The organism is Streptomyces sp. JN8 (assembly GCF_055808075.1).
In genome coordinates this window covers 7,888,524-7,944,563 of the sequence record NZ_CM147852.1, presented here as the reverse complement: position 1 = coordinate 7,944,563, position 56,040 = coordinate 7,888,524, and the positions used below count along the sequence as shown (strand labels likewise).

Sequence of the window (56,040 nt, the reverse complement as noted above, 5' to 3'; positions counted from 1 at the left end):
CTCGCCCGTGAGCGTGAGTCCCAGGCCGGTGAACGCGGTCGCGGCGACCAGGCGCCACCGCTGGACTTCGCCCGGGCGCAGCTGGAGCGTGGGATTGACGGCGCCGTTGACGGTGAAGACGGACGGGACGCCGGTCACCCAGTTGCCCGTGGTGAAGGCGGGGATCCGGCCGTCCTTGGGCTTGAGTTCGTTGATGCAGACGACGAGGTCGGCGGCGGCCCTGATCTCGGGGACCTCGTCGATGTCGCCCTCGACGATGACGACGCCGGTCATCCCGCCGACGATCTGTTCGGCGATGGCTCCGTGCAGGTGGGGGTGGTACCAGTACGTCCCGGCCGGGTGGTTGTCGGGGACGTGGATCGTGGAGGTGTACCGGGGCTCGGGGCGGCCCGCGTCGAGGTCCTCCTGCGTGCGGGGGGCGAACTCGCGCAGCACGTTGTCGGCCTCTCCGGCCGGGGAGACGTGCATGCCGTGCGTGTGCAGGTTGAAGCTGTTGGGGTGGTGGGGGACGTTGTGGCCGCCGTTGTGGTGCGGGTTGGGCGGGAGGCCGTTGACGTGGGTCAGCTGGAGCACTCCGCCGGGCCGGACGCGCAGGGTCGGTCCCGGAACGGCTCCGTTGTACGTGCGGGTGGTCACGCGTCCGTGGCCCGGGACGGACACCTCGGTGAGCCGGACGTCGAGCGTCTGCTCGGTCACCGGCGCCGGCGAGTCCGCTGCCGGTCGTGGCGAGGTGACGGGAGGTTGGGGGAACGGGGCCGGGGCCCTGCTGTGCCGCGCGGTCGGTGGCTCCCGGAAGGCCAGCGGGAGGCTTGCCAGGGAGAGCGACTTGAGCAGCGTTCGACGACTCACTCCACGGATGTTTCGCACAGGCGGAATATAGGACAATCCGGCATTTTGTCCGTGCGGCTCACCGCGATTTTGCGAGTTCCAGGACTTCCGGGACTTCCAGGAGTTCCGGGAGTTCCGGGAGCTCCAGGCCTTCCGGAACCTCCGGGAACGGTCGGCACCGGGTGGGAGCGGGGGTGTGTGAAGTACGGTGCGCGGATGTCGTACCGACTTGATGCTGTCGTGGGTGAGTTCGACCGCTTGCGGGGCCGGGCCGGAGGAGTGCCGTCGGCCGCGGTCGCGCCGCTCGGCGAGCGCATGGGGTTGCTGCCGCTCTCCGACGACTCCCGGCATGACCTTCCGAGGCTGCTGCGGGAACTCTCGCAGGTGGGTGCGGTGGCCCGTCTGGAGGCGGACTTCTGGGGTGGTGAGGGGGAGCAGACCGCTTCCGTGTGGCGGGGCGGCGTACGGGAATGGGGGCCGGTCCACACCTCGGAGTTCGACGGGCCACGGGCAGCGTGGCCGATCAACGCGGCCCTCGCCCGGCTCGGCCTGACGCACCCCGGTCCCGGCGGCCCGGAGCACGACGACCTGTTCGCGGCCGTCGGCCTCGGCCGGGCCCGGGACGAGGAGGACTGGCGGCGTGCGGCGCTGAAGGCGTCCGGCGCGGTCGACTACGACGCGTGGTACGCAGCCGAACAGGCCGCCCGTGCATCCCGGGAGCGCGAGGCCGCCGACCGCGCCCTCTCCGAGCGGCTGCCCGGCGTGCCCGCCGCTCTCGACGGCAAGCAGGTCATCGCCCTGCTGGGGATCCCGCCGGGCAGGGCCGTGGGCGCCGCCGTCCGCCACCTCCAGCAGCTCCACCTCGACCACGGTCCGCTCTCCCGCGAAGCAGCCGAGTCCGCCCTGCTGGCGTGGGCGGCCTCGCGGGACGGCCGCATGCTCGATGCCGATGATCATCGGGGCCCGGTGCAGTCGGAACCCAGATAAGACATGTGGGGCACGCAGGCGACGGAGTCAGTCGACCGAGGCAGCCGAGGCGGCCGGCTGGTTCGCGCGGTGGCGTGGTCCCTGGGCCTCACGCAGTGCGGCGACGACCAGGCCTTCGAGAGCCTCGCGGCGTACGTACCCGCCGGACACCAGCCGGTCGAAGACCAGGCCGTCGATGCCACCCGCATGATCCTGCGTCACCGCGCCTGTACCCCGCCGTCGCTGAGCTGATCCGGCTGATGTCCGCCCCCGGCGCGCAGGAGCAACACGGCGCTGAGGCAGTGGCGTTGAGACGACACCCGAGCCAGGCCGGCTGAACAGTGGTCAGCCACGGTTGTCCCCCTGCATACTCGGCTCAGGTCTACACGGGGAGATGGTCATGGCATTCGTCGTACTGTTCGGGATCCTGGGCGCGCTGGCACTTCTGCTGATCGTCACACTCCTGCGGCGCAGCAGCAATCAGACGGAGTCCGCCGAGGGACTTCGCATCGAGGAGCAGGCCCGGCTGCAGGCGAGCCGCGACCGCGTCTCCTTCAGCACGATCGCCATGCACAACTCGCCGCCCTCGGCCAGCGACGCCCACCACCGACGGCGCTGAACCCACGGGGTGGACCACTCGACGCCCGGTCGCCCACCGACCGGGCGTCTTCCGCTCGCCTCGTCCTCGCACCCTCCCTCCTAGCCACGGGTGGCCGGGCCCAGCACCCTGGCCAGGGCGGTGCGGGAGGTGACGCCCAGCTTGCGGTAGGCGCTGCCCAGATGGGAGTCGACGGTGCGGTGGCTGAGGAAGAGGCGTTCCGCGATCTGCCGGGAACGCAGTCCCTCGGCGGCCAGGTCGGCGATCTCGCGTTCACGCTCGCTCAGCACGGAGCGGAGATCCACGGCACGGGCTCCGGCCGACGACGTGAGGTGCACGACCCGCGGACTGGCGGAGGAGTGCCCGGCGGCCGCGGGGCCGAGGCCGGATCCGAGGCCCTCGCCCGGCAGGCTGTCCACGCCCACCCGGTAGTCGTCCACGCCCGCCCGGTGGTCCGTGTCCGGCAGGTCGTGCTCCGCCACCCGGTCGTCCACCTCCGTCCGGCGGTCCGCCTCCATGCGATCCCGTACCCGAGCCGCTTCCTCCGCGACCAGGGCGGCGCCACAGGGACGGGCCAGTCTCTCCGCCCGCGCCAGGACGTCCAGCGCCGCGGCCCGACCGCTCACGGCCAGGGTCTCGGGCGCCATCGCGACGAGCGTCCACGCGTGCTGTACGGGCAGCCCGCCACCGCGGAAGCCCTGAGCCGCCCGCTCGAACAGCTCCACCGCCGCGACGTGGTCACCGCGCACCGCGCGCACCTGGGCACTCGCGCGATGGACACACGCCCACTGCAGCGCCAGGCCGAGGCGGTCGGCGTCGGCCTCGGCGTCGGCGAGCAGCCGCTCGGCCTCCGCGATGTCACCGCGGCTCACCGTGGCGACGGCCATCAGCGCGAGGAGCGAGGGCCGGAAGGCGGGCTGCACGTCGGGCAGGCCGTCACCGCCCCCGCCGTCCAGGAGCGTCCGCAGACACCCCTCGCCGTCCCCGCCGAGCACCTGCGCGTGCGCCAGCAGGCTGATGGCGGAGCTGGCCCACCAGCCCCGGCCGAGGACGGCGGTGTCCACCGCCCTCGCCGCGAGTGCGACCGCCTCGTCCGTGTGCCGCCTCCCCCGGGACCAGACCAGCGTCATCGCGCGCATCGCCGTCGCCAGCGTCACGACATCCGGAGCATCGACCGCGCGGGCCAGTTCGCCCGCCTCGGTCGCCCTGCGCTCCGCGCCGTCGAGCCGGCCGGCCCACTGGTCGATCATGGTCAGGCCGAGGAGGAGGTGGGCGCGGATGTGCTTCTGCGCTCCCCCCGTCGCGGCCTCCAGTCCCCGCTGGAGGTGACGGCGGGCGTCCGGGAACCGTTCGAGGTACAGCTCGGCGCAGCCGAGGAGGGCGAGGACGTCCGGGGTCCGGCCGGCCACCCCGTCCGGCAGTGCGTCCACCAGCGCGGCACTGCGGGCCACTTCGGGTGCCGCCCGCGCGATGTCGCCGGAGAACGTGTCGCAGAAGGCGATGAGGACCGACAGCGCGGCCGCGGCGGACAGCCCTGCCTCGGTGCGCGCCCGAGCGGCCTCCCCGAGCAGCGGCCGGATCCGGTGGTGCGTGCCCCGCAGGACGTGCACCAGCCCGTACGCGTAGATCAGCTCGGTGGCCTCGGCGGACAGCACGGCGGGCAGCGGCCGAGGCAGCAGTCCCATTCCCGTACGGGCGAGAGCGTCGGCCTCCTCGTAGCGGCACAGCAACCGCTCGGCGTCGGCGCACACCGCGTAGGCCTGCAGCAGCAGCCCGGAGACCTGCCCCGGGTCCCCGATGTCGCCCGGCCCAGGGGCGGGAGGGGCGCCTCTGGAGAGGAGGTCGTGGGCGAGGGCGCGGGCCTCCCGCAGACGCCCGGAAGCGATCAGCGCCTTGCAGTACGCCAGCTCCCACCGGGCTCGTTCCTCGGACCGCGTACCACGGGCCGGCCGCGCGTCCAGGGCGAGTCTCAGCCAGCGGGCCGCGGTGGCGGGTGCCCTGGTCACCGTCTGAGCGGCCCCTTCGGCGAGTACGCGGGCGACGGCGACACCGCCGGTGTGCGCCAGGTGCTCGGCGTGGCGCGCCCGTTCCGGAGCGGGGGCGCCGCGGTCCGCGGCGATGCGCAGGGCTCGCCGGTGGGCGGCCGGCAGGAACGGCAGCTCGCAGGCGGCGTGCGCGACGTGCCCGACGACCGTATGACGGAACGCCAGCCGCTGGCCCCGGCCCGTCGGACGCAGCACGTCGGCTCGGACCAGCTCCGCACATGCGTCGAGGGCGGCCTCGGTACCGAGCTCGGCCACCCGGGCGACCTCCGCGGCGTCGAACGTCGCGCCGAGCACGGCGGCCGCCTGTAGGGCCGACCGGGCGGGGGCGCTCAGTTCGCCGAACTCGGCGAGGAGCGGCGCCGCTTCGCGCAGGAGTCGCGGCTCGTCCTCACCCGCCCGGTCCGGCCACGTCTCGGGGTCGAAGCCCGCGGCGACCAGCAGGCGCAGGTAGCCCGGCAGTCCCTGCGCGGCGGCGTGCAACGCGGTCGAGGACGGGGTGGTCCGGTCGGGGCGTACCGTCAGGGTGCCCGTGGCCGCTTCTCGGTCGTCGACCACGCCGGGAGCGGGGGCGGGACGCTGCCAGGCGTCGACCAGCGCCCCCACCGCCGCCACGCTCAACGGTCCCGCCTGCACCCGGACCATGCCGTCCCTCCGTACGCCGAGGTCCAGTGCTTCCAGCAGGGCGGGCGGACTCTGCCGCGGCCGATGCGCGAGCACCAGAACGAACGCGGTGGAAGGGGCGGGGAACACAGAGGGTGCGGAGGGCGCGGAGGGCGCAGGGGTCGTTGAGGTCGACGCAGAGAGCGTGGAGGTTGTCGGGGGCTCGGAAGGGCCTGACGGCTTAGGTGCCCCCGAGGACGCCGACCTCGCGCGGAACGAAGCATCCGAGACGGAGGCGCGGATCAGCCGCAGCACCACTTCCCAGGTGGACGGATCGGCCCGGTGCAGCTCGTCGACCACGAGTACGCCGCCGGCGGCCCGCTGCCGGACCCGCTCGCACCACACGGCAGGGGTCGGCGCCTCGGGCGCCCCGGAAGCCCCCGCGAGATCGCGGAAGGCATCGAACGGTTCGTCGCCCGGCCGGTGGCCACGGGCCCAGAACACGGGCAGCCCGCGCCGGACCGCCTCCTCGGCCATGACACAGGCCAACTGCGTCTTTCCCGAACCCGGTTCACCCACGATCTCGACGACGGCCCCCCGCCCGTGTCCCAACCCGTCCAGGACCCGGACCAGCCGCGCCCGCTCCGCCTCACGTCCCGCCAGTGGCCCGTCCCCCATCGGTAATGGCACGACGAACACCGCCCCTCTCCCCCGCGGCCCCCGTCTGCCGCGGATCACGCGTGACAGGGCCGCACTCCCGTCCCGGAGCTTCTCCCGCTCCAGCCTTGTGATCAAGGTAGCGGGCCCCACTGACAGCGGACTTCCGGAGCACCCGACGCAGGTCGCAAGGCGTCGCGCGCCTCTCCTGCCCCGCCCGTTCCGGCCACCGGCACCGTGCCCACCCGGGAGCCGTCGCCCGGCACGGGGCCGTCGCCGTCGCCCTCCCCGTGCTCCGTAGCCCGTTGCGTAGTTCTACGGCTGTGCGCGCCTCGGGTGCCGGGAAGACTCCCGTGCCGTCAGACCGATTCCCCGACCTGGGAGAACCCGTGAAGTTGAGATCCATGGCGGCGACGGCCGTACTCGGCGCCGTCGTCCTGACCGCCGTGCCGGCGGTCGCCGTCCCCTTCACCGCCTATGCCTGTGGTGGATCCACCCTGTGCCAGGACGAGGACACCGGCGAGGAGGGCGGTGGCGGCGACTGGGGCGGTGGTGACTGGGGTGGCGGCGACTGGGGTGACTGGGGCGGTGAGGGAGGCGGCGGCGAAGGAGGCGACGGCGGCGACTGGAGCGACGACCCCGGCGACCCGAGCGACCCTGGTGACCCCGGCGACCCCGGTGATCCGGGCGACCCCGGCGACCCGGGGAACGGCCCGTCGGATCCGGGTGGCCCGGGAGTGGAGGTCGTCGACGGGCCGCTCGGCCAGCCGATCGACGCGACGCTGCCCGAGGTCGTCGTCACCGGGCACGCGGTCCGCCCGTCCGCTCCGGCCGGCCCCGGCATCCCGACGACCCACGGGGGCGGTCTCAGCGGCCCTGGCCCGCTGGTCACCGTGCACAGCCGGGGCCGGGTGTGGGAGGAGCGCGGCAAGTGCTACCGCAACCAGTCCAGCACCGTCGAGGCGAAGTACAGCAGCGGGGTGACGTACACGCTCGCCACCCAGACGAGCACCAACATCTCGGCGACCGCGCTGCAACTCCTCACCGCCCAGCTGGGCACGCAGCTCAACACCACCGTCACCGCCACGTACAACACCGAGTTCACGCTGAAGCCGGGTGAGTCCTGGGCCGCGTACGTCGAGTACCAGACCAACGTCTACGCGATCACCACGTCGGACTTCTGGGGCAACTACTCGACCGAGTTCGTCAACGTCACCCAGCCCACCGGTGCCGTCACGGGCCGTGCCTGCTAAGCGCCCCGCCCGCGTGGTCCCGTCCGGCGGACCACGCGCGCGACACGGCGTGACGGCCCGCCCCTGACCGATGGCGCGTCCGTCCGGCCGCTGCGGCCCGATCCTTCGCGGGGCGCGGCGGCCGGCCGGCGTTCGCGCGGCGGCCGGCCGGCGTCCGCAAGGCGGCCGGACGGAGTTCGCGCGGCGACGGCACCCGCACGCGGGCGGCCGGCGGCACGAGCCGGGCCCCGGTCCGCCCGGGACGCGCCCGCACGGCGGCCCGGCAGCCCGCTGCCCGCCGGGCCGCTGGCACCGGCCCCCGCGCCGCGTTTCACTGGAAGGTGCCGGAAGGCGCCCATCCGCGGTCCGGGAGGTTCCGTGAACACGCACACGCCGCCCCGTTTCGACCCCACCCGCGTCCCCCACCTGCTGGGGTCGTTCGCGCCGGTCAGCGAGGAGGTGGACGCCGCAGAACTGGAGGTGACGGGCGAGATCCCGGCTGATCTGGACGGCCTGTACCTGCGCAACGGCCCCAATCCGCGCTTCACGCCGATCGGCTCGTACCTCTACCCGATCGACGGCGACGGAATGCTGCACGGCGTGTGGCTCTCGGAGGGCCGTGCCCGCTACCGCAACCGCTTCGTGCGCACCCCCGCGCTCGAGGCCGAGGAACGGGCCGGGCACGCCCTGTGGGGCGGCCTGGAGTCGATGATCATGCCGGACGCCGAGCAGGTGGGACCCGGACTGGCGGGGACCTTCCGGGACCTGCCCGACATCAACGTCGTGCGGCACGGCGGGCGGCTGCTGGCGCTCGCCGAGTCGGGCTGCCCGTTCAGGATGGGTGAAGAGCTCGACACGCTCGGCCCGGAGGACTTCGGCGGGGCCCTGCCCGCGGGGATCACCGCCCATCCCAAGATCGACCCCGTCACGGGCGAGATGGTGGTCTTCTGCTACGCCCTGGAGCCCCCGTACCTGACCTGGTCGGTCATCGACCGTGAAGGCACGGTCACGAGCGGTCCCACTCCCGTCGAGGGAGTGGACGAGCCGATGATGATCCACGACATGGCCCTGACCGGCCGCTACGCCGTGCTGGTCCTCGCGCCCGCCTTCTTCGACCTGGACGCGGCCATGGCGGGCGGCTCGTTCCTCGCCTGGCGGCCCGAGCGGGGCACCCGTGTCCTGCTGATCCCCCGCGACGGCGGGCCGCCGCGCTGGGCGGCCGACGAGGCGTTCTGGGTGTGGCACACCGTGAACGCCTACGACGACGGGCCCGGTGCGGACGATCCGGTCGTCCTGGACTTCGTGCAGTGGAGCCGCTTGACCGTCGGCGGCGCACCGGGGGCGGCGAAGGACCCGGTCAGGGGCGGTCTGACCCGGGCGCTCATCGACCCCGCGGCAGGCACGATGACCCGGACGCTGCTGGACGACGCCCGCGTGGAGTTCCCCCGCATCGACGACCGTCTCATCGGCCGCCGCCACCGGCACACCGCACTGGCCACCTCGACCGGACGGACGGAACTGCTGTCGGGCGAGTACGACGCCGTGCGCTTCCAGGACCTGCGGACCGGGGTCGCCCGCGTGTGGGACGCGGGCGACCTGTCCGTCGGGGAGCCGGTCTTCGCTCCCGAGCCGGGCACCGATTCGGAAGGACGCGGCTACTGGCTCACCTTCGCCACCGACCGCACCGACGGGACGAGTTGGTTCCTGGTGGTGCCCGCCGAGGACCCGACGTCCGGACCGGTGGCACGCGCGCGCATCCCCGTGCGCGTACCGCTGGGCCTGCACGGCTGCTGGCTGCCGACCGACGGCGGCTGAGCCGCCGGAAACCGATCACAGCGGGAGTACGGGAGACGGCGAGGCCGGGGTGGCCGGCGGACGTACCCCAGGACGGAGCCGCGTACGCGAGGCCTCCACGCCCGCCCCCGCCCCCACGTGCCGGGGCGCTCATCGCGGCTCCGCCCGCAACGGCATGACAGTCCCGTCGGCGTGAGGGTCTGAACGAACGGCGGCGAAGGACGCTCGACACCCCCTCCTGACCCGTGCTCAGACGGCGCCCCGCAGGATCCTGCCACCCCCGCACGCCGAGGGCTCCGTCCCCGACTCCTCATCCCCGCAAGCCGCTGTGGGAACGCCGACCTGCCGACGTCTGTACAAACCGCCCGCACCGCGTCGATCATCTTGTCATGTACCTGCGGCCCGTCGAGTGGGCCGCAGCCTCATGGAGGTGTGGGATGCACCAAAGGCTCTCCGTCGCCCTGTCCGCCTCGGCCCTCGCCCTGTTCACCACCGTGGTCGGTACCACCACCGCCACGGCCGCCCCCGCAGACAAGCCCCAGGTGCTGTCCCGCTGGACCCAGACCAGCGCGTCCAGTTACAACCTCTGGGCCGCCGCCAGGGCCAATCAGGGCGCATGGTCGGCCTACGGCTTCGACTGGTCCACCGACTACTGCTCCACCTCCCCCGACAACCCCCTCGGCTTCCCCTTCTCGACCTCGTGCGCCCGCCACGACTTCGGCTACCGCAACTACAAGGCCGCCGGCACCTTCAGCGCCAACAAGTCCCGTCTGGACAGCGCCTTGTACGAGGACCTCAAGCGCGTGTGCGCGAACTACAGCGGCGCCAAGAAGACGGCGTGCAACAGCACGGCCTGGACCTACTACCAGGCGGTCAAGGCCTTCGGCTGACCGACCAGGGCGCACCGGAGCCCAGGCGAAGTCCGTGTGCATGACTCCCGGGTTCGCGGGCACGAGGAAGCAGGAGCGGAGGACATGGCCGCTCCTTCAGGGCCCGCGGGCTTCCCCCCTCCGCCGGGCCCGGGCACGGTGGTGGCCGGCTCGCACTCGGGGTGGTGCGGGCCGGCCGCCGTGCCGTTCAACGGACGGGCACGTCCAGGCGGGCGGCCGCCGCGGTGAGGGCCGCCCCCAGCGGCAGGGCCACGCGGGTGACCGCGTGCCGGTCGCCACGGGTCGGATCCTGGTTGACGATCAGCACCGGCTTCCCCGCCTGGGCCGCCTGGCGGACGAACCGGAGGCCGCTCATCACGGTGAGCGAGGACCCGAGGACGAGCAACGAGGCCGCCTGGTGCACCAGCTCGCGGCAGTGCTCCACCCTCCGCGGAGGAACGGCTTCGCCGAAGAAGACCACATCGGGCTTGAGGACTCCTCCGCAGACGGTGCACGGCAGCACGCGGAAGTCCCCGACCTGTTCGTCGCTGAGGTCCGCGTCACCGTCCGGGTTGATGCGGGCCGCCCTCGGCTCGAAGCCGGGGTTCGCCTCCTCCAGCCGCCGGGCGAGGTCCCCGCGCGGGCTGAAGGCCCCGCAGGAGAGGCAGACCACCCGGTCCAGGCTTCCGTGCAGCTCCACGACGCCGTCACTGCCGGCCGCCCCGTGCAGTCCGTCGACGTTCTGGGTGATCACTCCCGAGAGCAGACCGTGGTGCCCGAAGGCGGCCACCGCCAGGTGCCCCGCGTTGGGCCGGGCACGGCGGAAGGTGCGCAGGCCGAGATGGCTGCGCGCCCAGTACCGACGTCGCGCCTGCGCGTCCGTCGTGAACTCCTGGTACGTCATCGGGGTGTGCCGGCTCAGGCTTCCGCCCTCGCCCCGGTAGTCCGGGATGCCCGACTCGGTGGAGATGCCCGCCCCGCTGAGCACCAGCACACCGCCCGCGTCCAGCGCGGCGACGACCGGCTCCAGGTCGGTCGTGCCCGGCGGCAGGTCCTCGGTGGGGGTCCAGCTCAACGTGGGGCGCATACGCATGCCACCCAGGGTACGGAGCCGGCCCCGGGCGCGTACGCCCACGGCACCTCCGTCCGTCCAGGAGCGGCAGATCGCCGCGAGCAGGTGCGGCGCCCCCGCGGGGACCTCGGAGCCCGTACGTCCTCGGTGTACGCCTCGCCACTCCTCGACGCCCGGACGGGCTCGCCCGCCCCCGGTCAGGCGCCGGTGTTCCAGTCCAGCCTGAGCACGGCGACGTCGTCCGTGTGCCGTGCCGCGTTGAGGGCGCGCGCTTCGTTGATGAGGTGGTCGAGGTGGGCGGCCGGGTCGTTCGGAGGCAACGCGTGCATCAGCCGCAGAAGCCCCTGCACACCGAGCCGCTCACGGCCCGGGCCGTGGTGGCCTTCGGAGAGGCCGTCGGTGTAGATGGTCAGCGCTCCGACCGGCGGGAGGTCGACGACCGTGGCCGTCCAGGTCCCGAGCTCCGGGACGAGGCCGAGGGCCGTGCCGTGGGTCGCCGGTATCTCCCGGGTCCCCTCGGCCGTGGTGAGGAGGGGACGGTGGTGGCCGGCGAGGTGAAGGGTGGCGGTCCCCGCCTTCTGGTCGAGGGTGATGATCGTGCAGGTCGCGAAGAGCATGTCGGTGCCGCACTCGGCGACGAGGACGCGCTCCATCAGCCGCAGCAGTTCGGGACCCTGGTGCCCACCCAGGACGAGCGAACGCCAGGCGATGCGCAGGCACACCCCCACGGCGGCCGCGTCGGGCCCGTGCCCGCTCACGTCGCCGACGACCGCGTGCAGCAGCCCGTCGTCGCCCTCGACGACGTCGAGGAAGTCCCCGCCGAGCAGGGCGCCCTCCGAACCGGGCAGATAGCGGCTCGTGACGGTGACGTCCGAGGTGCCCAGGATCGGCGGGGGCAGCAGGCGCCGCTCCAGCCGGGCGTTCTCCTCGGCGCGCAGCCGGGCCTTCTGCGCCTGGGCTGCGGCCCGCTCGGTCTCGCTGCGGTAGACGGCGTAGCGCAGCGTCCGGTGGAGCAGCTCGGCCTCGACCCGGCCCTTGACGAGGTAGTCCTGGGCGCCGGCCGTCATGGCCTCCGCGCCGGCCTGCTTCTCGGACAGGCCGGTGAGGACGATCACGGCGGTGTGCGGGGCGAGGGAGCGGACGGCGGCGACGGCCTCGGTCCCCGAGATGTCGGGGAGGTGCAGATCGAGGAGGACGCAGTCGAGGGTCCGGGCGGCGAGCTCGTCGCGGGCCGCCGCGAGGGTGGTCCTCGTGGTCAGCTCGAAGCTCAGCCCGGTGTCGTACAGCAGTTCCTCGACGAGCAGGGCGTCGGCCGCGTCGTCCTCGATGAGCAGGATGCGGTACGTGGGATCGGCGGCCACGGGGGCGGCCGTGGAGGAGAGGGTCACGGTGCCTGCTCCCCGTCCGCGTGCCCCGCCGCCGACCCGGCGAAGAGCTCCGCAGTCGCGGGCCGGGGCGTCGACAGGGTGAACGTGATGCGGGCCCCGTCCTGGTACTCGGTGTCCACGGCGATGGTGCCGCCGTGGAACTCGACGATCTTCTTGCACATCGCGAGTCCGATCCCGCTGCCCTTGTAGGCGTCCTTGGTGTGGAGCCGCTGGAAGATCACGAAGACCTTCTCGGCGTACTCCGGAGCGATGCCGATGCCGTTGTCGGTGACGGCGAACCGCCACAGGTCGCCGTCCTGCTCGGCGGAGACGTGGATGCGCGGTGCCGTGTCGGGACGGTGGAACTTGACGGCGTTGCCGATGAGGTTCTGCCACAGCATGCCCAGCTGGGTGCTGTCGGCGGTGAGCGACGGAAGCGGGTCGTGGGTGACGGTCGCCCCGGTCTCCTCGATGCTCACGCTCAGCGAGGACAGCGTCCGCTCGTGCACGGCTTCGAGGTCGACGCTCTCCAGTTCGCGGTGGACGCGGCCGACCCGGGAGAAGTCCAGGAGGTCGTTGATGAGCACCTGCATGCGGTTGGCGCCGTCGACCGCGTAGTCGATGTACTGGTCGGCCCGCTCGTCGAGCTTGCCTCCGTAGCGGCGCTGCAGGAGCTGGGTGAAGCTGGAGACCTTCCGCAGCGGCTCCTGGAGGTCGTGCGAGGCGACGTAGGCGAACTGCTCCAGTTCGGCGTTGGAGCGGTGCAGGTCCGCGGCCTGCGCGTCGAGGCGCCGTCGTGCCTCCTCGGTGAAGGCCAGCTCCCGTACGAGACGGAGCCGCATCGACTCGATCTCGGAGCTCAGCCGGCGCAGGTCGGCCGGGCCGGTCGGCGTGATGGGGTGCTCGAAGTCCCCTCCCGCGATGATGCGGGCGTCCGTACCGAGCCGGTCCAGAGGTCCGGTGATCCCTCGGCGCAGGCCCTCGAAGACCAGGACCGCGAGGGCGGCGATCACGGCCGCGATCGTGCTGAACACCCAGTTGCGCAGCGCCATGGTGTCCTTCAGGTCCTCGGCCGCCTCTGCGCGCTCCGTCCGCAGCCGCTCCTGCTGTGCGCCGAGGGCGGCGCGGAGCGCGTCGAAGGCCTCCTTGCCCTGGTGGGCCTGGCTGGTGGCCAGCGGGGAGGGCGAGCCGGCGGGTGCGGCGGCGACGGGCCGGGCGATCTGCTTCTGCCACGCGTCCGCGGCGTCCTGGACGCTCCGCAGGTCCCCGAGGCCGCCCGCGTCGCCCCGGAGCAGCTCCTGGAGGCGGGCGGCGTGCGTGGCCTGGTCGGCCAGGCCCTGCCGGTAGGGATCGAGGGTCTCGGAGGCCCCGGTGAGGCCGTAGCCGCGGATCCCGGTCTCCTGGTTGAGGAGCGCCGACTCCAGCCGGAAGGCCGTGGTGAGGGCGGGCGACTTGACGTTCACGAGGTCGTCGCTGATCGCCGCGGTCCGCCCCAGCACCCAGGCTCCGGTGATCCCGAGGAGGGTCAGAACCGTCAGCGAGGCGGCCACGCCCACACGCAGCCAGCGGCGCGTGGTCCAGGTAGAGAACCTGCCCGCGCGCGATCCAGCACTTCCGCTCATGCCGAGAACCCCTCCGATGGTGACCGCCTCCAACCGAGAAGAGCGGCAGCGCACACTGTAGAGGGCGGCCGACAACGCATGTTGTCGCAGGGTCGGATCTGCGCCTACAGTTCCCCATATGCCTGGCAGGGATTTCGTTCTGCGCACTGCGCCCGACGAGACGGCGGCCGTCGCGAGGACGGCCGTCGCTCACCTCGCGCGACGTCTTGCCCTCCAGCTGTCGGAGGACGTCCCGTCAGCGCCGGAAGGCCAGGCGGCCGCGGACCGCGATGCGGCGGAGGCACTGACCATGCTGCACCTGCTGGAACAGGTCCAGCAGGCCGCCGAGCAGCTCCAGCGGAACGCGGCCCGGTCCGCAGCCCGTGCGGGTGCCGGTTACCCGCAGATCGGCGCCGCGTGCGGGATGACCCGCCAGGGCGCCCGACGACGCTGGCCGGGACTCTTCGACCATTCCGACGACGCACCCATGGAGCACCCGATGATCACCACGCCTGTCCAGCCCTTCGACGTCCTGCTCGTCGAGGACGACATGGCCGACGCCATGCTCATCGAGGAGGCCCTCTCCGAGCGGGGCGCGCGGAACCTGGTGCAGGTCACCGACGGCGTGGCCGCGCTCGAGCACCTCCGTACGCCCGGCACCCCGCGTCCCGACCTGATCGTCCTGGACCTGAACATGCCCCGGATGAACGGACGGGACCTGCTCAAGGTCCTGAAGTCGGACCCCTCGCTCCAGACCATCCCGGTCGTCGTCCTCACCACCTCGTCCGCGCCCGACGACGTGAGCGGCGCCTACAGCAGCCACGCCAACGCCTACGTGACGAAGCCGGTCAACCTCGACGAGTTCGAGGCGGCGGTCCAGAGCATCGACGCGTTCTACCTGGACACCGCCACCCGCGCGCCCCGCGGCTGACACGTCCGAGAGCGGGTGGCGGAGTACGCCACCCGCTCTCGCGGAACACCCGGACGGGGATCGGTGCGCCACCGCATCCCTGTGCCGGCGAGATCGCCGGGTCGAGGCCCTGGCCCGACCGGTGCGATCAGGGGATCACTCAGGCGTGGCGGTGGTGCCGCTTGTTGCCGGTGACCAGTCGGTAGAGGGCCAGGAGTATGACCGAGCCGACGATGGCGGCGACCCAGGTCGACAGGTCGAAGAACCCGTCGATGGAGTCGACGCCGAAGATGACCTTGCCGAGCCAGCCGCCGAGCAGGCCGCCCGCGATGCCGATCAGCATCGTGATGATGATGCCGCCGGGGTCCTTGCCCGGCATCAGGGCCTTGGCGATGAAGCCCGCGAGCAGTCCGATCAAGATCCAGGCGATGATGCCCATGTGCTTCTCCTACCTCGACGAATATGCGTGGTGTCGAGTGGCGTATGGACCTCGCCGCGGATTCCAAACACATGAATCGTCCGATCACTCTGCGTGGTCGCACACTCCCCCGCTTCCGCGCCGTACGGCATGACCGCGCTGCGGGTCGGGTGTGCGCGCCGGTGCCGGGGTGGCGTTTGTGGCCCGCTCGCGGGGGCAGACGCGGCCTGACAACCACAGAGCGGAAAGAGGTCGGCGTGTTCATCAGCCACGAATCGGAGAACGGCGTCCTGCGCGTGGTCCTGCTGCGTGATCTGGACGTGTCGGCGCGAGCGGCCGCCGCGGTACAGGTGGAGGGACTGCTCTCCGCGCACCAGCCTCGGCAGGTGCGGTGGCACTGGCCGACGACCACTCCCTCGCCGGCGTCGCTGAGCATCCTCGCCCGTGCCCAGAGACTCTGCGACGACCTGGGCATATCCCTGACCGTCGCCGACACCGCACCCCCGGTCCGTACGGAGTCGCAGGCCACGATCGCGGGACCTGTCGCAGTGTGAGAGGGCCCGATTCCCCTCGGGTACGACGGCGCCCCTCCCGCCCGGCCTCTTTGCCGGGCGGGAGGGGCGCCGTCGTACCCGAGGGGAGTGCTAGGCGCCGTCGGTTCCCCACGGCTTGAGCATCTCCCGCATGGCGTCCGCCATCGCGAACTGGAGCAGGGGTCCGTAGGTGATCCGGCGGACGCCCAGACGACGGAACCTCTCCACCTCGTGCTTGACGGGGTGGGCGGTGGCGTTCACGGGAACGGTGACGGCGTCCACGACCGCCGCGAGCAGGCTGTCGTCGTCCTGAATGCCCACGGGGTAGACGCTGTCGGCGCCTGCCTGCTGCAGGGCACGCAGCCGTTCGATCACCTCGGGGAGGGCCGCGGACGGGTCCTCCGCGTGGAGGAACAGATCGGTGCGCCCGTTCACCCAGACCGGGATCCCCGCGTCGTCGGCGGCGGCGCGCAGTCCTGCGACGTAGGCCGCGTGCTCCTGCGTGCCGCGTACGCGTCCTCCCTGCGAGTGGACGGTGTCCTCGAGGTTGAGGCCCACGCCGCCGACTCCGGTGAGTCCGGCGATGAGGTCGGCGGGCTCCTGCCCGTATCCGGCTTCCAGGTCGACGGAGACGGGGACGTCGACGGCCGCGATGATCGGGCGGACGGCCGCGAGCACCTCCTCGAAGGTCTGTCCCTCGTGATCGGCGGCTCCCCGGGAGTCGGCGAGCGGATGGCTGCCGACCGTCAGAGCGGGGAACCCGGCGTCGACGGCGGTCCGCGCGGACCATACGTCCCAGACGGTCGGCAGGACGAGCGGCTCGTACTCGGCGTGCAACTTCGCGAGCCGGCGGGCCCGTTCCACAGTGGTGTTGTGATCCATGGCGGCGACGCTACTCCTGCGGAGCCACGAACGGCGCGGCGGCAGGGCGCCCGATGGCCGAGCAGCACCCGAATCTCCCACGGGTCCGTCGGCCGTGGCGCGGGCCGGCCCGGCACCCCGTGGTGGGGTGCCGGGCCGGTCCGGGCGCGGATCAGTGGAGGCAGAGGCAGAACGGGTGGCCCGCGGGATCCGCGTAGACCCGCCAGTTCGCTCCCGGCCTGATCTCGTCCGTCCGCTCCAGCACGGTGGCCCCGAGTGCGACCGCACGCTTCTCCTCGCCGTCGAGGTCGTCCACGTCGAAGTCCAGGTGGACCTGCTGCGGTCGCTTCTGGTCGGGCCACTCGGGCGGCTGGTAGCCGTCCACCCGCTGGAAGGCCAGCGGTGTTCCCTCGAAGCCGTGCACCTCGATCCAGTCGGGGGCGTCCGGGTCGGCGACGACCCGGCCGCCGAGCAGGTCCGCGTAGAACTGTGCGAGTCGTACGTGATCCTCGCAGTCCAGTGCGATCGCCTGCAGTTTCCGAATCATCAGGTGCGCTCCTCGTGGTTCGACGACACGTTCTCCCGGACGGAGGGCCCGATTTCGTGTGGCCCCGCCCGTTGCGACGGCTTCCCTGCCGCCGCTCCCTCATGCGCCCGTCAGGTGAGCGGCTCCGGCGCGGGGACGGGGCCGGGCAGCGGACCGGGTCGGGGTCCCGGGTCCGGGCGAGGGTCGCCCGGCTGAGGATCCGGTTCGGGCCGCGGCGGAGTCGGGGGCACCGGATCGGGGCCGCCGGGCGGGGACACCGGACCGGGCAGCGGGCCGGGCTGCGGCCCGGGGCCGGGCCCCGGGACGGGGGTGGGGCTCGGGGGCACCGGATCGTCGGGCGGCGTGCCCATGTGCGTCCCGGCTCCGCGGGACTCGGGACCTGGCTCCGGCGGGACCGGCCGCGCCGGGGGGCCGACCTGTACGTCGATTCCCATCGTCACACCACCTCACTGGGTCGGGAGGGAAGGAGCTCCCTCTCCCCCTCGCGTGCCCGACCGGAGTCCTGTCATGCCTCGGCGGTCCGCGCCGGGTGTCGGACCTGGGTGGTACTCGCTCAGACCGTGGCGGTGAGGAGGTCGCTCAGGGGTTGGGCGGAGTCCGTTCCGGAGTGGCCGAGGGGCGCGTCGAAGCTCCAGACGAGGAAGAGCAGGAACACCACGAGGGCGCTGAAGGTGGTGGCGAGCAGGAGTTCGCGCGCGGAGCGGCGGATCTGGAGGGTGTAGAGCAGACCGAGGGTGACCAGGGCGCCGGCGACGAGGCCGAACCAGAGGGCCGGGGGCAGGGTCGTGCCGGAGGTGTCGAGCCGCTGGTGACGGGCGTCGTCGGCGGCCGCGACCTGGTCCAGGAGCGGCTGGTAGGCCTGGGCCTGGAGTTCGTCCGCCGGGGCGCGGTGGGCGATGTCGCTCCGGATGCGGCCGAGGAGTTCGGCGCCCGTGTCGTCGACCGGCAGGTCGTCCTTCAGGGCGGGCCACTCGGCGGTGATCGCGTGCCGGGCGTAGGCGTCGATGTGCTCCTTGATCTGCGTCCGGAAGGCGGCGGGATAGACGTCCAGGCGCTGGTCGATCTCGTAGAGGGCCTGTGCCTCGCGCTGGACGGTGTCCTCGGCCGCGGTGCGGGCCTCCCACACGCCGGCGATCGCCAGTCCGAGGACGATGGCGTAGACGACGCCGACCATCATGACCATGTACTCCAGCACGTCCGGTGTCTGCGAGGTGTCCTCGTCGACCGCCACGCGGCGGTGCCGCAGGACGGTCGCCGTGACGACGAGGACACAGACCAGGATCGAGGCCAGTGTGTAGACGAGCCATTCCGGCATTGCACAACTCCAGGACGAGCGAAGCGATGTGTACGAGAGGCGGGGACGGGCGCGGTGGGCCGTTCGAGGGCCCGGCGGCCGTACGGGAGAAGGTGGGGCGGGCGGTCAGCCGCGGCTGCGGCGCCGGGATCCGGGCCGCAGAGCGGCCGCGGCCAGCACGCCCGGCAGGGTGACCACGACCGTGGACATGGTCATGGAGAGCTTGGGCGGGGCGGGGCGGGACGGCCCCCCGGTGTAGTGCGAGCGCGGCTCCCAGCGGTATCCCTCGGGCGCCGGGGCGGGGGCGGTCGCGCTCGGCGCCGGGGGCGGGTCCTCGGGGACCGGGGCGGTCGGGGGCGCGGCAAGGTGTTCCGGAACCGCTTGCGGACGGGCCTCCGGAGGAGCTGCCGGGGTGGGTTCAGGCGCCGGGAGAGCAGGCGTCGTCGGCGGTGCCGAATCGGCGGCCGAAGACGGTGGGGGTGTCGCCGGCCGCGACGGCAGGGGCGCAGGAGGCGGCGGGATCACGGGCGGCGTCGGCGTCGGCTCACACGGGGGGCGGGGGTCTTCCTTCACCTCGTCGCCGTAGCCCATGTCGACCCAGACGTCCGGGGCGCACACCACCAGGCGGTCGTGGGCGGGCGAGTGGTCCATGAAGACGGTCACGTCTCCGTTGTGCGGCAGCGGGCACAGCGCCGCGGCAGCTCCGAGACCGACACTGATCCAGCCAGCCACTCGCCGTTCCTCCCCGTGACGACCCGACGTCGGACACCTGTCGGCGGCGCGAGGGGGCGACGGAACCTTCCTGCCCTCGACGCTGCCACTGCGGGTAACGATCATGAGCCCGACCGGTCACGGCGTCCGGGGTGGCCGCCCGCCGTCGGAGTGAACGCGCCGACGGGACGCGGTGTCCGTCGGACGCACGGGGAGCCTGGACTGCGCGGCTCCACTCCCCTGGGTGACTGTGCATCATCTGCCGGCGGTCCATGATCATCGGGTGAGTTCCTCTCTGACGCGACGCGCGTGTTCCCTGGCCCTGCTTCTCACCTCGACCCTGGCGCCCGCCGTGGCCGCCGCTCAACCGGGTTCACCGGAAGGCACGTCCGGGCGCGCCGTACAGGCCCGTCTGCTGGGCGAGACGACCGTTCCGCACAAGCTCGCCTTCCGGAACACCACCGTCGGCGGCCTCTCCGGCATCGACCGCGACCCGTGCACGGGCGAGTACGTCTTCATCAGCGACGACCGCTCGAACATCCAGCCCGCCCGCTTCTACACCGCTCGGCTGGACGTGGACGCCGACGGCGTGCACTCCGTCGACTTCACCGGCACCCACCCGTTCCTCCAGCCCGACGGCGCCGTCTACCCGTCTCCGGCACTCGCCGACGGCAAGGCCGTCGACCCGGAGGAGATCCGCGTCGACCCGCGCGGCTGCGCCTACTGGTGGGGGCAGGAGGGCGACCGGCCCGGCGCCCTCGGCACCCCGGTCGTGCAGCCGTCCATCCAGTACGCCGCCCCCGACGGCGCCTACCGGGGGCAGCTGCGGTTGCCCGCGAACTACACGATCACGTCGGAGAACCGCGGGCCGCGCAGGAACCAGGCCGTCGAGGCGTTCACCTTCGGCTCCCAGGGCCGGGTGGTGACCAGCGCGATCGAGGGACCGCTGCTCCAGGACGGGCCGGAGCCGGACGTGGAGAACGGCGCCCTGGTCCGCGTCACCCAGCAGAACCGCTCCGGCCGGGTGCTCGGCCAGTTCGCGTACCCGCTGGAGAGGATCTTCGCGGTGAACGACCCCACCAGCCCCTGGGGGCCGGACACCGGCGTGCCGTCGATCCTCGCCTTCCCCGACCAGCCGAATCGCTACCTCGTCCTCGAACGCACCTGGGTCGCCGGCGCGGGCTACAGGATCCGACTCTTCGACGCCACGACGCGCGGGGCGACCGACGTCCGGAACGTCGAGTCGCTCGCCGGGCAGCCCGTCGTGCCGATGCGCAAGACGCTCGTCGCGGACTTCGACACACTGGGCCTGTCGGCCGTCGACAACACCGAGGGCATGACGTGGGGCCCTGCACTGCCCACCGGTGAGCGGCTGCTGGTCCTCGTCAGCGACGACAACTTCACCCCCGAGGCGATCACGCAGATCGTCGCCCTCGGCATCCGGTAGGACCGGGCCCGGCCGCCGCGCACCGCGGAGGACAGGGGCGTCCGTCGGGCGAGGCCCGTACGGGCGCCCTTCTTCGTACCGCCGCGGCCGCCGTGGTGGCACGAGACCCGCCCGTGGTCGAGCACGTCGGCGGTCGACACCGTCCGATCGGCTCCGGCGAGCGTCGGGGCTCATGAGAAGGTGTCGGAGATCATCACCGCAGCCTGCGGTGTCGGCCGCGGGGACGGCCGATGTGACCAGGGGAGGATCTCTCGTGCGAAAGCTACGGCTCGTTCAGCTCGGTGTGGCGGGTGCGCTGCTCGCCGCCATGGTGCCCGCTGCCACGGCTCAGGCCGATGCGGCGAGCTCGACGACCTACAAGGTCTGGCAGTGGAACGCGGCGGGGAACACGCTCCACGGCGGCCGGACCGACACGGGCATGGTGACGTCGGCCGTGTCCTCCATCGTGAACCGGAACCCCGACTTCGTCGCCTTCAACGAGCTGTGCAAGGACCAGTTCGACGCGCTCGTGACGAAGCTCGCGGCCACGGGCTGGAACGTGGACGACACGAACTTCGCGCGCTTCGAGCCGAGCCTGCCGGCCGGGTCCGGGGTCTGCGGTCCGAAGGACGGCGCGTACGGGAACGCGCTCTTCAGCAAGCAGCCGCTCGGGGTCGCGAGCCGGACCGCCCTCACCGACGACGGGTCAGCGGAGAAGCGCAACCTGCTGTGCGCGCCGCTCCAGAACGCGGCTGCGGGTGTGCGGTTCTGCGTCACGCACCTGACCACGGTGAACGACGTCAAGTACCGGCAGATCGGTGACGTCCTGGCGAAGCTCGAAGCCTGGAACGCGGCCGGCGAGAAGGTCCTGCTCGCCGGTGACCTCAACGTCCAGCCGCACTACAAGGCCATGGACGACGTCTACTCCGCTTCCGTGAACGTGCCGACCGTCAACGACGGCAACACCGGCGCGTACCGTGAGCTCGACGACAACGACGGCACGACCACGGGCAGTTGCCTCGGATACGGCGAGCCCACGTCGAACAACCCGGCCGGGACCGCGAAGAACGCGTGCGATCCCGCCCTCAACCCGAAGCTCGACTTCCTCCTGGTCCGCGAGTCTGCTCTCGCCGAGCCGCACGCCTACAGCGCCGACGCGCTGACCACCTCCACGAGTTGCACGATCGGCCTCTGCTCCGACCACCGGATCCTGGTCGGAGACGTGACGCTGAAGTAGTCGGGTCTGGTCCGACGACGGAGCCCGGCTGCTCCGGCGGTCTGCCGGAGCGGCCGGGCTCCGTGAGAGCGGCGCTCCGGAGGGTCAGAAGAGCAGCTCGCCGGCGGGGTAGCCGTAGCCCACCTGGGCGGCGGGTGCGTAGGAGGCGGCGCCGTCGCCCGCGTAGAACCACAGGTCGCCCGCAGGGGTACGGCCGATCAGGTCCGCCTTGCCGTCGCCGTCGAGGTCGCCGGGGGCGGCGAGTGCCGTGTAGCGCTCCCAGTCGACGCCGATCCGGACACGGGGGGCGTAGGACCCGGCGCCGTCGCCCGCGTAGAACCAGAGGTCGCCGACGGGGGTGCGGCCGACCAGGTCGGCCTTGCCGTCGCCGTCGAAGTCGCCGGGAGCGAGGAGCACGTCGAACATCTGCCAGCCGGTGCCGATGCTCCTGCGGGTGCCGTAGCCGTCGTCGCCGTCGCCGGGGTAGAGCCAGAGCTCGCCCGCCTTGTCACGGGCGACGAGGTCGGTCCTGCCGTCGCCGTCGAAGTCGCCCGGGGCCAGGATCGTGGTGATGTTCTGCCAGCCGCCGTTGCCGGCGAGGATCCGGGTGGAGCCGGAGTACTGGCCCGTCCTCGGGTCGGCCGGGTAGCGCCAGAGGAGGCCGTCGTGGTCGGCGGCCACGAGCGTGGTGCCGTCCCGGGCGATCTTGCTCATCGTCCCCCAGCCGACGCCCACCTGGCCGGGCGCGCTCAGGCTGCCGTCGACGCGGCCGGCGTAGCGGCGCAGGACCCCGTTCGCGTCACGGCGGAAGAGGCCGTCGGTGGCACAGGTCGTGCCGCAGTCCGCCCAGGCCGCGGCTCCGCGCAGCATCTGGTGGTCCGTGGCGTTGCCGACGAGCGGAGGCGCGTCGGCGACGACGTCCTTGAAGTGGCGGGCGGAGAGGAAGATGTAGTCGATCTTCCGCTTGGCCACGCCGAACGTCGTCGCACCGCTGCGGCAGCGTGTCACCTGGGCGCTGAGGCAGGCCGCGGTGAAGTGGGAGCGGTCGGTCTCGTCGACTTCCCTGAAGGCGCCGTTGCCGTAGGCGACGCCGTCGCCGACCGTCGGCTCGTAGAAGGTGGCGGCCATGGCGGTGCCGGGCTTGCCGTTGAAGTCGCCGCCGAGGGAGACCGGGACGCCCTGGGCCTGCCAGAGGTCCGCCTGCTGGGCGAGCCTCCTGGCCTGCTGCTCCCGGCCCGCGTCGCTCGCGGTGTTCCAGTCGAGGTGTACGGAGCAGGCCCAGGTGAGGCGGCCCTGGGTGGAGGCCTTGATGCAGGGGGACACGATGTCCTCGCCGTCGTACGCGCCCAGGGCGAGCTCCGTACGCGCGAGGGCGGCGCCCTTGACGAAGACGGCCATGCCGTAGTCGCCGATCGTGGCACCGGTCTGGATGCTCTCCGTGTCTCCGGCAGGCTTCTGGCACTGCTTGTCCGCAGTGTTGCCGAAGTTCTTCGTGGTGACGTAATGCCCGGAGAAGCCGTGGGGGGCGAGCTTCGCGGCCAGCGTGTCGAACTGGTACCTACAGGTCTCCTGAAGGAAGATCTGGTCCGCGTTCCAGCCGGTGGCCGTGCTCGGGTCGGCCGCCGCGGTCTCGTTGACGACCGCGTCGTACTTCGCCTTGTTCGTGTAGGCGGCGGGGGCGCTCCACTCGCACATCGTCCCGCTGCCGCACATGTTGAAGCTGATGAAGCGGAGCGGGGGAGCGGAGGCGGAGGGAACGTCGTCGGCTCGGGCGGCGGGGGCTCCGAGGAGGAGGCCGGCGGCGAGGGTGCCGAGCAGCGCCCCGGCGCTGCCGAGGGACTTGCGTATGTGCACCGAGTATCTCCTGGTGGAAGGCGGCGGCCGGGCGGGCCGGGCCGACCTGCGCGGGCCGCCGGACGAAGTGGGACCGGGTAACGGTAGAGGGCGGCGGAGGCGGTTCTGACGGTGAGTCGGACACACCTGTCAGGTCGGGTGCCACCCCACTCGACACCTCTGTGACCCAGCTCACCTCTCCGGCCTGTCACGTCTGCCGCGGGGCGCTTGTCCCATGGACGTCACCGGAACCGAGACCGGTGCCCGACCCTGGGAGAAGCCATGAGCAGCGACCACCGCATCGTCGTCGTCGGCGGGGGCTACACGGGCGTGTTCAGCGCCATCCGGCTGGCCCGCCGCACGCGCCGGACCGGCGTGAGCATCACCCTGGTCAACCCCTCCGGCCGGTTCGTCGAGCGGCTGCGGATGCACCAGATCGCCGCCGGGCAGGAACTGGCCGACCACCGGATCCCCGACCTGCTCGACGGAACCGGCGTCTCGTTCGTCGAGGGCACCGTCACCGCCGTCGACCCCGAGGCCCGGCGGGTCACCGTCGACGGCGCGGAGACCCTCGCGTACGACACCCTCGTCTACGCCCTCGGCAGCTCGACCGACACCGGCCGGGTCCCCGGCGCCGACACGCACGCCTTCACCCTCGACAGCCCCCGGACCGCCGGCCTCCTCGCCGCGCGGCTCACCGAGGTCGCAGCGTCCGGCGGCACCCTCACCGTCTGCGGTGGCGGCCTGACCGGCGTCGAGGCGGCCACCGAGATCGCCGAGAGCCACCCCGGTCTGCACGTCACCCTCATCAGCCTGGACGAGCCCGGCAGCATGATGGGCGCCAAGGCCCGCGCCCACCTCCACGGTGCGCTGGACCGGCTCGGCATCACACGGGAGACCGGCGCCCGCGTCACCAAGGTGCTGCCCGACGCGGTCGAACTGGCCGACGGGCGGCTCGTCCGCTCCGACGCCTGCCTGTGGACCACGGGTGTCAAGGTGTCGCCGCTCGCGGCCGACGCCGGGATCACCACCGACGACCGCGGCCTCATCGTGGTCGACGCCACGCTGCGCTCGGTCTCGCACCCGGAGGTCCACGCCATCGGCGACGCCGCGGCCGTCCGCCTGGCCTGGGGTCGGCTCCACGGCACCTGCCAGAGCGGCCTGCCCACGGCCCAGCACACCGCCGACACCATCGCGCGCCTCGTCCGCGGCAAGGCCGCCAAGCCCTTCCGTTTCGGCTACTTCCACCAGCCGGTCAGCCTCGGCCGCCGCGACGCCGTCATCCAGTTCACCAAGGCCGACGAGACGCCCCGCGGCATGCACCTCACCGGGCGGAGCGCCGTCGTCTACAAGGAGCTGGTCAGCGGCAGCCCGCTGAAGACGTACCGGTTCAGCAAGCGCATGAACGTCAGCACGATCGTGTCCAAGGGCGGCCGCGCCACCCGCAGGCCGGTGGCGTGACGGGCACGGCGGGCAGGTCGGCGCCCGGTTCGGTGATCACGGGCCTTGCCGCCCGGGTGCGGCGCTGGCAGCATGATCGAATGGTCGACGCCAGGGACGAACAGGACCCGTACATCGAGAACCGCAGGCTGCTGTTCGCCACCGCCTACCGGATGCTGGGCACCGTCGCCGACGCCGAGGACGTGCTGCAGGACGCCTGGCTGAGCTGGAGCGGTGTGGACCGCGACGCGGTCCGCCACCCCAAGGCGTATCTGGTGCGGACGGTCACCAACCTCTCGCTGAACCGCCTCACTTCGGCGCGGGCCGTCCGTGAGACGTACGTCGGACCGTGGCTTCCGGAGCCGTTGCTGACCTCACCCGACATCGCCGTGGAGACCGAGTTGGCCGACAGCGTCTCCACCGCGATGCTCGTCGTCCTGGAGACCCTGAGCCCCGTCGAGCGCGCCGTGTTCCTGCTCCGCGAGGTCTTCGGCTACTCGCACGCCGAGATCGCCGAGACGCTCGAACGTCCCGAGCCGACCGTCCGCCAGATCGCCCACCGCGCACGCGCGCACGTCCAGGCCCGCCGCCCCCGGTTCGATTCCGACCGGGAGCAACGACGCAAGATCACGGCGCAGTTCATGGAGGCGTGCGCGGGCGGCGACCTGAACGCCGTCATGGAGATGCTCGCCCCGGACGTCACCGCGTGGTCCGACGGCGGCGGCAAGGTCACCGCGGCCCGGCGCCCGCTCAACGGCACCGACAACGTCGCGCGCTGGATCCTGGGGTTCCTGGCCAAGCCCGAACTGGCCGCCCTCACCATGGAACCGGTCGTCATCAACGGCGAACTCGGCATCCTGGCAGCCCTCGACGGCCACACCGTCGGCGCCCTCACGTTCGACCTCGCCGACGATCGCATCCAGAACCTCCGCTTCCAGGTCAACCCCGAGAAGCTCGGCGGCCTGACCCCCGACAACGGCCTGACCCGCCCCTGAGACACAGGCCGCCCGGGCCCGACCGGAGGACGGTGCGGCGAGGGCGCCAGGACCCCGCTCGGGTGTCTCCGGGCATGCGGAGGCTCCGTCACGGGGACAAGGCAGACATGCAGACATTCCTGCCATTCGCCGACTTCTCGGACTCGGCGCGGGTACTGGACCCGAAGCGTCTGGGCAAGCAGCGTGTCGAGGCGCTGCAGGTGTTCCGCGGGCTGACCGTGCCGACGTACGGGTGGCGGCGACACCCCGCGGTGCGGATGTGGGCCGGGTACGAGGAGGCCCTCGTGCGGTACGGACTGGAGGTCTGCGGCGTCTGGGTCGCCGAGGGCCGCACCGACACCTGCTCCGCCACCCTCATGAACGACTACCGCGCCTGGCGCCCTTCGGCCGTGGTGCGCGACCAGAACGGGCTTGCGGAGGCAGGCGAACTTCCGCCGTGGCTCGGCGACCACGCGTTCCACCGCAGCCACCGGTCGGCACTGCTGCGGAAGGATCCCGCGCACTACGGCACCCACTTCCCCGACGTACCGGACGATCTCCCCTACGTCTGGCCGGCCTCCGACCGGGAGGGCGGCCAGGCAGGGTGAGGACCGACGGCCCGACGCGGGAACGGGGACGCCGGAAGGGTCCGCCTCCCTGGGGAGGCGGACCCTCGTCCCGCGGAACGGTCAGCGCTCGTCGCGCTTGCCACGCAGGGCGTCCTTGGCCTCGGACGCGGCTTCCTTCGCCTTGCCCTCGACCTGGTCCATCTTGCCTTCGGCCTTCATCCGGTCGTTGCCGGTGACCTTGCCGACCGCTTCCTTCGCCTTGCCCTTGATCTTGTCCGTACGGCCCTTGTCAGCCATGACCCGTCCTTCTGGGTGGGGAATTGAAGACGTTGACAAACTAGGACAAATAGCTCCGGTCCGCCTCCCCAGGGAGGCGACGGGGGCATCACCGGCGGAGTCCGACGACGGAGATCGGCCGTCCGGGCCCGGGACGAGAGCGTCCCGCTCACCCCCGTCGCGGGCCGTGGAGCGGCTCGGATCGGCCTCTGGTCGTCGCACGGCATGGGGCCGCTCGACCGGCGTTGCGTCGGGCCGGCAGCCCGCCCGGGCCTCTAGTCTCGGCCCGTGGGACAGCCCGATCAGCATGCGGAAGGCGCGGGGCCCTTCACGACGCGCCTCACCTGGCGGCCTCCCGGCGGCGGCACGGCCGTCTGGGAGTCCCGGCCCGCCCGGCGCCGAGGCCTGATCGCCGTCCGGCCGCCCGGCGCGGAAGGCCCGCGTCATGCGCGTGCCGACGACGCCACCCTCGGCCGGCTGCGCAGGCTGAACTCCGTCGCGGCCACCGCCTTCGTCATCGGCGGCCTGCTCTTCGCGGCCGGAGCCGCGGTCGCCCAGTTCGGCTCCGGAGACGCGACCACCTGTGCCTCGATCTACTTCGCCGGCGGACTGTTCTTCAACAGCGGCGGCTACGTGTCCCTGCTCCAGGTCGTCAACGCCCCGCGCCACGCACCCGGAGCGGAGGGCACCCTGGTCGCCGGACGGTGGCGGTGGTGGAGCTACGAACCCCTGCGGATCGACTGGCTGAGCGCCTTCGTCCTCTTCGCCGGCACCCTGGTGTTCGCCGTCGACCTGCTGGACTCCTTCCTCCAAGGGCTGACCGCCCAGCAGGTCAACCGGCTCATCTGGGCGCCCGACGTGATCGGCTGCGTGCTCTTCCTGATCTCCGGGCACCTCGGGTTCGCCGAGATCTGCCACGGTCGGCCGTGCCTCCGCCGGCGCGACCTCGGCTGGTGGATCGTCGCCGTGAACCAGCTCGGCTCGATCCTCTTCATGGTCTCGGCGCTCGCCGCCTACACGCGCCCGGCCACGGGCAGTCTCGTCAACGCCGACGTCGCCAACTGGGGCACCCTCACCGGCGCTCTCTGCTTCTCGGCCGGCGGCCTGCTCCAGTACGGCGAGCGCCCCTGAGATCCCTGTCGTCTCCCCTCAGCCACCGGCCTTCCTGTCGAACCACCCCAGCGACCGGATCACGGACGCGCCGACGAAGAGGATGCCGAGGGGAACGATCGTGAACCAGGCTGCACCGGCTTTCAGGGCCGCGAGCAGGACGATGGCGCCGACGGCGAGCGCCAGGAGCACGAGCATGCCCAGCAGGACACGGAGCTTGGAAACCAACGGAGGGCTCTCCCATGTGCGACGGGTTCCGGTGACGCGCGGCGAGCGCCCGTCGGATCGCCGGCGACCGTGGTCGACGGTGAGGCGACCGGCCCTACGGCGTGGCACCACGGCTCCCCGAGTCTCCCGGTCGCGCCCGTCCGGAGGCGCCCGTGGAACTACGTAGTCGCCTACGTAGTTTCGCCCTCGCGGTGGCGTCGACGCCCCGTGGACGACCCAGGAGGGACGCCGCCGTAGGCCGGGGCGTCCACGGGACCGGAGGCGGCTGTGCGGCGGATGGGGCGGGCGGGTGCGCGCGGGGCCGCGTGCCCGTGCGCACGGCGGGTAGAGGCGTACTGTGAGAACAGCTCGGAGAGCCGGCGCGCACGCACCACCGTGCACGTGCGCCGGCCGCGGAGCCGGTCCTCCCACCAAGCGCGCCGTCGTGGACCCCTCGGTCCCGGCGCTCGGCGTCGCCGTGACGACCCCCGCGTCCGTCTGAGAAGTCGACCACCCGGTGTCCACCGGCCCATCGCCGCTGCCCGTGCGCAGGGTGGGGTCGGTCTGGTGAAAGGCAGTGATACATGCCCGTGGAGTACACCGTCGAGGGCCACATCCTGGCTCTGCGCCTGCGTGACGACCTCGACGTCACGGCCCGGGCCGCCGCGGCCATGCACGTGCAGCGCCTCGTCCTCGCCCATCGGCCGGAGGGCGTACGCCTCCATCTGGTGGCGGGCCTCGCCACGGGCGCCTCGCTCAGCGTTCTCGCCCGCGTCCGCCGCCTGTGCGAGAGCCTCGACATTCCCCTGGTCATCTCCGACCAGCCGTGGGCCGCCCGCGCGCCGTTCGCGCCCGCCGTCGCCGAGGCCGTCGGCACCTGAACCGAGCAGGCAGGCACGCTCCGCCGGAGGCCTGCTCCGGCGGAGCCTCGTCGTGCCTGCGGCGGGCGCGGTCAGACACGGCTGCGGGTTCCGGCGCGGTCGCAGGGCAGGGCGGCGTTCGGGTGGTTCGCCGTGAAGTCGCGCTGGGCCTGGCGCTCGACCTCGGCGATGGCGGTGGGTTCGATGTCGATGATGCCCCCGAAGGGCCGGTCGACGTCGCGGATGATGACCAGCGCTGTGGTGAGCAGACCGGTGATCACGACGAGGGTGACGATCTGGCCCCGGTTGTTCCTCCGGGGGAGGCAGATGCCCAGGGCCGTGACGGTGACGACGAGCGTCGCGAGCAGGAACCAGAAGATGGTGCCGGGGATGCTGGACGTGGCCTGGGTGAGGCGTTCCTCGCGCTCGTCGGAGCGCCTGTTGTCGGCGGCGACGAGCATGCCGAAGACGGGCTGGCCCGCCACGCTCTCGAAGGACTCGCGGACGTCCGTCGACCACACGCTGGGGGCGGGCGAGCCGTTGCCGTCGGCCATGGCGGGCCACTCCTGGACGCGGACCGCGCGGGCGTAGCAGACGGCGTCCGCCTGGACGCGCGCGCGTTCGGCGGCGGGGGCGTACTCGGCGGTCTCCACGAGCTGGTCCAGGGCGCGGGCCTCGCCGCGGGCGGCCACCTCGGCCTTGCCGTACGAGCCGTTGGCGGTGACGAGGACGAAGGACAGCAGCAGGACGGTCATGGTCAGCAGCGGGCCGACCAGGTCCTTCACGGCCATGCCCTCGTCGTCGTCGGCGTTGACCAGTCGCGGTCTGAGCCAGCGGTTCGCCGCCAGGCCGGCGAGCAGGGCGAGAACGGCGACGATGACGACGAGGGCCACGGGAACCACCTTCGGGGAGGGTACGGGTTCCCCGGGAACTCCGGGGCGACGTGATCGTCCCGAGGGCGGCGGTGGTGAAGGAAGAACAAAAACGTTCGCTCGCCCCCGCATGAGCGAAGCGCCTCGGCCATCCGGAGCAGGTTCCGGATCCGACCGGAGCGACCAGGGCGGACGGTCGTCCGAGGCGGTCCCGCCCGGGCCGCCGCGCTGCTCCGCGCCGACGGCCGGGTGGACTCGCGACGGAGAGTCGGCCGACCGTGCCGACGCGGCCGATGTTCCTCCATGATCGGGGCAGGAGCACGGTGAAGACGTACGGTCCTGGCGACGGGGCGGGGCCTACTGCCGACGACACGACAGTGAGGTGACGGGTGTGACGGGAACCAGGGGCGCCGACGACCGGGACGGGGACCGGACGGATCTGCTCCGCGGCCTGAGCGTGGACGACACCAACCCCGAGCAACCCGTCCTCCTCAGCGCGGACGGCCGCCCGATCCGTACGTGGCGGGAGAACTACCCGTACGACCACAAGGTCCGCCGGAGCGAGTACGAGCGGGCCAAGCGGATCCTGCAGATCGAGCTCCTGAAGCTCCAGCGGTGGGCCAAGGACACGGGCGCGCGGGTGGTCGTCGTGTGCGAGGGGCGCGACGCGGCGGGCAAGGGGGGCACCATCCAGCGGTTCACGGAGCGGCTGAACCCCCGAGGCGCGCGGATCGTCGCGCTGGACAAGCCGACGGAGCGGGAGGCCGGGCAGTGGTACTTCCAGCGCTACGCCGCGCACCTGCCCGGCGCCGGGGAGATCGTCTTCTTCGACCGCTCCTGGTACAACCGGGCGGGTGTCGAGCGCGTCATGGGGTTCTGTTCCGACGACGAGTACCAGCTGTTCCTCCGCCAGTGCCCCCAGTTCGAGCGGATGCTGGTCGACGACGGCATCATCCTGGTGAAGTTCTGGTTCTCCGTGTCACGGGCCGAGCAGCGGACCCGGTTCGCGATCCGGCAGGTCGACCCGGTCCGGCAGTGGAAGCTCTCCCCCACCGATCTGGCGTCGCTGGACCGCTGGGACGACTACACCGCGGCCAAGGTCGACATGTTCAGGGCGACGGACACCTCTCACGCCCCCTGGACGGTCGTCAAGAGCAACGACAAGCGGCGCGGGCGCCTGGAGGCCATGCGCAGCCTCCTCTGGCGGATCGACTACGCGAGCAAGGACCCGAAGGCCGTGGGGGAACCCGATCCGCTCGTCGTCGGTGCCGCCGACACCCTGCTCGAACCCGGCGAGGAGACCTCCCACCTCTCCCCCACGCCCCTGGCCCCGCGCCACGAGGGGCCGGGGGCGCATCCCGAGACGCACGAGGGCGTCTAGGGGCCGGGGCCGGACCGGAGATCCGGCCCTGGCCTACCGGACGGGGATGTGCGGCGGGCGGCGGTCGCGTGCCGCGCGGGCCTCGTCGCGCATCCGACGCCCTTCGGCCCGTAGGGCCGCGTTCTGCAGGGCCTTGCCGTCGGACTCCTTCATGAGCCCGCGGACCTGCTGGTAGGCGGCTCGTACGACATGCATGGATGGCTGCCTCTCCGGCGCGGCTCCCGGGACGGGCATGTCCGCGGAAGCTCTGCCGATTGTCCGTTTCCTGCGGTTTGCCCGTGTGTGGGTGGCGGAAACGTAGCGGCTTTCCTCCATCTGTTCAGGCTGATCCCGAACCCTCGCGTACGGAGGCAGGGGGTGCGGGCCTCGTGCGGCCGCGCTCAGGGGCGGAGCAGCTCGGCGAGGGCGGCCGCGGTCTCCACCGGGTCCGGGGGCAGCGTGACCACCGCGTCCGCACGGCTCCAGCGGGCCAGCCAGGCGTCCTGCGGCCGCCCGATCAGGACGAGGACCGGCGGCCACGCGAAGACCTCGTCCTTGATCTGCCGGCACACCCCCATGCCTCCGAGGGGAACCGCCTCGCCGTCCAGCACACAGGCGCCGACGCGGACCGTCTCCAGCGTCCGCAGGACCGCGGGGAGCGTCGCGCACTCGACGAAGACGACCGGAGGCACGTCGGGTGCGGGCCTCCGGCCCACCGCGGTCCGGACACCCGCCCGCACGGCGGCGTCACTGCTGTACAGAAGGACCGGGACGGTCGTCGCCATGGGTTCCCTCCAGCTGCGCGTGCACCGGGGCGGGCCGGGCCGTCATCCGACCGGCGACCGGGAGGACTTGCATGTTCGAAAATTCACATACAGGGTATTCCGCAATTCTCTGGACCGAACGAACGTCTGCCTGTCCCCGGACGACGCGGTCACGCCATGACCCACGGCGGTGAATACCGATGACTCAATGCAAGGCCCCCGACTACCGCACCGGCCACCGCGGCCGGCACTGGACTCACGCCCTGCGCTGCGCGCAGAAGAGCGGAGCGGTCATCGTCACCGACGAGACCGGAGAAACCGTCTCCTACGCCCACGAGGCCTCCGGGCCCGGTCGCTTCAGGCCCTGGACCACCGAGAAGGGCTCGCGTTTCGACAGCCACGACGTGCACCCCGAGTGGTGACGTACGGGTCCTGACGTACGGGTCCTGACGTATGGGTCCTGACGTACGGGTACCGCCTTCAGCGGCTTCGGCGGATCGCTCGACGCCGAAGCCGCGTCGGGGAGCTCACGCCGCGACGGCGTCCCGGAGACACTCCGGACGCCGTCCCGGCGTCGGCGGGCCGGGACCGCCCCCGCCGCTACAGGTAGCGGCGGATCGGGAGGACCGCGGTCTCCCCCGCGCGCCTCAGCAGCGAGCGGCGCTTCCAGCGGTCGGGGCGTATCGGCTCGCTGACCTTGAGGTCCTCGTCGTACTGGGCGTCGAGGGTCGCGGTGAACCCGGTGTCCATCACGGCGAGCATCACCTCCTCGTCGTGGTCGAGGGAGCGGCGGTTGAAGTTGGTGGAGCCGATCAGGGACACGACTCCGTCCATGGTCATGACCTTCGCGTGCATCATGGTCGGCTGGTAGTGGTGGATGCGCACGCCGCAGGCGATCAGTGCCTCGTAGTGGCGCTCGCCGGCCAGCTGGCACACGCGCTTGTCGGTGTGCGGGCCGGGGAGCAGGATCTCGACCTCCACGCCGCGCCGTGCCGTGGCGCACAGGAGCTCGACGAAGTACGAGTCGGGCGCGAAGTAGGCGGTGGCGAGGCGGACCCGTTGCTCGGCCGACTCGAAGATCACGCGCATCAGGGTCTGCATGTCCTGCCAGCCGAAGCTGGCGGAGCCGCGGACCACCTGCACGATGGCGTCCCCGCTGGGCTCGTGGTCGACGAAGCGGTCGCGCTCGTCGAAGAGCTCGGGGTGGCACTCGGCCCAGTTCTGCGCGAAGGCGGCGGCGATGCCGTCGACGGCGGGCCCCGTCACCTCCACGTGGGTGTCCCGCCACTCGCCCGGGTTGCGGGCGTCGCCGCACCATTCCTCGGCGATCCCGACGCCGCCGGTGAAGGCGGTCCGCTCGTCGACCACGAGGACCTTGCGGTGGCAGCGGTGGTTCTGCTTGAGGGGAGAGAGGTAGAGCGGCTTGCGGAACCAGGCGACCTCCACCCCGGCGTCGCTCATGCGGTCCAGCAGGTCCTTCTCGATGAGGCGGCTGCCGAAGCCGTCCAGGAGCAGCCGCACCCGCACGCCGGCGCGCGCCCGGTCGGTGAGGGCGTCGGCGAAGCGCCGTGCGATCTCGCCCCGCCAGTAGACGAAGGTCATCATGTCGATCGTGTGGCGCGCGCCGTCGATCGCGGCGAGCATCGCGGCGAAGATCTCGTCGCCGTTGCGCAGGGGCCGGACGCCGTTGCCCTCGGTGGCGGCGATCCCGATGAGCCGCTCCAGGCGTCGGCGGATGCGCTGGATCCGTTCGGCCGGTTCGTCGCTCCCGTCCGGAGCGTCCGCGGGTCTGGTGAACACGTCCGTGCTGCTGTCGGTCATTTCGCACTCCTCGATGAGGTCGTGGGAGCCCCCTGGGGGGCTCCGCCCGGCCCACGGCCGTCGACGTCGCGTGCGGCGGCGGGCCCTTCGGTACGGGAGTTCCGCCCGGGCGCGTCCCGGACGGGCGGGTCTCCGTAAGCACGGCCGTGAACCCGCCTCGTCAGGGAGCGGGTTCACGGCCGTGCCGTACGGGGACGGTGGGCCTACCAGCGGTACCAGCGGCCGCTGCCGCCCTTGGGCCGGGCGACGAACCCGAGGAGCCACAGGACGAGCACCACGACGGCGACCCACCACAGGACGTTCAGCGCGAAGCCGGCGCCGAACAGGATCAGTACGAGCAGCAGAACGAGAAGCAGGGGAACCATAGATATCAACCTCCGAGGCGCCGTATGCCCCACCGCTCTTCGGCCATGCGTGCGAGATTCACGGGATTCCCAGGCCGTCTTTCGGGACCCGATCCGTCCGCGGACGGGCGATCCGTCCGGCACGCGGGACGGGGACGATTCCCGGTTCCAAGGAGGCCGCGGGCCGTACGGTCGGCAGCGAGCGGCTGACCGCCGAGGGCCTCGCGGACCAGGCCGAGGGCAAGACCCGTCAGGCCAAGGGGGACGTGAAGGACGGCTTCAAGCACTGACGGCACGCCGACACGCCTCGGGCCCCGACCTGAGGATCAGGTCGGGGCCCCGGCCTCGTGTGCGACGGCCACTCCCGTACGTACGCGGCGGGCGGCCTTCGTGTGTGCCACGGGCCGCCCCCTTCCGGTCGGACGCCGGCTACGGCTTGCGTCCGCACCACGCCACGAGGCGGTCGATGGCCGGGGCGTCCGGGTCGACGTCCACCGCGGCCCCGAAGGGTGCGCCGTCCCGCGGCCCGGCGGGCAGCCCGCGCCGCATCGCCGCGTCCGAGATCGCCACGAGCCGCGGATCCCAGTCGGGGAGCTGTCCGGTCGCGGTGGCCACGTCCCAGGTGTGCACCGTGAACTCCGAGGTCCAGACGGCTGCGGCGGCTGCTCCCGGAAGGGTCCCGAACGGCAGGGTCAGCGTCCGGCCGAGAACCGCGGGATCCGCCCAGGCCTCCTCGACCTCACGCACCGCCGCGTCCCAGGCCTCCTGCCACGCGCCGTCCGCGAGGTCCTCGACGACCGTGGGGAGGGTCGTCACGTCGCCGCCGCGTCCGGCCAGGGCGATCCGGCGGAGTACGGCGACGAGGTGCGCGGCGAGCCGCCGGACGGTGAAATCGGTACAGGGCGTGGGTCCGTCCCACTGCTCGGGCCTGGTCGCGGCGACGGTGCGTCCGGCCAGCGCGATCGCCTTCAGCAGGCTCTGTCGGGGGTCGTCGGTCGCGGCGGCGGGGGTCGGGGTGTTCTCGTTCTGCGTCATGGCCCCATCCTCGAAGCAGAACAGGTCATCTCCTGGCCACTTCAGGGAAGAGAATCGCCGGTATGAGAGCCGATCGCCTCGTGGCCACCCTGCTGTTCCTCCAGTCGCGTCCCCGTGTGACCGTGGCGGAGGTGGCGGCAGAGCTCGAAGTGTCGCCGCGGACCGCGCGCCGCGACCTGGAGGCCCTGTCCACCGCCGGCGTCCCCGTCTACTCGCAGCGCGGCCGCGGAGGCGGCTGGTCCCTGGTCGGCGGTGCGCGCACGGACCTCACGGGGCTGACAGCGGAGGAGATCCGGGCCCTGTTCCTCCTCGCGGGCCCCTCGTCCACCACGCCCGAGCTCCGGACGCTGCTGCGGAAGCTGATACGTGCGCTGCCCGCGCCGCTGCGCTCGGACGCCGAGGCCGCGTCGCGGGCCGGTCTCGCGGACGGCACGGACTGGTCCCGGACCGACGTCTCGTCGTCCGGGCCGCACCTCGACGCGCTGCGGGCGGCCGTGGTGGACGGCATCCAGGTGCGCCTCGGCTACGCCGGCCCCGGCAAGCCCGTCGGCGTCAGGACCGTTCACCCGCTCGGGCTCGTGGCCAAGGCGGGACACGACTACCTCGTCGCCGGGACGGAGCAGGGCCTGCGGACCTTCCGGCTCAGCCGGGTCGCCTCGGTCGAGGCGACCGGCGAGCCCGTCGTACGCCCGCGGGACTTCGACCTCGCCACCGTCTGGCGTTCGTTCGCCGCACGCCTGGAGGACCGGCTGTACGCGGCGACCGTGCGGGCCCGGGCCGAGCCGGGGGCCATGGCGATCCTGGAGCGGCTGTTCGAGGGGCGTCTGCGCGTCGGTCCGGTGCTCGCCGACGGGTGGACGGCGATACGGGTCGACGGGCCGACGCCCGAGGTCGTCGCGACACAGCTGGCCGGGCTCGGGGCGCGGATCGAGGTGCTGGACCCGCCGGAGGCGCGGGACCGGCTCGCACGGCTCGCGGTCGAACTGGCCGGGGTGTACGGAGCGCCGGGCTCGCCCTGAGGGCGACGCGGGCACTGCGGCCCGGCGGGGACACCCCCGGACATCGCCGGGAATGCCGACGGGCGGTGCGCGCCGGGGCGCCGGGGCCGACCTGGTCGTGGCGGTCCCCGGGGGCGCGGCCGGGCGCGTGGGGCGCGCCGGGCCGCGCCCGGGGTCGGAGGGCGCGCGTGCGTCCGAGTGCTTCGGCCGCACGCGCGCCGCGGGCTCAGAGCGCGCGCGTCAGGCGGTCGGTGAGCAGCCGGGTGAAGCGGGACGGGTCGGGAAGGTCGCCGCCCTCGGCCAGGAGCGCGCCGCCGTAGACCAGTTCGGCGATCTCGGCCAGGGCCGGGTCGTCGGCGTTCGCCTCGTGCGCCGTGCGCAGCGCGGTGATCAGCGGGTGCGTGGGGTTGAGTTCCAGGATCCGCTTGACGGTGGGCAGTTGCTGTCCCATGGCCCGGTACATCTTCTCCAGGGTCGGCGTGACGTCGTGGGCGTCGCCGACGATGCACGCCGCCGAGGTCGTCAGACGTGACGACAGACGGACCTCCTTGACCTGCTCGGACAGGGTGGTGGTCAGCCACGGCAGCAGGGCGGCGAAGTCCTGCTCGCGCCGGGCCTTCTCGGCCTCGGCCTCCTTGTCCCCGTCGGCGGTGTCGTCGAGGTCGACCTGGCCCTTCGCGATGGACTGCAGGCGGTGGCCGTCGAAGCCCGGGACGCGGTCCACCCACACCTCGTCGACCGGGTCGGTGAGGATCAGGACCTCGTACCCCTTGGCGGTGAAGGCCTCCATGTGCGGGGAGTTCTCCACCATCGCGCGGCTCTCGCCGGTCAGGTAGTAGACGGCGTCCTGTCCGTCCTTCATGCGCTCGACGTACTCGCGCAGGGTGGTGGTCCGCTCCGGGTCGTGCGTGGAGGCGGCGGACACCAGGTCCAGCAGGGCCTCGGTGTTGTCCGTGTCCTCGACCAGGCCCTCCTTCAGCGCCCGGCCGAACTGCTCCCACACCGTCGCGTAGCGCTCGGCGTCCTTGGTCTGCATGGTCTTGAGGGCGCCGAGGACCTTCTTGACCAGGCGCCGGCGCACGCCGCGGATCTGGCGGTCGTGCTGGAGGATCTCCCGGGACACGTTCAGCGACAGGTCGTGGGCGTCCACGACGCCCTTGACGAAGCGCAGGTAGTCGGGCATCAGCGCTTCGCAGTCGTCCATGATGAACACCCGCTTGACGTACAGCTGCACGCCGCGCTTGGTCTCGCGGGAGAACAGGTCGAAGGGCGCCTGCGAGGGGACGAACAGCAACGCCTCGTACTCGAAGGTGCCTTCGGCCTTCATGTGGACGGTCTCGGCAGGGGGCAGCCAGTCGTGGCTGATCTGCTGGTAGAACTCGTTGTACTCGTCCTGGGTGACCTCGCTGCGCGGCCGGGCCCACAGCGCCTTCATCGAGTTGAGCGTGTCGACCTCGCCGGTGCTCCCGCCGTCGGCGTCGGTGCGCTCGGCGGCCATCCGGATGGGCCAGCGGATGAAGTCCGAGTACCGCTTCACGATCTGACGGATCTTCGACTCGGACAGGTAGTCGGCGAGGCCGTCCTCGCTGTCCGCGGGCTTGAGGTGGAGGGTGACCGAGGTGCCCACGGGCAGCCCGTCGACGGCCTGGACGGTGTAGGCGCCCTCGCCGTCGGACTCCCACTCGGTGCCGGAGTCGGTGCCGGCCCGGCGGGTGCGCAGGGTGACCCTGTCGGCGACCATGAACGCCGAGTAGAAGCCGACGCCGAACTGCCCGATCAGGTTCTCGGCGGTGGCGGCGTCCTGGGACTCCTTGATCTTCTCCAGCAGGCTCGCCGTGCCGGACTTGGCGATCGTGCCGATGAGTTCCACGAGGTCGTCCCGGCTCATGCCGATGCCGTTGTCGCGGACGGTCAGGGTGCGGGCGTCCTGGTCCACCTCCAGCGAGATGTGCAGGTCGGCGGTGTCGCCCTCGACGAGGCTCGCGTCGGTCAGCGACTCCAGGCGCAGCTTGTCCAGGGCGTCGGAGGCGTTCGAGATCAACTCGCGCAGGAAGATGTCCTTGTTCGAGTAGATCGAGTGGATGACCAGTCGGAGCAACTGGCGCGTCTCTGCCTGGAACTCCAGCGTCTCGACGCTGTGGGCCATGAGGGTCTCTTTCTGTGGGAAGGGCGTGGACGAAGAGGTCGTGAACGGAGTCAGTGGTCGTCGGCCGGCGGCGCGCCCTGGTCGTCCAGGGCGTCGAGGGAGGCGACGAGGTCGGTGTGGCGGGCATCCAGGTACGGACGCATGCCGGCCAGGGGAACGAGGAGTTCGGCGGCGTCGGCCGCGCCGAGGGCGGTGTGCAGGGCGGCCTGGGCCGGGCGCGCCTCGGGTACGAGGTGGTCCAGGGCGGTGATCCGCGCGGCGAGGCGGCGCAGGTCGGCGGCGTGGGCGCGGGCCCGGGTGACCGCGGCGCGCTCGGCGGCCCGCGCCTGGCGGGTGGCCGTCACCCGCTGCTCACCGGTGGCGCCGAACGCGCCGGGACGGCCTCGGAGGTACCGGCGTTCGGCGGCCTGGCGACTGGCGACGCCGAGCGGGCGGGCGAGCTCGGCCCAGCTGGCGCCCGCCTCGCGCGCGGTCTCGATCAGGCCGGTCTCCCAGCCGGCGAGCTGCTCGCGCACCTGACGCAGCAGCATGAGGGCGGCGAGCGCCTGCTCCGGACCCGGGCGGGCGGCGTGGGAAGCCTGGCGGCGGGCGTCGGAAGTCTCGTGGCGGACGTCGCGGGGAGACCCTCGGCGGGCGTCGCGCAGGGCGTCGTCGACGGCGGCGAGGGCGGCCGCCGCGGCCAGGAACGACAGCGGGCCGTGCGCTCCGGTGCTCGACGGTGACGGCTGATCGGCTGCCGGCACGTCCACCTCCCGGATGCGGTCATCGCCTCGACGACATCGGGTACGTCATCGATCGGATGACACGTTACACAGGGGCGGAGGAACGCAGGGGCGAATGCGGCCGTCGGCACGGACGGCCACGAGCCGTGGAACGGCCGGCCGGGCGCCTCGGACCGAACCGACGTGCGAGGTCTCCGGCGTGGATCAGGTCGTGGATGAACGTTGTATGTCACGCCGTACGGGCCGCTGGTTCGCCGAACGCCGCTGTGCTTACGTGTGCGTGTGACCGCTTCCGCACCCCTGTCTCCCGCCCTTCGCGTGTGCGCCGGCTCCTGTGCCGCTCCCGCGTGGTGTCCCACCGCGCGCTGAGCCGCCTCCGGCCGACGCGTCGGCCCGGTTCCCCCTCCTCTCCACTCGCCGTCCCGCCAACGGGCACGGCGCGAAGCCGTACGCCCGTCCACACACCCGCGGACCCCGCACACCCCGCACACCCCGCACTAGGAGCACCGTCATGAGCCAGCCCATCGACGCCGTCGCCGCCGGTCACACTCCCGAGGACGAGCCCGCCGGGCCCGACACCTCGGCCTGGTCGTTCGAGACCCGGCAGATCCACGCGGGCGCGACGCCCGACCCGGTGACCGGGGCGCGGGCGACGCCGATCTACCAGACGACGTCCTTCGTCTTCCGGGACACGCAGCACGCCGCCGACCTCTTCTCGCTGGCCGAGCCCGGCAACATCTACACCCGCATCCACAACCCCACCCAGGACGTCTTCGAGCAGCGGATCGCCTCCCTGGAGGGCGGTGTCGCCGCGGTCGCGCTGGCCTCGGGGCAGGCCGCGGAGACGCTCGCCGTGCTGACCCTCGCGGGCTCCGGCGACCACGTCGTGGCCAGTACGTCGCTCTACGGGGGCACGTACAACCTGTTCCGGCACACCCTGCCGCGGTTCGGTGTCGAGGTGTCGTTCGTGGACGACCCCGACGACGCCGAGGCCTGGCGGGCGGCGGTCCGGCCGAACACCAAGGCGCTGTTCGCCGAGACGCTGGGCAATCCGCGGGGCAACGTCCTCGACGTGCGCGCGGTCGCCGACGTCGCGCACGCGGCCGGGGTGCCGCTGATCGTGGACAACACCGTGCCGACGCCCTACCTGCTGCGGCCGCTGGAGCACGGGGCCGACATCGTCGTGCACTCGGCGACGAAGTTCCTCGGCGGGCACGGCACGGTCGTCGCGGGCGTCGTCGTGGACGGCGGCACCTTCGACTTCGGGGCGCACCCCGACCGCTTCCCTGACTTCACCGAGCCCGACCCGAGCTACCACGGGCTCCGGTACTGGCCCGCGCTCGGCCCCGGCGCCTTCGCGATCAAGCTGCGCGTCCAGCTGCTGCGGGACCTCGGTCCCGCGCTCTCCCCGCACTCGGCGTTCCTGCTGCTCCAGGGCGTGGAGACGCTGAGCCTGCGGATCGAGCGGCACTCGTCCAACGCGCAGGCACTCGCCGAGTGGCTGGAGCAGCGGGACGAGGTCGCCGCCGTGCACTACCCGGGGCTGCCGTCCAACCGCTGGTACGAGGCGGGGCAGCGGTATCTGCCGCGGGGCGCGGGAGCGGTGCTCTCCTTCGAACTGCGCGACGGCGTCGAGGCGGGCAAGCGGTTCGTGGATGCCGTCGAACTGTTCAGCCACCTGGCCAACATCGGAGACGTCCGCAGTCTGATCATCCATCCGGCGTCCACGACGCACAGTCAGCTGGACGACGCCCAGTCGGCCGCGACCGGCGCCTCGCCCGGTCTCGTGCGGCTGTCGGTGGGCCTGGAGAGCCTCGCCGACCTCAAGGCGGACCTCGAAGCGGGCTTCCGGGCGGCCAAGGGCGCGTCCTGAGCACCGTCGTACCGCCCTCGGCGACTCCCCTCCCGCCGGCCTCCGGTGCCTGGCGGGAGGGGGACCCGGCGGGGCGGCGCCGCTGGTACGTGCGGGAGGCACCGCTGAGCCTGGAGGCCGGCGGCGAACTCCCGGGCGTGCGGGTCGCGTTCGAGACCTGGGGGACGCTCGCGCCGGACCGGTCCAACGCGGTGCTCGTCCTGCACGCCCTGACTGGCGACAGCCACGCGGCCGGCGCGGCGGGTCCCGGGCATCCCACGCCCGGGTGGTGGGACGGGCTCATCGGGCCCGGGCGGGCCGTGGACACGGACCGTCTCTTCGTCGTGGCGCCGAACGTGCTGGGAGGCTGCCAGGGGAGCACCGGGCCGTCCTCGCTCCGGGCGGACGGCCGCCGCTGGGGCGGGGCCTTCCCCCACCTCACCCTGCGCGACCAGGTCGCGGCCGAAGTCGGCCTCGCCGACGAACTCGGCGTCGAGCGGTGGGCGTTGGTCATCGGCGGGTCGATGGGCGGCATGCGTGCCCTGGAGTGGGCGGTGGCCCGTCCGGAGCGGACCGAGGCGCTGCTGCTGCTCGCGACGACCGCCGCCGCGAGCGCCGAGCAGATCGCCTGGACCTCGGTCCAGCTGCACGCGATCCGCGCCGACCCCGAATGGCGCGGCGGCGACTACCACGACGCCGGCCCCGGCCCGCACGCCGGGCTGAGCCTCGCCCGCCGTCTCGCCCACGTCACGTACCGGAGCGAGGCCGAACTCGCGGCGCGCTTCGGCCGTGCCGCCCAGGGCGCGGAGGATCCCCGGCGAGGCGGCCGGTACCAGGTCGAGTCCTATCTGGACCACCAGGCGGCCAAGCTGGTGCGCCGCTTCGACGCGGGCAGCTACGTCACGCTGAGCACGGCGATGAACGGGCACGACGTGGGCCGGGGCCGGGGCGGCGTCCGGGCGGCGCTGCGGCGGGTGACCGCGCGGACCCTGGTCGCCGGGATCGACTCCGACCGCCTCTACCCGCCGGCCCAGCAGGCGGAGCTGGCGGCCGGCATCCCCGGCGCGGACGGGCCGCGCGTGGTCGGTTCGCCGTACGGCCACGACGGATTCCTCATCGAGGTGGAGCAGGTGGGCACGCTGGTCGAGGAACTCCTGCGCTGACCGGCCGGGGCGCGCCGGGGAGGGCGGCCTGCCGGTGGTGGCTCTCTGCCGGGCGGGTGCGCGGGGAGGCGAGCGGGAGGCCGGCACGCGACCGCACACCTCGGCGCGCGTCGGGACGCCCACGGAACTCGCGGGACGCGTCGGGATGCCTCACGGCACCCAGAAGGCACCCGATGACGCCTCAGGACGCCTCAGGACGCCTCAGGACGGTGCGTCCGCGAAACGCCGCGTGCGGTGGGCCCGACCGGGGCCCGGGGCGGCATACCATCGCCGCGTGCGACGCCCCGCGGCACCCGTCCCCCGGCATCGCCCCGGCCGGAGGAGGACGTCTGGTGCCGCAGAGCGACGTGGCCATTGTCGGAGGCGGCGCGGCCGGACTGTCGCTCGCCTGGCGCCTCCTCGATCCGCCCGCCGGTGACCCGGCCCCCTCCGTGGTCCTCGTCGACGCTCCGCCCGGTCCGCTCCGCCCGCCCGAACGCACCTGGTGTTACTGGGAGGAGGGGCCCGGCGACTACGACGACCTCCTGACCGCGTCCTGGGACCGCCTCCGGGTGCGGGCCTCCGACGGGCACGCGACCGTCCGGCGTCTGGACCGGCTCCGCTACAAGATGCTCCGCTCACCCGCCTTCGAGGAGGGCCTGCGCCCGCGGCTCGCCGCCCTCACCCGGATCAGGGCCGTCGTGGAGCGGATCGAGGACCGGCCGGAGGGTGCCGTGCTCGACTGCCGTGCCTCCGACGGATCGCCGACGTCCGTGCGGGCCCGCTGGGTCTTCGACTCCCGTCCCCCCTCCCCCGCCCCGGCCAGGTCCGCCCTCCTCCAGCACTTCCGCGGCTGGTTCGTCCGGACGCGCCGGCCCGCGTTCCGGCCGGAGGTCGTGGAGTTCATGGACTTCCGGACGCCGCAGCCCCGGCACGGCCTCTCCTTCGGCTACGTCCTGCCCACGGGCCCCTGCGAAGCCCTGGTCGAGTACACCGAGTTCGGTCCGGGTGTCCTGACGGAGCAGGCCTACACCGCCGCGCTGCGCCACTACACGCGGGACGTGCTCCGACTCGGCGCGTACGAGGTCCTCGGCGAGGAGCGGGGCGTCATCCCCATGACCGACGCCCGCCACGTCCCGCGCGCCGGGCGGCACGTCTTCCGGATCGGCGCGGCCGGCGGGGCCGTCCGCCCCTCCACGGGTTACGCGTTCTCGGCGATCCAGCGTCAGACCCGCGCGGTCGCCGCCGCCGTCCACCAGGGCCGCGTCCCCGTGCCGCCCCCGGCCTACCGGGCCCGCCACCTCGCCATGGACGCGATCCTGCTGCGCGGTCTCGCGACCGGCCGCGTGCCGGGCGCACCGTTCTTCAGCCGCCTCTTCCGGTCCGTCCCGGCCGAGCGCATGCTGCGCTTCCTCGACGGCGAGACCCGCCCCGCGGAGGACGTGCTGATCGGACTGCGGACGCCCGTCCTGCCGATGCTGCGGTCGGCCGCCGGGCTCCCGTTCCTCCCCCGCGTCCCCCACTGAACCCGCCCCGCTCCGACCGGCCCCGGCGCCCACGGGCAGTGCCCCGGCGCCGGACCGCCCCCGAAAGGCAGCCAGATGAGTCCTCACCCCGCACGGGCCGCGCGCCGCGGTCGCGACCGGAAGGCCGACGTCGTCCCCGCCCACGAGGGCCGCGACCGGCACACCGGAGGAGGCGCGCCCCGCTGCGCCGTCGTCGGCGGTGGGATCGCCGGCCTCGCGGCGGCCACCCTGCTGGCCGAGCGCGGTGTCGACGTCACCCTCTACGAACGGGAGGGCTCCCTCGGCGGACGGCTGGCCGGCTGGCCCGTCGAGCTCGCCGACGGCTCCGCGGCCACGATGAGCCGCGGCTTCCACGCGTTCTTCCGGCAGTACTACAACCTCCGCGGGCTGCTCCGGCGCGTCGATCCGGGCCTGGACCGCCTGCGGGGCATCGGCGACTACCCCCTCCAGCACGCGTCCGGCCTCCACGACAGCTTCTCCCGCGTCCCGCGCACTCCCCCGTGGAACGCCCTGGGCTTCGCCGCGCTCAGCCCCAGCTTCCGCCTGGACGACCTCGGCGGTCTGAACCCGCGGGCGGCCCTGCCGCTCCTCGACGTCCGGCTGCCCGAGCTGTACGCGCGCTACGACGGGATCAGCGCCCGCGCGCTCCTGGAACGCATCGGCTTCCCCGAAGCGGCCCGCCACCTCGCCTTCGAAGTGTTCTCCCGCAGCTTCTTCGCCGACCCGGACGAGCTCTCCGCCGCCGAACTCGCCCTGATGTTCCACATCTACTTCCTCGGCTCCTCGGAGGGCCTCCTCTTCGACGTACCGGACGAGCCCTACCCGCAGGCCCTGTGGGACCCGCTCGCCCGCTACCTCGACGGCCACGGCGTACGCCTCCGCACCGGCACACCGGTCCACGCCGTGGAGCCCGATCCGCGCGGCGGGCACGTCGTCGTCACCGGGGAGGGCACGGAGCGGGCCGACGCCCTCGTGCTGGCCCTCGATCCGGGCGGGCTGCGCTCGCTGGCCGCCCACTCGCCGGCCCTCTGCGACGAGGCCTGGCGCGCCCGCGTCGGCCGCCTCTCCTGCGCGCCGCCGTTCCTGGTCCAGCGGATCTGGCTCGACCGGCCGGTCGGCGCGGAGCGGCCCGGCTTCCTCGGCACCAGCGGCTACGGACCGCTGGACAACATCAGCGTCCTGGAACGGTGGGAGGGCGAGGCACTCCGCTGGGCGCGGAAGTCCGGCGGGTCGGTCGTCGAGCTCCACGCCTACGCGGCGGCGCCGTCGAGCGACCCCGAGGCCCTCTCCCGCGCGCTGCTGGCCGAACTCCACCGCGTGTACCCGGAGACGCGGCGCGCCCGGGTCGTCGACGAGCGGCGACTGTGGCGCGCCGACTGCCCGCTGTTCCCGGTCGGCGCCGCCGACGACCGTCCGACGGTCGACACGCCGGATCCCTCCGTGACCGTCGCCGGCGACCTCGTCCGCACCGACCTGCCCGTGGCCCTGATGGAACGCGCGGCCACCACGGGCTTCCTGGCCGCGGGGGCGCACCTGCGCCGCTGGGGCCTGCGCGGCCAGACCCTGTGGACGGTCCCGCGGCGCGGCCGGTCCGCCGTCGTCCGCGGCCTCGCGACCTTCGCGGGCAGCCCGTGACCCGACGCCGTCCCGGCTCGTTCTGCCGGGCCGACCGGGGCCCGCGTCACCGCGGGTCCCGCCGTCTCACCCGGGGAAGCGCCCCTGGCGGCGCAGGGACCAGCGCCGCTCCGCGTACGCCAGGTCGTCCCGCCACAAGCGGCCGGCCGCCGCCCGGATCATGGGCCGGAGCAGCGGCGCCGTCGCCCGGGCGGCGGCGAACCCGCGCCGGTCCGAGGCGGCCACCACGGCCTCGACGACGGCCGTACGGGGGACGTCCGCACCGGGGGCCGTCAGCGGCGTGGCATGGGTCTCCACCACCGACCCGGCGCCCTCGCCCTCCTCGATCCGCATCACGACCGTACGGGGCTCGGGCGCGGTGAACGCGGCCCGCACGGGGACGACGGCACGCCCGGCCACCTTGAACGCCACGTCGACCACCAGCGCGTCCTCCTCACCGACGGCGGCCTCCGACGGAACCTTCACCACCTTCAGGTCCACGAAGGAGTACGGGTGGAGCCACGCGCCGTGCCAGGGGTCGAGGCGGTTGGCCACGACGTCCTCCGGCTCGCAGACACCGAACCCGGTGTAGACCGCGCTGACCGTCGCGCCGCCGGTGCCCCGCGCGGGCACCACGGGCCGCTCCGTGGGCTCCTCTCCTCCCGCCGCGTCGAGGCGCACCCACACGAGGATGCCGTCGTCGTGGACGGGCCACGGCTGCCAGCCCGCGGCGGACCGGCCTTCCAGGCGCATGCCGTGCCAGTGGCAGATGAGGGTTCCGCACCGGACGACGGCGTCCTTCAGGGGTGCTCCCAGGTGCGGACAGGCTCCCGGGCCGGCGACGGGAGTCCCGTCCGCGTCCCGCCAGAGCACCAGCTCGACGCCGGCGACGCTCCGGCCGACCGGGCGGTCGGGCCGCACGTCACGGCTGTCGGCGACGACGAACCAGTTCCCCGACGGCCGGGCCTGCGCGCGGCGGAGCGCGGCCGCGATCGACGACGGCCGGGCCTCGCGCCAGGTCGGCCGCTGACGCTCCCAGGCGACGGCCTCGCGCCGCCATCGCAGCGGCATCGCCCTCACCGCTGCTCACCTCCGGCCCGGGAGGCGCGCGGCGTCCGGGCGGTCTCCCCGCCGGGCGCGGGCGGCGGCGCGGCCGTCGTGCGGGGGCGCTCCGCGCCGCTTCGGGGTCCGGGCCCGCCCCGGCGGGCGGCCACGGCCCGGACGTAGCCGCGTCCCGCGACCGCGAGGCGCCGTCGCCGGCTGACGACGGCGCGCCGGTGCAGGACGGAGAAGCCGTCGTCCTCGATGGCCCGCAGGATGTCGCGGTAGAGCACGAACGCGGTGCGGACGCAGGGCGCCGACACCGAGTGGAGCTGGGCGATGCCGGGCTCGGCCGCCCGGTAGACCCGGCGGGTGAGGGAGGCCGCGTCCTTGAGCGCCTCGGTGACACGCCCGTCGTGCCGCCCCGTCGTCCGGCTCCACAGCAGGAGGGAGCGGTCCACGCCGTGGGCGGCCAGCAGGTCGGCGGGCAGGTAGACCCGGCCTCGGTCGAGGTCCTCCCCCACGTCCCGGAGGAAGTTCGTCAGCTGGAACGCCACACCCAGCGCGGCCGCCTGCGGTTCGGCCTCCGCCCTGGGGACGACCGTCCCCAGGACGGGCACCATCTGGAGCCCGATCACGGCGGCCGAGCCGTGCATGTACCCGGCCAGGTCCGCGTACGTCGGGTAGTCCGTGACCGACAGGTCGCTGCGCATGGAGGCCAGGAAGTCGCGGAAGTGGGCGGCGGGGATGCCGTAGCGGGCCCTGGTGTCGGCGACCGCACGGACCGCGGGTTCCGCCACCCGGCCGCCGGCGAGTGCCTTCTCCCATGCGGCCTCCAGGGTGTCCAGCGCCGCCTCCCGTTCGGCGAGCGTGGCCCCGCTCCCGAGGTCGTCGACGATGTCGTCGGCGTGGCGTGCGAAGCCGTAGAGGGCGTGGACGGCGGACCGCCGGTCCGCCGGAAGGAGTCTGGTGGCGAGGAAGTAGGTCCTGCCGTGGCGTGCGTTGAGCCTGCGGCACGTCGTGTAGTCGGCGCGGAGTCCGGCGTCGAGGATGCCCGCGGCGTCCAGTTCGCGGGCCGTCACCTCGGCACCTCCTGGCGGCGCGCGGGCGACGGTTCCGCCGCCGGGGGCGGGTCGGCGCGGCGGGGGCGGCGCCCCGGCGCACCCGTGATCCTCAGGGCGGCCAGCTTGCCCGAGACGAGGACCGTCGGCACACCCACGCCGGGCGTCGTGCCGCAGCCCGCGAGCACCGCGTTCTCCGTGCCGCGGACGAGGTTGCGCGGGCGGAACGGGCCGGTCTGGGCGAAGGTGTGCGACACGGAGAACGGGGTTCCGGCCGCGTGCCCGCGCGCCTCCCAGTCGGCGGGCGTGACCAGGCACTCCTCCTCGATGGACTCGCCCAGGCCGTGGAGGCCGCGCCGCTCCAGGGTCGCGACGAGCGAGTCGCGGTAGCGGGCGCCGAGTTCGCCCCAGTGGAGGGCGTCGGGACCCGTCTCGGTGTTCGGGCACGGGGCCAGGATGTAGTGCAGGTGACGGCCGGCAGGCGCCAGCGCGGGATCGGTGGCCGTCGGCCGGGTGATGAGCAGCGAGGGATCGCTCATCACCCGCCCGGTGCGGGTCAGTTCGCGGAAGGTCCCGTCCCAGGCCGCTCCGAACGAGATCGTGTGGTGCGCCAGCCGCGGCCAGGTCCGCCGGGTGCCCGCGTGCAGCACGACGGCGCTCGGGGAGTGCCGCAGCCGGGCGCGACGGCGGGGCCGGCGTCCCAGCAGTCGGTAGGAGACCGGCAGGTCGGGGGTCAGGACCACCGCGTCGCAGGCGATCCTGCCGGCGGCGGTGACGACGGCGGTGATCCGCTCTCCCCGCCGCTCCAGGCGCTCCACCGGCTCGTCGTAGCGCAGTTCGGCGCCCGCGGCGGCGGCCGCCTTCGCCATGGCGGCCGGTACGGCGTGCATGCCGCCGCGGGGGAAGAAGACCCCGGCGACGGTGTCCATGTACGCGATGACCCCGTACGCGGCCAGGGCGCGGGACGGCGCCACACCCGCGTACAGCGACTGGAACGAGAAGACCCTGCGCAGCCGTTCGTCCCCGAGGTGGCGGCCGATGGCCCGGTCGAGCGGTCCGAAGCCGCCCGCCAGGGCGAGCCGCGCGAGATCGGGGTGCGCGAGCTGCCACGGCGAATCGAAGTTCGCGTCGATGAAGCGGTCGATCTGCAGGGTGTACAGCTCGGTGAGCCATCGGCGCAGGCTGCGGTATCCGGCGGCCTCCCGGGCCCCCGCGAACCGCTCCACCTCGGCGGCCATGGCCTCCGCGTCGGTGTGGACGTCCAGGGCGCTGCCGTCCGCGAACTCCGCGCGGTAGGCCGGGTGCAGGGGTACGAGGTCCAGGTGGTCCCGCATCCGGGCGCCGACCGCGGCGAAGGCCTCGGCGAGGAGGTCCGGCATGGTGAGCACGGTGGGGCCGGTGTCCATGCGGTAGCCGCCGCGCTCGATGCGTCCCGCGCGGCCGCCCGGGAGTCCGTCGCGCTCCACGACCGTCACGCGCCGTCCCGCCGCCAGCAGGTGCAGGGTCGCGGACAGGCCGGCCAGCCCTGCTCCCACGACGACGACGTGATCGGTCCTGCCCGGCAGTGCCTTCACCGCGGATCTCCCATCAGCGCGTCGTCGAACTCCGTCATCGGCGCGGACGCCGGGCGGGGCCGCCCGGCGGCCCCGGCCGTCCCGGCCGTCCCGGCCTCCCGGCGGGGCTCCCCCGCGGTGGTACCGGTCGCGCGGCCGCCACCCGCTACCCGCGCGGTGGGGCTGCCCGGCTCCCTCGCGGTCCCGGCCGCGCGGGCCGCCTCCGACGCCGTCCCGGCCGCGCGGGCCGGCGGCGCACCGGTATCCGGTGGGCCGCCGGGTGGCAGGCCGCAGGCCTCGCGCAGCAGGTGGACGAGGCGGGCCGCGGCGGGCCGGTCGAGGGGGGCGCCCGCGAGCGTCTCCTCGGCCCGGTGGCACAGCCGCTCGATCTCGGCGGTCACCCGCGCCCGGGCCCCGCCCCGGTCCAGGACCTCCCGGGCCCGCCGGACGTCCTCGTCCCCCGCCGCGTACGGGGGGCCGGTGAGCGTCTCCAGAACGCGCAGCCCGTTGCGGTCCCCTGCGGCCTCGCAGCGTTCCCGGGCCACGGCCAGGAGATACGTCGACCGGCCTTCGCGGAGGTCCTCGCCGACCGGCTTCCCGGTCGAGGCGGGATCGCCGAACGCGCCCTGGAGGTCGTCGTGGAGCTGGAAGGCCAGGCCCGCGCGGCGGCCCGCCCCGGCGAGCGCGGCCAGGGCGGCCGGGGGCCCGCCCGCGAGGGTGGCGCCGAGCACCAGCGGGCGCTCCATCGAGTACAGGGCGGTCTTGAGGACGGCGGAGCGCAGCGCCCGCGCCGCGGAGCGGTCCGCGGTCGCCTGGGCGTGCAGGTCGAGGTACTGGCCGGCGACCAGTTCCGCGCGCATCGACCGCCACACCGCGGCCGCCGGGGCCGCCGCCGGGGACCCGGCCGTCGCCTCCGCGAACGCGTCGTCGGCCCACACCAGGGCGAGATCGCCGGCGAGCACGGCGCCCGCTCCGCCGAAGGTGCCGCACGGCCGGTCACGGCGCGGCGTCGCGTACTGCTCGTCCAGTGCGACGTGCACCGCGGTGCGGCCCCGCCGGAGGGCCGAGCCGTCCATCACGTCGTCCTGGATCAGCGCGCAGGTCTGGACGAGCTCCAGCGCCCCGGCGACGCCGATCGCGGACGCGGCCTGCGGTGCGCCGCCGCCCGCGGCGCGCAGGCCCCACCAGCACAGCCGGGCGCGCATGCGCCGGCCGCCGTCCAGGGTGAAGCGCGCCACCCGGCGCGCGAGGTCCTCGGCGAAGAGGGGGTCCACCGCCTCCGCCTCCGCGAGTCGGCGGCCGAGGACAGTCGCCAACGCCGTGTTCACGGCCGCCGCCACGTCGTCGTCGACATGGAGCGGGTCCAGTGCGTGCATGGGACTGCCCTTCACCGTCGGCCGCCGGGAGGACCGGCTCGCTCGGCGCATACGTACCGCGACCGGTCCACCGGGCATCCGGTCTTGGGCCGTACGGCCCAACTCTTCCCCTCCGGAGGGCTCCGGGGCAGCCGCCCGCCGGTGCGGGACACGGCGCGCCGGGCCCGGCGCTCAGCCCCCGGGGGCGAGGCTCGGGTGTGACGGAGGCGGAGCCGATACGGCGTGGCGGACGGTGACCCGGGGCGGGGCGGTCTCAGGCTGGACCCGACCCGGGAGGACGAACATGACCCTGCTTCACGACCGCGCGCTCGCCGCGGCGTTCGATCGCGCCGCGCCCTCGTACGACCGCATGACCCGCGCCAATCCCGGATACCACGGGCATCTGCGGCGCTCCGCACGCCGGCTCGGGCTGCCGGGGGACGGCTCGGGGCTGTCCGTCCTCGACCTGGGGTGCGGAACGGGCTCCTCCACCCGCGCCCTGCTGGACGCCGCGCCCCGCGCCACCGTCACCGGTGTGGACGCCTCGGCGGGCATGCTGGCTCAGGCGCGGGCGAAGACCTGGCCCCCGTCCGTCTCGTTCGTGCACGCGTCGGCCGAGGAGGTCGGCACCACCGACGCCGCGGGGCCGTACGACGCCGTGGTCGCCGCGTACCTCTTCCGCAACGTCGCCGACCCCGACGCCGTGCTCCGCTCCGTCCACGGCCTGCTGCGCCCCGGTGGGCGGCTCGCGGTCCACGAGTACACGCTGAGCGGCCGGGCGGTCCACCGCGCGGTGTGGAGCGCGGTGACGAGCGGCCTGGTGGTGCCCTGGGGCCGGCTGCACGGGGACGCCGACCTCTACCGGCACCTGCGCCGCAGCGTGCTCGACTTCGACACGGCGCCCCGCTTCGCCGACCGTCTCCGCCGCGCCGGGTTCGCGGACGTGCGCGTCCTGCCGCTCCCCGGCTGGCAGACGGGCATCACCCACACCTTCCTCGCGACGCGCAAGTGACGTGACGTGACGTGACGTCAAGCGTCGCCGGATCGCGTCGGTGCGTCCTTCCGGGTGCATGCGGCGCGAGGGCGTTACGGCGCGGTGGGCCGGGGCAAGGGAGGTGCATGGCACGCAGTGAAGACGGCCCCGACCGCGCCCACACACCGCCGGATTCGGTCAGCGACCTGACGGTGGAGGCCCTGGGGTCGCTGTCGAAGGCCCTGGAGACGGTCGAGCGGGCCCGTGGGCAGCTCTACGGGTTCCACCAGCTGACGGGGTCCGCGGATCTGGAACTGGACCGGGCGGTGGCCCTGCTGAGGGAGGCCGGTCACGGCGACTGGGCGGACCGCGTCGAGACCGAGGTGCTGGGGCGGAACGTCATCCCGGGCCACTGGACCTTCCAGATCGTCGAGTCCTACAACAGCACCTACTACGAGCCGTTCCGCGCCCTCGAACGCCAGGCGCTGGAGGCGCTGGCCGACGGCAGGGACCACCTGTACGAGGCGGCGATGAAGGAGGCCCGCCGCACCACGGGCCACCCGGACCACACGGCCGGCCCGTCCTGACGGGGCGGGCGGCGTCCGACCGCTCCCGGGAGCGGTCCCCGCCGCCGGGGCACGCACACCTCCGGGGCCTCGGTCCCCATCGCCCCGCCGCCCCGGCTTCGCGCTGGTCCGGGTGGGGGGTCCCCGGAGTGTCCCGCGCGTCGGGGGCGGTAGCCGGCCGTCACCGGAGTGATGGTGGTGGGGGTACACGGCCCGCCCGGCGCGCCCTCGCGTCGCACAGGCCACGGAGGGTGCGGAGGAGCGCCCGCGTCGGAGGCCCACAGGGGCGGCGTGAGCGCGGCGCACGAGCGGGTCGCCGCCCGCGGCCGCGACCGGGGGCTCCAGAGGTCCGGTGGACAGGCCGTGGGCCGCGATTCGGCGGAGGACTTGAGCAGAGTTGAACACGCAGCCCCACGACCATGCGCTCTCCGAGCTGCTGTCCGGGTCCCGTCTGACCCCCGGCCGCGACCTGGCCGAGCTCGTCGCCCGGGCCGGGCGGCGCATGGGTCTCACCGGCACCGCCGTCTACGTGGCGGACCTGCAGCAGGCCTCTCTCCTGGCCCTTCCCCAGTCGCCCGCCCCCGAGGATCCGACCCTCGGCGTCGACAGTTCCCTGGGAGGGCTCGCCTACCGCGAGGAGCGGACCCAGCGCTCGGCGGACGGTGACACCCTGTGGGTGCCGATGGTCGACGGGGTCGAGCGGCTCGGCGTCGTGAAGGCCACCGGGCGCGGCTTCGACGCGGAGCTGGTCGACCGGTGCGAGGACCTGGCCGCCGTGGCCGCGCTGCTGCTGGTGTCGAAGTCGACGCACAGCGACGTGCTGGTCGAGGCGGAGCGGCGCAGGACGATGACCGTGCAGGCGGAGCTGCTGTGGGCGTTCCTGCCGCCGCGGACGATCGGCACCGCGCACGTGACCTCCTCCGCGTGCCTGGAGCCGGCCTACGACATCGGCGGGGACGCCTTCGACCACAGCCTCATCGACAAGGGGCTGCACCTGACGCTGCTCGACTCCATGGGGCACGACCTCGCCGCGGGCGCCGCCAGTGCGGCCGGGCTGGCGGCCTGCCGCGCCACCCGCCGCTCGGGCGGTTCGCTCGCGGACATCGTTCCCGAGATCGACAAGATCCTGGACCAGTGGTTCACCGACCGGCTGATGACGGCCGTCATCGCGACCCTCGACACCGAGGACGGAACCCTGACCTGGGTCAACTGCGGCCACCCGGCGCCCCTGCTGATCCGGGACGGCCGGGTGCTCCACGGCATGCTCGAACGGCCGGCCGACCTCCCGCTCGGCTGGGGATTCCACCTCACCGAACCGCCCACGGTGCACCGGGCGCGGCTCCAGCCCGGCGACCGGGTCCTGATCTACAGCGACGGGGTCACCGAGGCGCGCTCGCCGGTCGGCGACCTCTTCGGGGAGGAGCGGCTGGCCGACATCGTCATCCGTTCGACGGCCGCCGGTGCCGCCGCACCCGAGGCCCTGCGCCGCCTCGTCCAGACCCTGCGCACGCACCAGGACCTGCCGCTCCGCGACGACGCCACGATCCTGCTGACGGAGTGGCACCCGGACCAGGACTGACCGCGCCCGCCGCGGTCCCGCCGCGCCGCCTCCTCACGACGGCGTGGGCGGCCGGGCCGCCGGGCCCTCCGCATCGTCCTCCCACGACCAGTCGGTGACCTCGGGCAGGTCGGTGCCGTGCCGCCGGATCCACGCGTGGTGGCGCTCACGGGTCGCCACCATCGTCCGGCGTACGGCGTCCGCGCGGGAGGCGAGGCCGGGCACGCGGTCGATCACGTCCATCACCAGGCGGTAGCGGTCGAGGTCGTTGCGCACGACCATGTCGAAGGGCGTGGTCGTGGTGCCCTTCTCCTTGTAGCCGCGCACGTGGAGGTGCGCGTGCCCGGCGCGGCGGTAGGCCAGCCGGTGCACCAGCCAGGGGTAGCCGTGGTAGCCGAAGATCACCGGCCTGTCCGTGGTGAACAGGGCGTCGTACTCCTCGTCGGGCATGCCGTGCGGGTGTTCCTCGCGGGGCATGAGCCGCGTCATGTCCACCACGTTCACCACGCGGACGGCGAGGTCGGGGAGATGGTGCCGCAGGAGGCTCGCCGCCGCGAGGACCTCCTGGGTGGGTACGTCGCCGGCGCAGCCGAGGACCACGTCCGGCTCCCGCCCCTCGACCTCCGTGCCCGCCCACTCCCATGTCCCCGCGCCGCGTTCGCAGTGGGTACGGGCCTCGTCGAGGGAGAGCCAGTCGAAGCAGGGCTGTTTGCCCGCGACGATCACGTTGACGTGGTCCCGGCTGCGCAGCGCGTGGTCGGCGACGGTCAGGAGGGTGTTGGTGTCCGGCGGCAGGTAGACGCGGACGACCTCGGGGCTCTTGTTGAGGACGTGGTCCACGAAGCCCGGGTCCTGGTGGGAGAAGCCGTTGTGGTCCTGGCGCCACACGTGGGAGGTCAGCAGGTAGGTGAGCGAGGCGACGGGCGCCCGCCACGGGAGGGCGCGGGAGGTCGTCAGCCATTTGATGTGCTGGTTGACCATGGAGTCGACGATGTGGGCGAACGCCTCGTAGCAGGAGAAGAGGCCGTGGCGGCCGGTGAGGAGGTACCCCTCCAGCCAGCCCTGGCAGGTGTGTTCGGAGAGGATCTCCATGACGCGGCCGTGCCGGTCGAGGTGCTCGTCGGTGTCCAGGACCGACGCCTGCCAGGCCTTGCCGGCGGCGCCGTACACCGCCTGGAGCCGGTTCGAGTCGGTCTCGTCGGGGCCGAAGAGGCGGAAGTCGCGGCGGCCGGCGGTGGCCGACAGGACGCCCTCCAGCAGGCTGCCCAGGGCGGCGGTCGGCTCGTGCCGTGCGCTCCCCGGCCGCTCGACCTTCACGGCGAGGCCCTCCAGGGGCGGAACGGGCAGGTCGCGCAGCAGGGTGCCGCCGTTGGCGTGCGGCGTGGATCCCAGCCGTCGTTCACCGCTCGGCAGGCAGGCGAGCACCTGGGCCCGGGGAGCGCCGTGCTCGTCGAAGAGCTCCTCGGGCCGGTACGAGCGCAGCCACTCCTCCAGCTGTCGCAGATGCCCGGGATCCTCGCGTACCTCGGGCAGGGGCACCTGATGGGAGCGCCAGGTCCCCTCGACGGGCTTGCCGTCCACCTCCGCCGGGCCCGTCCAGCCCTTGGGGGTGTCGAGGACGATCATCGGCCACCGGGGCCGGTGGTCGTCGGCCCGGCCCTCGCGGGCCTCGGCCTGGATGGTTCGGACGCGGCCGATCGCCGTGTCCATGGCGGCGGCCATCTGCCGGTGCACGTCGCGGGGATCGTGTCCGGTCACGTGGAGGGGTTCGTGGCCGTAGCCGCGCAGGAGGTCGTCGAGTTCCTCCCTGGGCAGCCGGGCCAGCACGGTGGGGTTGGCGATCTTGTAGCCGTTGAGGTGGAGGACGGGCAGGACGGCTCCGTCGTGCACCGGGTCGAGGAACTTGTCGGAGTGCCACGACGCGGCGAGCGGTCCGGTCTCCGCCTCGCCGTCGCCGATCACGCACGCCACCAGGAGGTCGGGGTTGTCGAACGCGGCCCCGTAGGCGTGCGACAGGGAGTAGCCCAGTTCGCCGCCCTCGTGGATGGAGCCCGGGGTCTCGGGTGCCACGTGGCTCGGCACGCCGCCGGGGAAGGAGAACTGCCGGAACAGCCTGGCCATCCCCGTCTCGTCCCGGGACACGTCCGGGTAGACGTCGCTGTAGCTTCCCTCCAGCCAGGAGTTCGCCAGCACGGCCGGTCCGCCGTGACCGGGGCCCCAGACGCACAGGGCGTCGATGTCGTGCGCCCGGATCACGCGGTTGAGATGGGTGTGGACGAGGTTGAGCCCCGGGGACGTCCCCCAGTGGCCCAGCAGGCGCGGTTTGACGTCCTCCGGTTCGAGGGGCCTGCGGAGGAGGGGGTTGTCCATGAGGTAGATCTGCCCGACGGCCAGGTAGTTCGCCGCCCTCCAGTGGGCGTCGAGGGCGGCGAGCTCCTCGTCGCCCAGGGGCGCGTCGACGGCCGGCGGGGACTCCCCGACGGCCGGTGTCGCCTTGCGCATCGTGCCTCCTCCATCGGTCGGCGGGCGCGACCGCTCGGCGGGCCTGCGACGGGCCGCCCGCGGACGGGCCCGCGGAGTGTCACAGGGCGTCTGCCCCCGAGTCCCGATGCCGAACGGAATCGCCGTGGTCGGGGAGGGTACGGCGGCGGGGAGTACGCCCCCGGACGGTCAGCCGCCTCCCGCGCCGGACCGGACGGCGGCCGTCCCCCGGCTCACGACCCGCCGGCCGTTCTCCAGATCCGCCGGAGCCAGCAGGCGCCGCACACCACCGTGGCGGTCCACGCGACGGCGAAGGCGCCGATCAGCGGGATCGACGACGAGAGCACCCCCAGGGCCATCAGCGTCGCGGAGACGAGTGCGAGGGCGAGGGTCGCCAGCGGCAGGAGGCGTGGGCGCTCATGGCGGGCCCGGCCGGTGCGCA

Annotated in this window: 51 protein-coding genes and 1 pseudogene (2 of these 52 running past the window's edge); 24 read left to right on the top strand and 28 right to left on the bottom strand. The window is 73.5% G+C overall.

Annotation, left to right across the window (positions count from 1 at the left end):
- On the bottom strand, positions 1–696 hold the 5' end (the start) of the coding sequence (locus ACY0MR_RS34915) for a multicopper oxidase family protein (RefSeq protein ID WP_451060718.1). The gene continues 738 nt to the left of window position 1, outside the view; the window shows 696 of its 1,434 coding nt (coding positions 1–696); its start codon is at positions 694–696; its stop codon lies off the left edge, out of view.
- 348 nt (positions 697–1,044) lie between these two features.
- Here ACY0MR_RS34915 and ACY0MR_RS34910 point away from each other — a divergent pair, with 348 nt between their 5' ends.
- On the top strand, positions 1,045–1,815 hold the full coding sequence (locus ACY0MR_RS34910) for a hypothetical protein (protein WP_473557581.1): 771 nt from the start codon (positions 1,045–1,047) through the stop codon (positions 1,813–1,815).
- A 27-nt stretch (positions 1,816–1,842) separates the two neighbouring features.
- Here ACY0MR_RS34910 and ACY0MR_RS34905 read toward each other — a convergent pair whose 3' ends face one another.
- Positions 1,843–2,016, bottom strand: coding sequence for a hypothetical protein (locus tag ACY0MR_RS34905; RefSeq protein WP_473561997.1), 174 nt, complete (start codon positions 2,014–2,016; stop codon positions 1,843–1,845).
- A 178-nt stretch (positions 2,017–2,194) separates the two neighbouring features.
- On the opposite strand from ACY0MR_RS34905, the gene ACY0MR_RS34900 reads away from it, so the two are divergent.
- Complete coding sequence (locus ACY0MR_RS34900; protein ID WP_388798012.1) at positions 2,195–2,413, top strand: hypothetical protein; 219 nt, start codon at positions 2,195–2,197, stop codon at positions 2,411–2,413.
- Between the two features lie 80 nt (positions 2,414–2,493).
- Here the strand turns inward: ACY0MR_RS34900 and ACY0MR_RS34895 are convergent, their stop codons facing one another.
- Together ACY0MR_RS34895 and ACY0MR_RS34890 are read right to left on the bottom strand one after the other, a co-directional pair.
- Positions 2,494–5,079, bottom strand: coding sequence for a LuxR C-terminal-related transcriptional regulator (locus ACY0MR_RS34895; protein ID WP_473561978.1), 2,586 nt, complete (start codon positions 5,077–5,079; stop codon positions 2,494–2,496).
- 267 nt (positions 5,080–5,346) lie between these two features.
- Positions 5,347–5,715 (bottom strand): annotated as a pseudogene (locus ACY0MR_RS34890) (ATP-binding protein); the annotation flags it as partial.
- Positions 5,716–6,083: 368 nt separating this feature from the next.
- On the opposite strand from ACY0MR_RS34890, the gene ACY0MR_RS34885 reads away from it, so the two are divergent.
- From ACY0MR_RS34885 to ACY0MR_RS34875, 3 genes are all read left to right on the top strand, one after another.
- Positions 6,084–6,947: a DUF6426 family protein gene (locus tag ACY0MR_RS34885; protein ID WP_473557579.1), complete on the top strand. Its 864-nt coding sequence runs from the start codon at positions 6,084–6,086 to the stop codon at positions 6,945–6,947.
- 357 nt (positions 6,948–7,304) lie between these two features.
- Entirely contained in the window at positions 7,305–8,741 is a 1,437-nt protein-coding gene (locus ACY0MR_RS34880) for a carotenoid oxygenase family protein (RefSeq protein ID WP_473557576.1), read from the top strand.
- Positions 8,742–9,157: 416 nt separating this feature from the next.
- On the top strand, positions 9,158–9,610 hold the full coding sequence (locus ACY0MR_RS34875) for a phospholipase (RefSeq protein ID WP_404084670.1): 453 nt from the start codon (positions 9,158–9,160) through the stop codon (positions 9,608–9,610).
- Between the two features lie 187 nt (positions 9,611–9,797).
- On the opposite strand, the gene ACY0MR_RS34870 is transcribed toward ACY0MR_RS34875, so the two are convergent.
- From ACY0MR_RS34870 to ACY0MR_RS34860, 3 genes are all read right to left on the bottom strand, one after another.
- Positions 9,798–10,682 (bottom strand): NAD-dependent protein deacetylase, encoded by an 885-nt coding sequence (locus ACY0MR_RS34870; protein WP_473557574.1) that lies wholly within the window; start codon positions 10,680–10,682, stop codon positions 9,798–9,800.
- Between the two features lie 176 nt (positions 10,683–10,858).
- A complete protein-coding gene (locus ACY0MR_RS34865) occupies positions 10,859–12,049 on the bottom strand; it encodes a PP2C family protein-serine/threonine phosphatase (RefSeq protein ID WP_388797997.1) in 1,191 nt (396 codons plus the stop codon).
- On the bottom strand, positions 12,046–13,650 hold the full coding sequence (locus ACY0MR_RS34860) for a sensor histidine kinase (RefSeq protein WP_473557572.1): 1,605 nt from the start codon (positions 13,648–13,650) through the stop codon (positions 12,046–12,048). Before ACY0MR_RS34860 ends, ACY0MR_RS34865 begins: the two co-directional genes overlap by 4 nt.
- 118 nt (positions 13,651–13,768) lie before the next feature.
- Here ACY0MR_RS34860 and ACY0MR_RS34855 point away from each other — a divergent pair, with 118 nt between their 5' ends.
- A complete protein-coding gene (locus tag ACY0MR_RS34855) occupies positions 13,769–14,560 on the top strand; it encodes a response regulator (RefSeq protein ID WP_473557569.1) in 792 nt (263 codons plus the stop codon).
- Between the two features lie 139 nt (positions 14,561–14,699).
- On the opposite strand, the gene ACY0MR_RS34850 is transcribed toward ACY0MR_RS34855, so the two are convergent.
- On the bottom strand, positions 14,700–14,978 hold the full coding sequence (locus ACY0MR_RS34850; RefSeq protein ID WP_361846740.1) for a GlsB/YeaQ/YmgE family stress response membrane protein: 279 nt from the start codon (positions 14,976–14,978) through the stop codon (positions 14,700–14,702).
- Between the two features lie 236 nt (positions 14,979–15,214).
- On the opposite strand from ACY0MR_RS34850, the gene ACY0MR_RS34845 reads away from it, so the two are divergent.
- A complete protein-coding gene (locus ACY0MR_RS34845) occupies positions 15,215–15,511 on the top strand; it encodes a hypothetical protein (RefSeq protein ID WP_361846738.1) in 297 nt (98 codons plus the stop codon).
- Between the two features lie 90 nt (positions 15,512–15,601).
- Here ACY0MR_RS34845 and ACY0MR_RS34840 read toward each other — a convergent pair whose 3' ends face one another.
- The 3 genes from ACY0MR_RS34840 to ACY0MR_RS34830 all read right to left on the bottom strand — a co-directional run bounded on the left by ACY0MR_RS34840 (position 15,602) and on the right by ACY0MR_RS34830 (position 18,213).
- Positions 15,602–16,372, bottom strand: a complete 771-nt coding sequence (locus ACY0MR_RS34840) for an isocitrate lyase/PEP mutase family protein (protein ID WP_473557567.1) — start codon at positions 16,370–16,372, stop codon at positions 15,602–15,604.
- 151 nt (positions 16,373–16,523) lie between these two features.
- Positions 16,524–16,898, bottom strand: a complete 375-nt coding sequence (locus ACY0MR_RS34835; RefSeq protein ID WP_361846734.1) for a VOC family protein — start codon at positions 16,896–16,898, stop codon at positions 16,524–16,526.
- 553 nt (positions 16,899–17,451) lie between these two features.
- On the bottom strand, positions 17,452–18,213 hold the full coding sequence (locus tag ACY0MR_RS34830) for a bestrophin-like domain (protein ID WP_388797984.1): 762 nt from the start codon (positions 18,211–18,213) through the stop codon (positions 17,452–17,454).
- A 973-nt stretch (positions 18,214–19,186) separates the two neighbouring features.
- On the opposite strand from ACY0MR_RS34830, the gene ACY0MR_RS34825 reads away from it, so the two are divergent.
- Positions 19,187–20,350 (top strand): esterase-like activity of phytase family protein, encoded by a 1,164-nt coding sequence (locus ACY0MR_RS34825; protein WP_473557563.1) that lies wholly within the window; start codon positions 19,187–19,189, stop codon positions 20,348–20,350.
- Between the two features lie 253 nt (positions 20,351–20,603).
- Positions 20,604–21,566, top strand: a complete 963-nt coding sequence (locus ACY0MR_RS34820) for an endonuclease/exonuclease/phosphatase family protein (protein WP_404084680.1) — start codon at positions 20,604–20,606, stop codon at positions 21,564–21,566.
- Positions 21,567–21,650: 84 nt separating this feature from the next.
- On the opposite strand, the gene ACY0MR_RS34815 is transcribed toward ACY0MR_RS34820, so the two are convergent.
- Entirely contained in the window at positions 21,651–23,399 is a 1,749-nt protein-coding gene (locus ACY0MR_RS34815) for an FG-GAP-like repeat-containing protein (protein ID WP_473557561.1), read from the bottom strand.
- A gap of 261 nt (positions 23,400–23,660) precedes the next feature.
- Between ACY0MR_RS34815 and ACY0MR_RS34810 the strand changes: the two genes are divergently transcribed.
- From ACY0MR_RS34810 to ACY0MR_RS34800, 3 genes are all read left to right on the top strand, one after another.
- Entirely contained in the window at positions 23,661–24,839 is a 1,179-nt protein-coding gene (locus ACY0MR_RS34810; RefSeq protein WP_392865591.1) for an NAD(P)/FAD-dependent oxidoreductase, read from the top strand.
- A gap of 80 nt (positions 24,840–24,919) precedes the next feature.
- The gene (locus ACY0MR_RS34805; protein WP_388797969.1) at positions 24,920–25,813 is read left to right on the top strand and encodes an RNA polymerase sigma-70 factor; all 894 of its coding nucleotides are present in this window, start codon (positions 24,920–24,922) and stop codon (positions 25,811–25,813) included.
- 107 nt (positions 25,814–25,920) lie between these two features.
- Entirely contained in the window at positions 25,921–26,400 is a 480-nt protein-coding gene (locus ACY0MR_RS34800; protein ID WP_404084687.1) for an MSMEG_6728 family protein, read from the top strand.
- Positions 26,401–26,481: 81 nt separating this feature from the next.
- Here ACY0MR_RS34800 and ACY0MR_RS34795 read toward each other — a convergent pair whose 3' ends face one another.
- The gene (locus ACY0MR_RS34795; RefSeq protein ID WP_361857652.1) at positions 26,482–26,658 is read right to left on the bottom strand and encodes a CsbD family protein; all 177 of its coding nucleotides are present in this window, start codon (positions 26,656–26,658) and stop codon (positions 26,482–26,484) included.
- 267 nt (positions 26,659–26,925) lie between these two features.
- On the opposite strand from ACY0MR_RS34795, the gene ACY0MR_RS34790 reads away from it, so the two are divergent.
- Positions 26,926–27,768 carry a hypothetical protein gene (locus ACY0MR_RS34790; RefSeq protein WP_404084688.1) on the top strand — a complete coding sequence of 281 codons (843 nt, stop codon included), beginning with the start codon at positions 26,926–26,928 and terminating at the stop codon, positions 27,766–27,768.
- 18 nt (positions 27,769–27,786) lie between these two features.
- On the opposite strand, the gene ACY0MR_RS34785 is transcribed toward ACY0MR_RS34790, so the two are convergent.
- Entirely contained in the window at positions 27,787–27,975 is a 189-nt protein-coding gene (locus ACY0MR_RS34785) for a hypothetical protein (protein WP_388797960.1), read from the bottom strand.
- A 563-nt stretch (positions 27,976–28,538) separates the two neighbouring features.
- On the opposite strand from ACY0MR_RS34785, the gene ACY0MR_RS34780 reads away from it, so the two are divergent.
- On the top strand, positions 28,539–28,835 hold the full coding sequence (locus tag ACY0MR_RS34780) for a hypothetical protein (protein ID WP_361857643.1): 297 nt from the start codon (positions 28,539–28,541) through the stop codon (positions 28,833–28,835).
- A 71-nt stretch (positions 28,836–28,906) separates the two neighbouring features.
- Here the strand turns inward: ACY0MR_RS34780 and ACY0MR_RS34775 are convergent, their stop codons facing one another.
- Entirely contained in the window at positions 28,907–29,707 is an 801-nt protein-coding gene (locus ACY0MR_RS34775) for a bestrophin-like domain (protein ID WP_388797957.1), read from the bottom strand.
- 370 nt (positions 29,708–30,077) lie between these two features.
- On the opposite strand from ACY0MR_RS34775, the gene ppk2 reads away from it, so the two are divergent.
- A complete protein-coding gene (gene ppk2, locus ACY0MR_RS34770) occupies positions 30,078–31,067 on the top strand; it encodes a polyphosphate kinase 2 (protein ID WP_404084690.1) in 990 nt (329 codons plus the stop codon).
- Positions 31,068–31,100: 33 nt separating this feature from the next.
- On the opposite strand, the gene ACY0MR_RS34765 is transcribed toward ppk2, so the two are convergent.
- Both ACY0MR_RS34765 and ACY0MR_RS34760 read right to left on the bottom strand, forming a co-directional pair.
- Positions 31,101–31,262 (bottom strand): hypothetical protein, encoded by a 162-nt coding sequence (locus ACY0MR_RS34765; protein ID WP_388797951.1) that lies wholly within the window; start codon positions 31,260–31,262, stop codon positions 31,101–31,103.
- A 185-nt stretch (positions 31,263–31,447) separates the two neighbouring features.
- Positions 31,448–31,831 carry a hypothetical protein gene (locus tag ACY0MR_RS34760; RefSeq protein ID WP_473557554.1) on the bottom strand — a complete coding sequence of 128 codons (384 nt, stop codon included), beginning with the start codon at positions 31,829–31,831 and terminating at the stop codon, positions 31,448–31,450.
- 179 nt (positions 31,832–32,010) lie between these two features.
- On the opposite strand from ACY0MR_RS34760, the gene ACY0MR_RS34755 reads away from it, so the two are divergent.
- Positions 32,011–32,232, top strand: a complete 222-nt coding sequence (locus ACY0MR_RS34755; RefSeq protein ID WP_361857630.1) for a hypothetical protein — start codon at positions 32,011–32,013, stop codon at positions 32,230–32,232.
- A 178-nt stretch (positions 32,233–32,410) separates the two neighbouring features.
- Here the strand turns inward: ACY0MR_RS34755 and ACY0MR_RS34750 are convergent, their stop codons facing one another.
- From ACY0MR_RS34750 to ACY0MR_RS34740, 3 genes are all read right to left on the bottom strand, one after another.
- Complete coding sequence (locus tag ACY0MR_RS34750; protein ID WP_473557552.1) at positions 32,411–33,631, bottom strand: phospholipase D-like domain-containing protein; 1,221 nt, start codon at positions 33,629–33,631, stop codon at positions 32,411–32,413.
- Positions 33,632–33,834: 203 nt separating this feature from the next.
- Positions 33,835–33,996 (bottom strand): DUF5670 family protein, encoded by a 162-nt coding sequence (locus ACY0MR_RS34745; protein WP_073903239.1) that lies wholly within the window; start codon positions 33,994–33,996, stop codon positions 33,835–33,837.
- Between the two features lie 408 nt (positions 33,997–34,404).
- Positions 34,405–35,010, bottom strand: coding sequence for a TIGR03086 family metal-binding protein (locus ACY0MR_RS34740; RefSeq protein WP_473557549.1), 606 nt, complete (start codon positions 35,008–35,010; stop codon positions 34,405–34,407).
- Between the two features lie 62 nt (positions 35,011–35,072).
- Between ACY0MR_RS34740 and ACY0MR_RS34735 the strand changes: the two genes are divergently transcribed.
- Positions 35,073–36,029 carry a helix-turn-helix transcriptional regulator gene (locus tag ACY0MR_RS34735; RefSeq protein ID WP_473557547.1) on the top strand — a complete coding sequence of 319 codons (957 nt, stop codon included), beginning with the start codon at positions 35,073–35,075 and terminating at the stop codon, positions 36,027–36,029.
- 205 nt (positions 36,030–36,234) lie between these two features.
- Here ACY0MR_RS34735 and htpG read toward each other — a convergent pair whose 3' ends face one another.
- Together htpG and ACY0MR_RS34725 are read right to left on the bottom strand one after the other, a co-directional pair.
- Positions 36,235–38,154: a molecular chaperone HtpG gene (htpG, locus tag ACY0MR_RS34730; RefSeq protein ID WP_392865607.1), complete on the bottom strand. Its 1,920-nt coding sequence runs from the start codon at positions 38,152–38,154 to the stop codon at positions 36,235–36,237.
- A gap of 50 nt (positions 38,155–38,204) precedes the next feature.
- The gene (locus ACY0MR_RS34725) at positions 38,205–38,897 is read right to left on the bottom strand and encodes a type III effector protein (RefSeq protein WP_404084699.1); all 693 of its coding nucleotides are present in this window, start codon (positions 38,895–38,897) and stop codon (positions 38,205–38,207) included.
- Positions 38,898–39,387: 490 nt separating this feature from the next.
- Here ACY0MR_RS34725 and ACY0MR_RS34720 point away from each other — a divergent pair, with 490 nt between their 5' ends.
- The 4 genes from ACY0MR_RS34720 (at position 39,388) to ACY0MR_RS34705 (ending at position 45,031) form a co-directional block, all read left to right on the top strand.
- Positions 39,388–40,749, top strand: coding sequence for a bifunctional o-acetylhomoserine/o-acetylserine sulfhydrylase (locus tag ACY0MR_RS34720; RefSeq protein ID WP_388797931.1), 1,362 nt, complete (start codon positions 39,388–39,390; stop codon positions 40,747–40,749).
- Positions 40,746–41,891, top strand: a complete 1,146-nt coding sequence (gene metX, locus ACY0MR_RS34715) for a homoserine O-acetyltransferase MetX (protein WP_473561976.1) — start codon at positions 40,746–40,748, stop codon at positions 41,889–41,891. The genes ACY0MR_RS34720 and metX overlap by 4 nt, the downstream gene beginning before the upstream one ends.
- Positions 41,892–42,223: 332 nt before the next feature.
- Positions 42,224–43,396, top strand: a complete 1,173-nt coding sequence (locus ACY0MR_RS34710) for a lycopene cyclase family protein (RefSeq protein WP_473557544.1) — start codon at positions 42,224–42,226, stop codon at positions 43,394–43,396.
- 75 nt (positions 43,397–43,471) lie between these two features.
- The gene (locus ACY0MR_RS34705; protein WP_473557541.1) at positions 43,472–45,031 is read left to right on the top strand and encodes an FAD-dependent oxidoreductase; all 1,560 of its coding nucleotides are present in this window, start codon (positions 43,472–43,474) and stop codon (positions 45,029–45,031) included.
- 66 nt (positions 45,032–45,097) lie between these two features.
- Here ACY0MR_RS34705 and ACY0MR_RS34700 read toward each other — a convergent pair whose 3' ends face one another.
- From ACY0MR_RS34700 to ACY0MR_RS34685, 4 genes are read right to left on the bottom strand one after another with little or no spacing between them, the layout of a single operon-like run.
- Entirely contained in the window at positions 45,098–46,081 is a 984-nt protein-coding gene (locus ACY0MR_RS34700) for a DUF5914 domain-containing protein (RefSeq protein ID WP_473557539.1), read from the bottom strand.
- Positions 46,082–46,086: 5 nt separating this feature from the next.
- Complete coding sequence (locus ACY0MR_RS34695; RefSeq protein WP_473557537.1) at positions 46,087–47,133, bottom strand: phytoene/squalene synthase family protein; 1,047 nt, start codon at positions 47,131–47,133, stop codon at positions 46,087–46,089.
- Positions 47,130–48,686 (bottom strand): phytoene desaturase family protein, encoded by a 1,557-nt coding sequence (gene crtI / locus ACY0MR_RS34690; RefSeq protein WP_473557534.1) that lies wholly within the window; start codon positions 48,684–48,686, stop codon positions 47,130–47,132. Before crtI ends, ACY0MR_RS34695 begins: the two co-directional genes overlap by 4 nt.
- Complete coding sequence (locus ACY0MR_RS34685) at positions 48,683–50,041, bottom strand: polyprenyl synthetase family protein (protein WP_473557533.1); 1,359 nt, start codon at positions 50,039–50,041, stop codon at positions 48,683–48,685. The genes crtI and ACY0MR_RS34685 overlap by 4 nt, the downstream gene beginning before the upstream one ends.
- Before the next feature lie 283 nt (positions 50,042–50,324).
- On the opposite strand from ACY0MR_RS34685, the gene ACY0MR_RS34680 reads away from it, so the two are divergent.
- From ACY0MR_RS34680 to ACY0MR_RS34670, 3 genes are all read left to right on the top strand, one after another.
- Positions 50,325–51,032, top strand: coding sequence for a class I SAM-dependent methyltransferase (locus ACY0MR_RS34680; protein ID WP_473557531.1), 708 nt, complete (start codon positions 50,325–50,327; stop codon positions 51,030–51,032).
- 107 nt (positions 51,033–51,139) lie between these two features.
- A complete protein-coding gene (locus ACY0MR_RS34675) occupies positions 51,140–51,580 on the top strand; it encodes a hypothetical protein (protein WP_392865624.1) in 441 nt (146 codons plus the stop codon).
- Between the two features lie 376 nt (positions 51,581–51,956).
- The gene (locus tag ACY0MR_RS34670; protein WP_388797908.1) at positions 51,957–53,138 is read left to right on the top strand and encodes a PP2C family protein-serine/threonine phosphatase; all 1,182 of its coding nucleotides are present in this window, start codon (positions 51,957–51,959) and stop codon (positions 53,136–53,138) included.
- A 33-nt stretch (positions 53,139–53,171) separates the two neighbouring features.
- Here ACY0MR_RS34670 and ACY0MR_RS34665 read toward each other — a convergent pair whose 3' ends face one another.
- Complete coding sequence (locus ACY0MR_RS34665; RefSeq protein ID WP_473557529.1) at positions 53,172–55,619, bottom strand: phosphoketolase family protein; 2,448 nt, start codon at positions 55,617–55,619, stop codon at positions 53,172–53,174.
- 212 nt (positions 55,620–55,831) lie between these two features.
- Positions 55,832–56,040, bottom strand: the 3' portion of a protein-coding gene (locus tag ACY0MR_RS34660) for a DUF3040 domain-containing protein (protein ID WP_404084712.1). The gene runs 100 nt beyond the window's last position; 209 of the gene's 309 nt are visible here — the last part of the coding sequence; its start codon lies off the right edge, out of view; its stop codon occupies positions 55,832–55,834.

Bases quoted from the DNA above. Each gene is read 5' to 3' on its own strand.
- ACY0MR_RS34910 (WP_473557581.1), top strand. From the start codon at position 1,045: ATGTCGTACCGACTTGATGCTGTCGTGGGTGAGTTCGACCGCTTGCGG.
- ACY0MR_RS34900 (WP_388798012.1), top strand. From the start codon at position 2,195: ATGGCATTCGTCGTACTGTTCGGGATCCTGGGCGCGCTGGCACTTCTG.
- ACY0MR_RS34895 (WP_473561978.1), bottom strand. From the start codon at position 5,079: ATGGTCCGGGTGCAGGCGGGACCGTTGAGCGTGGCGGCGGTGGGGGCG.
- ACY0MR_RS34875 (WP_404084670.1), top strand. From the start codon at position 9,158: ATGCACCAAAGGCTCTCCGTCGCCCTGTCCGCCTCGGCCCTCGCCCTG.
- ACY0MR_RS34870 (WP_473557574.1), bottom strand. From the start codon at position 10,682: ATGCGTATGCGCCCCACGTTGAGCTGGACCCCCACCGAGGACCTGCCG.
- ACY0MR_RS34860 (WP_473557572.1), bottom strand. From the start codon at position 13,650: ATGAGCGGAAGTGCTGGATCGCGCGCGGGCAGGTTCTCTACCTGGACC.
- ACY0MR_RS34855 (WP_473557569.1), top strand. From the start codon at position 13,769: ATGCCTGGCAGGGATTTCGTTCTGCGCACTGCGCCCGACGAGACGGCG.
- ACY0MR_RS34850 (WP_361846740.1), bottom strand. From the start codon at position 14,978: ATGGGCATCATCGCCTGGATCTTGATCGGACTGCTCGCGGGCTTCATC.
- ACY0MR_RS34840 (WP_473557567.1), bottom strand. From the start codon at position 16,372: ATGGATCACAACACCACTGTGGAACGGGCCCGCCGGCTCGCGAAGTTG.
- ACY0MR_RS34835 (WP_361846734.1), bottom strand. From the start codon at position 16,898: ATGATTCGGAAACTGCAGGCGATCGCACTGGACTGCGAGGATCACGTA.
- ACY0MR_RS34830 (WP_388797984.1), bottom strand. From the start codon at position 18,213: ATGCCGGAATGGCTCGTCTACACACTGGCCTCGATCCTGGTCTGTGTC.
- ACY0MR_RS34810 (WP_392865591.1), top strand. From the start codon at position 23,661: ATGAGCAGCGACCACCGCATCGTCGTCGTCGGCGGGGGCTACACGGGC.
- ACY0MR_RS34805 (WP_388797969.1), top strand. From the start codon at position 24,920: ATGGTCGACGCCAGGGACGAACAGGACCCGTACATCGAGAACCGCAGG.
- ACY0MR_RS34800 (WP_404084687.1), top strand. From the start codon at position 25,921: ATGCAGACATTCCTGCCATTCGCCGACTTCTCGGACTCGGCGCGGGTA.
- ACY0MR_RS34795 (WP_361857652.1), bottom strand. From the start codon at position 26,658: ATGGCTGACAAGGGCCGTACGGACAAGATCAAGGGCAAGGCGAAGGAA.
- ACY0MR_RS34780 (WP_361857643.1), top strand. From the start codon at position 28,539: ATGCCCGTGGAGTACACCGTCGAGGGCCACATCCTGGCTCTGCGCCTG.
- ACY0MR_RS34765 (WP_388797951.1), bottom strand. From the start codon at position 31,262: ATGCATGTCGTACGAGCCGCCTACCAGCAGGTCCGCGGGCTCATGAAG.
- ACY0MR_RS34760 (WP_473557554.1), bottom strand. From the start codon at position 31,831: ATGGCGACGACCGTCCCGGTCCTTCTGTACAGCAGTGACGCCGCCGTG.
- ACY0MR_RS34755 (WP_361857630.1), top strand. From the start codon at position 32,011: ATGACTCAATGCAAGGCCCCCGACTACCGCACCGGCCACCGCGGCCGG.
- ACY0MR_RS34750 (WP_473557552.1), bottom strand. From the start codon at position 33,631: ATGACCGACAGCAGCACGGACGTGTTCACCAGACCCGCGGACGCTCCG.
- ACY0MR_RS34745 (WP_073903239.1), bottom strand. From the start codon at position 33,996: ATGGTTCCCCTGCTTCTCGTTCTGCTGCTCGTACTGATCCTGTTCGGC.
- ACY0MR_RS34740 (WP_473557549.1), bottom strand. From the start codon at position 35,010: ATGACGCAGAACGAGAACACCCCGACCCCCGCCGCCGCGACCGACGAC.
- ACY0MR_RS34735 (WP_473557547.1), top strand. From the start codon at position 35,073: ATGAGAGCCGATCGCCTCGTGGCCACCCTGCTGTTCCTCCAGTCGCGT.
- htpG (WP_392865607.1), bottom strand. From the start codon at position 38,154: ATGGCCCACAGCGTCGAGACGCTGGAGTTCCAGGCAGAGACGCGCCAG.
- ACY0MR_RS34720 (WP_388797931.1), top strand. From the start codon at position 39,388: ATGAGCCAGCCCATCGACGCCGTCGCCGCCGGTCACACTCCCGAGGAC.
- ACY0MR_RS34705 (WP_473557541.1), top strand. From the start codon at position 43,472: ATGAGTCCTCACCCCGCACGGGCCGCGCGCCGCGGTCGCGACCGGAAG.
- ACY0MR_RS34700 (WP_473557539.1), bottom strand. From the start codon at position 46,081: ATGCCGCTGCGATGGCGGCGCGAGGCCGTCGCCTGGGAGCGTCAGCGG.
- ACY0MR_RS34685 (WP_473557533.1), bottom strand. From the start codon at position 50,041: ATGCACGCACTGGACCCGCTCCATGTCGACGACGACGTGGCGGCGGCC.
- ACY0MR_RS34680 (WP_473557531.1), top strand. From the start codon at position 50,325: ATGACCCTGCTTCACGACCGCGCGCTCGCCGCGGCGTTCGATCGCGCC.
- ACY0MR_RS34675 (WP_392865624.1), top strand. From the start codon at position 51,140: ATGGCACGCAGTGAAGACGGCCCCGACCGCGCCCACACACCGCCGGAT.
- ACY0MR_RS34665 (WP_473557529.1), bottom strand. From the start codon at position 55,619: ATGCGCAAGGCGACACCGGCCGTCGGGGAGTCCCCGCCGGCCGTCGAC.